This is a genomic window from Pseudomonas sp. N-137 (assembly GCF_034555295.1).
GTDB lineage: Bacteria > Pseudomonadota > Gammaproteobacteria > Pseudomonadales > Pseudomonadaceae > Aquipseudomonas > Aquipseudomonas rhizophila.
On sequence record NZ_JAXUDQ010000030.1, the window covers coordinates 280,609 to 338,024 of the forward strand.

Sequence of the window (57,416 nt, forward strand, 5' to 3'; positions counted from 1 at the left end):
TGCAGCAGGTTCAGGAAAACGAAGTGTTCCGTGTGGGTGAGCGGGTTCGTATTGCCACTGTGGATGGTACGAGCCGCGTATCGCACTAAGCTGGAATCGCTAAGAGAAAATCGCGCTTTTTTCTGAATGGGGAGGCGCGATTTTTTTATGGCTTCGTTTCGGTGGGGGGGGCGGCGTGTATATCCGTTTCTTCGGTAACGGCCACTGGCGGTTCCGCCCTTACGGCGGGTCACTTTCGAAAAGCGCGAAAGTAACCAAAGCGCTTCTGCCCCACCACTCGGCACCTCGCTTAGGCTCGGTGTGCCTGAACGAAGGCATTGCTCCGTGGGCCCGCCGCGAAGGGCCATCCATGGCCCAGCGCGGCTAACCCGGCATCCATGCCGGGTTGCCCACTCCACAACGCCTCCGTTCAGCCAGCGTGGTTAACGGGGCGTCCAAGATCAACGTCCACCGCGAGGCGGCCTTATAGCCGGCCTGATTCTTGGTGGGACCGCGTTTCTCCTGTGGGAGCGGGCTTGCTCACGCAAGCGGTATCACAGTCGATGAAGATGTTGGGTGTGTTGGCCTTTTCGCGAACAAGCCCGCTCCCTCAGTGGTTCTGTGTTGGATATAAATTTGTGCTCACTGAAAGATCGAATGTGGGAGCGAGCCTGCTCGCGATGACGGCATCCAATTCAATCGCTATGTAACTGAACTATCGCAAGGCTGAGAAGGCGGCTACACAGTTGACGAAGATGTTGCATGTGTCGACCTCTTCGCGAGCAGGCTCGCTCCCACAGGAAAAACGCGATCATCAAAAAAACAGGTCGGCTATAAGGCCGCCTCGCGGAGGATGTTGATCTTGGACGCCCCGTTAACCACGCTGGCCGAACGCAGGCATTGTGGAGTGGGTATCCCGGCATGGATGCCGGGATAGCCGCGCTGGGCCATGGATGGCCCTTCGCGGCGCGCCCACGGAGCAATGCCGGAGTGAGGGCACACCGAGCCTAGGCGAGGTGCCGAGTGGTGGGGCAAAGCGTTTTTGGTTACTTTTGGCGCTCTTCCAAAAGTGACCCGCTGTAAGAGCGGAACCATAAGTGGCCGTCATCGAAGAAACGGATATACACACCAATATGCACACCAATAAACACACAACAAACATCACCCCGATCAGGTAATTTTAGTTGGCTTTAAATGCTGTCTGCTTACGACTAGCCGCCGCTGTCACCGCATAACCCAGCAACGCCGCCAGGATCGAGCCAGTGAGAATACCCATCCGGTCCATACCGGCATACTCACTGGTACCGGGCGCGAACGCCAGGGAGCCGACGAACAGGCTCATGGTGAAGCCGATGCCGCACAGGATTGCCACGCCCAGTATCTGCCCCCAGTTGGCGCCGGCGGGCAGGCTGGCGATACCGATCTTGACCGCCAGCCAGGTCAGGCCGAAGACACCGACGGTCTTGCCCAGCAACAGGCCGATGGCGATGCCCATCGGCACGTGATGGGTGAAGCTCTCGACGGTGACGCCGCTCAGGGACAAGCCGGCGTTGGCGAAGGCGAAGAGCGGCAGGATGCCATAGGCCACCCAGGGGTGCAGGGCATGTTCCAGGGTCAGCAGCGGCGAGGTCTCGGCATTTTTTGTGCGCAGCGGAATGCAGAATGCCAGGGTCACCCCGGCCAGGGTGGCATGGACGCCGCTCTTGAGTACGCAGACCCAGAGAATCAGGCCGACAACCATGTAGGGGCCGAGCTTGACCACTCCCGCGCGGTTCATCGCCACCAGCGCGGCGATGCAGGCGGCTGCCAATACCAGTGACAAGGTCGACAGGGCGCCCGAGTAGAAAATGGCAATGATGATAATGGCGCCCAGGTCGTCGATGATCGCCAGGGTCATCAAAAACAGCTTGAGCGACACGGGTACCCGTTTGCCCAGTAGGGCCAGCACGCCAAGGGCGAAGGCGATGTCGGTGGCCGTTGGAATCGCCCAGCCTGCGAGGGCGGCCGGATTGTCGCGGTTGAGGAACCAGTAGATCAGGGCGGGGACGACCATGCCACCGATCGCTGCCGCACCCGGCAAGACGATCTGCGAGGGTTTCGACAGCTGTCCGTCGAGAACCTCACGTTTGACTTCGAGGCCGATGAGCAGAAAGAACATGGCCATCAGGCCGTCGTTGATCCACAACAACGCCGGTTTGGCGATTTTCAGCGCCCCGATCTGGGCCACCACAGGGGTGTCCAGAAAGTCCGTATAGAGCCACGACAGCGGTGAGTTATTGAGTATCAGGGCCAGCACGGCGGCGGCGATCAATAGCAGGCCGCTGGCAGCTTCCAACTGAAGGAAACGGGTCAAAGTATTACGTAGAGGCACGGTTGCTCTCCATGGATCAAATCAAAAAGATGGTCCACCCTAACCGGTACTGTTAGTTGTTAAAACAAAAGTTATATTCTTTTTTGTTATATGTCGTTACAACGCATGCAACGCGTGGTCAGGCAGTGACAGGCCATATTGGACCTTAGCTGTACCTGTGCGCGATGTCGGTTTTTTCCTAAGCTGGCGACTGGTTTTTCCGAGACAAGTCGTGCCTGCCTGTACGTCAGGTTCCTCGCGTCGCATTGATCCAGTGAGAAGACACCATGAATGACCACCGCCAGTGGGCGCGTGAAGCGATCCGTATCATCGAGGCTGATTTCCAGCGCAGCGCCGACACCCATCTGATTCCACTGGCGTTGCCAGGGCTGCCGGGTATCGAGTTGTATTTCAAGGATGAGTCCAGCCACCCCACCGGCAGCCTCAAGCATCGACTCGCCCGCTCGCTGTTCCTCTACGCCCTGTGTAATGGCTGGCTCAAACCCGGTGCCCCGGTGATCGAGGCTTCAAGCGGATCGACGGCCATTTCCGAGGCTTACTTCGCGAGGCTTTTGGGCTTGCCCTTTATTGCGGTGATGCCGGCGACCACGTCCAGGGAAAAAATCGCACAGATCGCCTTCTATGGTGGCCAGAGTCACCTGGTGGACGATCCTACGCAGATCTACGCCGAGTCCGAGCGTTTGGCCCGTGAGCATGACGGCCACTTCATCGACCAGTTCACCTACGCCGAGCGCGCCACGGACTGGCGCGCCAATAACAACATTGCCGAATCGATCTTCCAGCAGATGCGTTTCGAGCGGCATCCGGAGCCGAGCTGGCTGATTTCCAGCCCCGGCACCGGCGGCACCACCGCGACCCTGGGTCGTTACGTACGCTACCGCCAGCACTGTACCCGTGTGCTGTGTGCCGACGCCGAGCGTTCGGTGTTTTTCGACTATTACCGCAGCGGCGATGCGAGCCTGCGCCTGGATTGTGGTTCGCGGATCGAAGGTATCGGCCGGCCAAGGGTCGAAGCGTCGTTTTTGCCCAAGGTGATCGATGCGATGGTCAAAGTGCCGGATGCCCTGTCGCTGGCGGCCATGCACTACCTGGCCCAGCGATTGGGCCGACGGGTCGGCGGATCCAGCGGCACCAACCTGATCGGCGCGCTGATCGCCGCCAGGCAGATGGTGCAAGCAGGTGAGACGGGCTCGATCGTGGCAATCTTGTGTGACGGCGGTGAGCGCTATGCCACGACCTATTACGATCCGGCGTGGCTCAAGGCCCAGGGCTATGAGCTGAGTGGATTGATGGACGCCGTGGCGGCGAGTGTGGAGCGGGGTGAGGCGCTGCCGGAAAGTGTGCTCCGAGCCAATATCTGAACACTGGAAAACACTGAATTTCCTTGTGGCAGCGAGCTTGTGTGGGAGCTGGGCTTTTCCGCGATAGCATCACCTCGGTTCACCTGATAGACCGAGTTGCCTGCATCGCGGGCAAGCCCAGCTCCCATAAAGCTTCTCCCGCAGTGGGTAGGGGTCAGGCCTTGAGGCCCAGGATATCCCGCGCCACCGCCTCGGCAATCCGGATTCCGTCCACGCCCGCCGAGAGAATCCCGCCCGCGTAGCCGGCGCCTTCGCCAGCCGGGAACAAGCCCTTGACGTTCAGGCTTTGCAACGTTTCGTCGCGGGTGATGCGCAGCGGCGACGAGGTGCGGGTTTCAATGCCGGTCAGCACGGCGTCGTGCAGCGAGTAGCCGCGAATCTGCTTTTCGAACGCCGGCAGGGCTTCACGGATGGCTTCGATGGCGAAGTCGGGCAGGGCCAAGGCCAGGTCGCCCAAAGACACACCCGGCTTGTAGGACGGCTCGACGCTGCCCAGCGCCGTAGACGGTTTGCCGGCAATGAAGTCGCCCACCAGTTGTGCCGGGGCTTCGTAGTTGCTGCCACCGAGCACGAAAGCGTGGGATTCCAGACGCTCCTGCAATTCGATGCCCGCCAAGGGGCCGCCCGGGTAATCCACTTCAGGCGTAATGCCCACCACGATGCCGGAGTTGGCGTTGCGCTCGTTGCGTGAATACTGGCTCATGCCGTTGGTCACGACGCGGTTCGGCTCGGAGGTGGCCGCCACTACGGTGCCGCCCGGGCACATGCAGAAGCTGTACACCGAGCGACCGTTCTTGGCGTGGTGCACCAGTTTGTAATCGGCGGCGCCAAGCTTCGGGTGGCCGGCATATTTGCCCAGGCGCGCGCTGTCGATCAGCGATTGCGGGTGTTCGATGCGGAAACCCACCGAGAACGGCTTGGCTTCCATGTACACGCCGCGGCCGTGGAGCATGCGGAACGTGTCCCGGGCGCTGTGGCCCAGGGCCAGAATCACATGTTTTGAATGAATACGTTCGCCACTGGCCAGTTCAACACCGACCAACTGGCCGTCCTCGATCAACACATCCGTGACCCGCTGCTGGAAGCGAACTTCGCCGCCCAGGGCGCGAATCTGCTCACGCATGTTTTCCACGACGCCTGTCAGACGGAACGTACCGATGTGCGGCTTGCTGACGTAGAGGATTTCTTCCGGCGCGCCGGCCTTGACGAATTCGTGCAGGACTTTGCGACCCAGGAACTTGGGATCCTTGATCTGGCTGTAGAGCTTGCCATCGGAGAACGTCCCCGCACCGCCTTCGCCGAACTGCACGTTGGATTCGGGGTTGAGCACGCTTTTGCGCCACAGGCCCCAGGTGTCCTTGGTGCGCTGGCGCACTTCGGGGCCGCGCTCGAGGATGATCGGTTTGAAGCCCATCTGTGCCAGCAACATGGCGGCGAAGATCCCGCACGGGCCGAAGCCGACCACGATCGGCCGTTCGCTCAGGTCAGCCGGTGCCTGGCCCACCACTTTATAACTGACATCCGGCGCCCGGTTGACGTTACGGTCATCGGCGAACTTGCGCAGCAAGCCGGCTTCATCGCGCACCGTCAGGTCGATGGTGTAGATGAAGCACAGTTCGGAGGACTTCTTACGCGCGTCGTAGCTGCGTTTGAACAGGGTGAAGTCGAGCAGGTCATCGCTGGCGATGCCCAGGCGCTGCACGATGGCTGGGCGCAGGTCTTCTTCGGGGTGGTCGATCGGCAGCTTGAGTTCGGTGATTCGTAACATGACAGGATCCGGTTCGCGGGACGCACAACTGCGCCAGGGCGTGAGCCGGCGATTATAAGCCAAAAACCTTCGAATCAGTCGTTACGCGCACCGCCGAAGTAAGCGCATCCGCGCTGGACCTGACCGTTGACCCGCAGCTCGGCGCTCATGTGTTGCACGCTGCCGGTCACGCTGTCGACGCAGCGCTGGGGAGTGACCCAAAGCTCGACCTTCTGGCCGTTGGCTTCGGTGCCGAGATTGAAGCGGCCATCGCCCAGTTGTTCCTCAACGAAAGGCACTGCCAGAGGCGGCTGGCCCTCACGTTCGAGCACCAGGCCTTTGCCGCTGGCGTTCAGATTCCACTCGGGGCCATGGCCGGTGGCGCGCAGGAGCAGCCGCTTGAAGTCGGCGTCGTCGCAAGCGCTGCCCGAACGCTCCAGGCGATACAGCTGCTCAAGATTCAACTGGCTGTCGGTACCGGCCGCTGCGCTGGTGACGATATGGCCGCGCACATCGGCAAACAGTTTGCCCTGATCATCGGCCAGGCTGGCGGCCTGTTGCAGTACGCTGGTGCCGCCGCTGTCGTTGACGATGTAGCGACGCTGCTCCTGGCAGGGCTGGAACACCAGCTTGCCATCGGCCGCCGTAAGTTCGCCCTGCATGCGCATCTGGCCGGCATGGGAAACGCTCTGGGGTGGAGTGTCGAGCAACTGGCAGCCGGCGAAAAGCGGCAGGAGGGCGACAAACAGCAGGGAACGGGCGGCACGCATCATTGAGTCTCCAGACAAGTGCCGCCACGTTACGCAGACTGATCCTGCATCACAAGAGGTCAACCGACGTGAAAGGTCTGGCCAGTCTGCAGGCCTTCGACACTCTTGGCGTAGGCCAATGCGACATCGGCGGCTGGTACCGGCTTATAGCCACGGAAGTACGGGGCATAGTTGTCCATGGCTTCGAGCAGCACGTTCGGACTGACCGAGTTGACCCGCAAGCCCCGGGGCAATTCGATTGCCGCGGCACGCACGAAACTGTCCAGGGCACCGTTGACCAGCGCCGCCGACGCACCGCTTCTGATCGGATCGTGGCTGAGCACGCCAGTGGTGAAGGTGAAGGACGCACCGTCATTGGCGAATTCGCGGCCGATCAGCAGCAGGTTGACCTGGCCCATCAGTTTGTCTTTCAAACCCAGGGCGAAGCTGTCCTGCGTCATCTCGTCCAAGGGCGCAAAGGTGACGTTGCCCGCGGCGCAGACCAGTGCATCGAAGCGACCGGTTTTCTCGAACAGGGCACGGATCGAAGAGCTGTCACTGATATCCACGTGCAGGTCGCCGCTGTGACGGCCGATGCGGACAATCTCGTGACGCGGCGACAGTTCTTTATCAATGGCCGAACCGATGGTGCCGCTGGCGCCGATCAACAGGATTTTCATTAGCTGTTCCTCAATGGGCTGGATGAGATTGCAGTCTAGAGAGGTTCTTTCTCTTGATAATCGTGGTAATAGGCAACCTTTGGTTTTCAATTGGAAACAATCCGATGAGCGAAATGGACGACCTGGCGGCGTTCGCCGTGTTGATCGAGGCCGGTAGTTTCACCCTGGCGGCCCAGCAATTGGGCTGCAGCAAGGGCCAGTTGTCCAAGCGCATCAGCCTGCTGGAGAGTCGGTTTTCGGTGGTGTTGCTACAGCGCACCACGCGGCGCTTGAGTCTCACGGCAGCGGGGGCGGCGTTATTGCCCCAGGCCCAGGCGTTGTTGGTGCAGGTGCAAAGAGCGCGTCAGGCCCTGGCTCGCCTGAAGGATGACATTTCCGGGCCGGTGCGTATGACGGTTCCGGTGTCGTTGGGCGAAACCTTCTTTGAGGGTTTGCTGACGGAGTTCGCCCAGCGCTACCCCGACGTGCAGATTGAACTGGAACTCAACAATGGCTACCGGGATCTGTCTCGTGATGGTTTCGACCTGGCGATCCGCTCCGACGCTGCCCTCGATGAGCGCCTGGTGGCGCGTCCGCTGCTGGCCTGGCATGAGCTGACCTGCGCCAGCCCGGCCTACCTCGAACACTACGGCGAACCCCTGACGCCCCAGGGCCTGGTCGAACATCGTTGCCTGCTCAACAGTCATTACAGCGGCCGCGAAGAATGGCTCTATCACCAGCAACACGAATTGTTGCGGGTGCGGGTATCGGGACCGTTCGCCAGCAATCACTACAGCCTGCTGAAAAAAGCCGCCCTGGCCAACGCCGGGATCGCCCGGTTGCCGTCCTATCTGTTGCATGAGGAATTGGCTGACGGACGTTTGCGCTGGTTACTCAGGGATTTTCAGACCCGTCGCATGCCGATGTACCTCGTGCACCCGTACCAGGGCGGTTTGCCCAAGCGCACCCAGGTGCTGGCCGATTATCTGATCGACTGGTTCAAGCGCAGTGGCGAGGCGCTGGATCGGCTTCAGCGATAGCAAGGCATCACACGAACCTTGTGGGAGCGAGCCTGCTCGCGATAGCGGTGGGTCAGGCAACAATTGTGCTGAAGCTGACACTGCTATCGCGAGCAGGCTCGCTCCCACAGGAGTCCCGATCTTGATCAGCGAGCGTAGTGCCTGGCGATCAGATGGTCGAGTGACAGCTTGCCCGGCCCGCGGGCCATCAGATAAAGCAGTACCGCCGCCCAGGTGCCATGGGTCGGATAGGCGTCGGGGTAGACGAACAGTTGAATGGTCAAGGTCATGCCCAGCAAGGCCAGGGCCGAGAAGCGTGTCGCCAGGCCAAACAGGATCAGGATCGGGAACACATGCTCGGCCGCTGCCGCCAGATGCGCTGCCAGTTCTGGCGACAACAGCGGCAAGGCGTATTCGCTTTTGAACAGGGGAATGGTTGAATCGGCCAGTCGCGGCAGGCCGAGCTGGAAGGTACCGTCGATCAGGTCGATGGCCAGGCCTTCGATTTTGGTTTGGCCGGATTTCCAGAACACCGCCGCGATGCAAAAGCGCCCAACGAAGGCGATCAGGCTGTGAGGGATTTTATCCAGCCATTCAATGGAGCGAGTGATCAGGGCGTTCATGGCAATACCTGCTCGGCTAACAGATGGGTGACGGCTTGATGGCTGATGAGCTGCGCCAGGGTGTGCTCCAGTTCCAGATCGCTGTCGCGCCTGGTTGCAGCATCAAAGGCCGCGCCCAGGAAACAACCTTGCAGCAGGTCCTTGAGGAAATCATGGGCGCCGGGACTGATCGCAAACACCTCCACGTCCAGGTTGTTGCGCAGCACCAGGGCGCATTGCGGCGTGAAGGGGTCGACCGGCATGACGGGCTCTTGCTGATGGGCGGCCCAGATCGCCACCACGGCGAAGGGCGATTGCAACAGGTGCAGTGACGGGTGAAGACCGACCCTCAGATGATCATGGGATGCCGGCGATGACAGCACTTGCATGACCTGTTGTGCATCCATGGGCCGGGCGTCGGCGGCGTGCCAGGCTTGCACCTGCAGGCGCTCCAGTCGGGCGACATCCGCCAGATACGGCACGCTGGCGGCGGGTTCGAAATGTTCGATGAACCCGGCAAAGTCGGCACCGTAGTCACTCATGACTGGGCTTCGCGGTGCGGCGCACTGGGCGTACATTCCGGCCATCGCGCCGAAGAACTCCTCGCCCACCAGTTGTGCCACCACCGGATAGTTGTCGGCCAGGGCGTTGATCAATGAGCTGAGCACGTTGTTGCGATACACCGCGAACCGGCTCTCTGGATCGGCGCCGGTGGCGCAGGTCAAACCCTGCGGACAAGATTTGCGCGGGTCGAGCAGGGCGGCGGCGAATTCGCTGTAGCGGCTCATGGCTGGACCCTGGCGGCGTTTAATAGTTGGTCGGCCTGACCGGCTTCGGCCAACAGCACTGCCAACGCCGGGATGCGGTTGTCGCGCTCGATCAGCGTGGCGACTGGCCCGGTCCGCGCCAGTACCGTGCGATACAAGCGCCAGACCTCGTTGTCGATTGGCGCACCGTGGTCATCGATCAGCAAACGCTCGCCCAGGCTGTCGGAGTCTTCGGCAAACCCGGCCAGATGAATTTCGCCGGTGGCCTGCAGGGGCAGTGCGTCGAGGTAAGCCTGGGGATCACGGCAATGGTTGATGCACGAAACGTAGACGTTGTTCACATCCAGCAGCAGTCCGCAGCCGGTGCGACGGATGACTTCACTGATGAAGTCAGGCTCGTCGAGGGTCGAGTCCTCGAACGCCAGATAAGTGGCCGGGTTTTCCAGCAGCAGTGTGCATTTGAGGCTGGACTGGACCTGATCGACGTGTTCGCAGACGCGCCTGAGCGTCGTTTCATCGTAGGCCAGGGGCAGCAGATCGTTGAGAAACACCGGGCCATGGCTGGACCAGGCCAGGTGTTCGGAAAAAGACTGGGGCTGATAGCGTTCGATCAGTGTGGCCAGGCGCTGCAAATGCGCAACATCCAGCGGCCCCTCTCCACCGATCGACAAACCGACGCCGTGCAATGACAGCGGATACTGTTCGCGTATCCGCCCCAGAAAGTAATGAAACGGCCCGCCGGCCACCATGTAGTTTTCCGCGTGCACTTCGAAGAAACCCAGATCCGGTCGGGTCTGGAGCACTTCACGAAAATGCTCGGTCTTGAGCCCCAGCCCCGCCCGCGGCGGTAGCCGGGTATCGAAGGCGAGGGAAGCGGTGTTCGACATGGCGGCAGGCCTCAGGCGATGCGATCAGGACTTGGCTTTATAGGCTTCAAGCTGGCCGAAGCCGGTGGGCGAGGTTTCGCTTTTGAGGGTGGTGCAGGTGCCCTTGGGGACCGATTTCCAGGCGTTGGCCTGATAGTCCATTTTCGCGGTGCCGGCACAGGTGGTGCCAGCGCCGGCGGCGCAGTCGTTCTTGCCTTTGAGAGCGACACCGAAGCATTTTTCCATGGTGTCGTCGGCGGCATGGACAGTCGAGACGCCTGTCATGCTCAAGGCAGAGCCAAGTGCCAGGGCCAGGGCGGCGGCGGACAGGGTGCGGGTCGAAGCAGTCATGATGATTCTCCAGTTTCAGGAAATGAACCGGCGTTAGCGCCGGTCTGTTGAACTAGAGAGGGGGTGGAGGAATGCGTTACAGCAGGTTCTCGATTTTTTTTGTTTGTTTCGAAATCCATTGTGGCGAGGGGATAAATCCCCTCGCCACAACAGCATTCACTTGAGAACTGGGCAAAAAAAAACGGCCCGAAGGCCGTTTTCTCATGCAGCAACAGACTCAACCGCCCAGATACGCCTCGCGTACTTTCGGGTCGGTCAGCAGCGCCTCACCCGTGCCTTGCATCACCACGCGGCCGTTCTCCAGCACGTAAGCCCGGTCAGCGATTTTCAGCGCCTGGTTGGCGTTCTGCTCCACCAGGAATACCGTCACGCCATCCTTGCGCAGTTGTTCGATGATGTCGAAGATCTGCTGGATGATGATCGGCGCCAGGCCCAGGGACGGTTCGTCGAGCAGCAACAACTTGGGCTTGCTCATCAGCGCACGGCCGATGGCGAGCATTTGCTGTTCGCCGCCGGACATGGTGCCGCCGCGCTGGCTAAAGCGTTCTTTCAGGCGGGGGAAAAGGTGCAGCACCTTGTCCATTTGCTCCTGAAAATCACCCTTTTCGGTGAAAAAACCGCCCATGGCGAGGTTTTCTTCCACGGTCAGTCGGGCAAATACCCGACGGCCTTCCGGCACCACGGCGATGCTCTTGCGCATGATTTGCGAAGAGTCCTGGCCCACCAGTTCCTCACCCATGTAGCGGATGCTGCCACTGTGGGCTTGGGGCGAACCGCAGAGCGTCATCAGCAGGGTGGATTTGCCGGCACCGTTGGCACCGATCAGCGTCACGATTTCGCCCTGGCGGACTTCGACGTTGACGCTGTGCAGGGCCTGGATCTTGCCATAGAAGGTGGAAACGTTTTCGAACTGCAGCATTTACGCTTCCCCCAGGTAGGCTTTGATCACTTCAGGATTGTCGCGGATCTGTTCCGGCGAACCGTCGGCCAGCGGCGTGCCCTGGTTGATCACGACGATATGGTCGGAAATGCTCATGACCAGCTTCATGTCGTGCTCGATCAGCAACACGGTGACATCGTGCTCCTCGCGCAGCACGCCGATCAGCGCTTTGAGGTCTTCGGTTTCCTTCGGGTTCAGGCCGGCGGCCGGTTCGTCGAGCATGAGGATCCGCGGGCGGGTCATCATGCAGCGGGCGATTTCCAGGCGCCGTTGCTGGCCGTAGGCCAGGGTGCCGGCGGTACGGTTGGCGAACTCCTTGAGATTGACCTTCTCCAGCCAGTACTCGGCGAACTCCATGGCCTCGCGTTCGCTCTTGCGGAACGCCGGGGTCTTGAACAGACCGGCAAAGAAGTTGGTGTTCAGGTGGCGATGCTGGGCGATCAACAGGTTCTCGACCGCCGTCATGTCCTTGAACAGCCGCACGTTCTGGAAGGTGCGCACCACACCCTTGCGGGCGATGTGGTGACCAGGCAGGCCCTGGATCGGCTCGCCGTCCAGCAGGATCGTGCCGCCGGTAGGCTGATAGAAGCCGGTCAGGCAGTTGAACACGGTGGTCTTGCCCGCGCCGTTCGGCCCGATCAATGCAACGACCTGTTTCTCTTTCACGGTCAGGGCCACGCCATTGACCGCCAGCAAGCCGCCGAAGCGCATGCTCAAGTTTTCGACTTTCAGGATCTCGCGGCTCATTTGCGCAGCTCCATGTGCGGGCGTTGCATAGGCAGCAGACCTTGAGGACGCCAGATCATCATCAGCACCATCAAGGCGCCGAACATCAACATGCGGTATTCGCTGAATTCACGCATCATTTCAGGCAACAGGATCATCACGATTGCCGCCAGGATCACACCCAGCTGCGAGCCCATCCCGCCCAGCACCACGATGGCGAGGATGATCGCCGACTCGATGAAGGTGAAGGATTCCGGCGTCACCAGACCCTGACGGGCAGCAAAGAAGCTACCGGCGAAACCGGCGAAGGCGGCACCGAGGGTGAAAGCCGAAAGCTTGATCACGGTCGGGTTCAGACCCAGGGCACGGCAGGCGATCTCGTCTTCACGCAGCGCTTCCCACGCACGGCCGATAGGCATGCGAAGCAGGCGGTTGATGACGAACAGCGCAGCCAGGGCCAGCAACAGCGCAACCAGGTAGAGGAAAATCACCTTGTTGATCGAGTTGTAGGGCAGTCCGAAGTACTCGTGGAAGGTCTGCAGGCCTTCGGCGGCTTTGCGTTCGAAGGTCAGGCCGAAGAACGTCGGTTTCTCGATATTGCTGATGCCGTTCGGGCCACCGGTGATGTCGGTCAGGTTGCGCAGGAACAGACGGATGATCTCGCCGAAACCCAGGGTCACGATTGCCAGGTAGTCACCGCGCAAGCGCAGCACCGGGAAACCCAGCAGGAAACCGAAGGTGGCGGCCATCATCCCGGCAATTGGCAGGCAGATCCAGAAGCTCAAGCCGAAGTAATGGGACAGCAGCGCGTAGCTGTAGGCGCCGACGGCATAGAAGCCGACGTAACCCAGGTCCAGCAGACCGGCCAGCCCTACCACGATGTTCAGGCCCAGGCCCAGCATCACGTAGATCAGGATCAGGGTGGCGATGTCCACCGCACCGCGAGAGCCGAAAAACGGCCAGACCAACGCGATGACGATCAGGGCCAGGATGATCCAGCGCTGGGTAGTCGGCAGGGTCAGGAAGTTGCTGGCCTTGGCCGGGACTATCGGCAGGCCGGGCGAGGCCTTCCAGGCGGCGCTGATCTGCGTGCTGAACAGCACCCGCAGGAACATCAGCACCGAACACACGGCGATGGTCGCCAGGATGGCGGGGCTGGTGCCGTGCACTTCAAGATCGATGCCCACGATGGTCAGTTTCAGGCCGAGTACCGGGTACGCGACCGCCCAGACCAACAGCGCGCTGAAGAGCGCCGATTTAAGATGTTTAGTCATACCTTCTCAACCTCCGGACGGCCCAGGATGCCGGTCGGCCGGAACAGCAGCACCAGAACCAACAAGCCGAACGCTACGACGTCCTTGTATTGATCGCCGAAGATGTCGGCACCAAAGGCTTCCGCCACGCCCAGCACCAGCCCGCCGAGCATGGCTCCGGGGATGCTGCCGATGCCGCCCAGTACCGCGGCGGTGAAGGCCTTCAGGCCCACGAGGAAACCGGCGTTGGGGTTGATCACACCGTATTGCATGCTCAACAGCACGGCGGCGATGGCCGCCAGGGCCGCGCCGATGACGAAGGTCAGGGCAATGATGTTGTTGGTGTTGATGCCCAGCAGGTTGGCCATCTTGATGTCCTCGGCGCAGGCGCGGCAGGCGCGGCCCAGGCGGGAACGGGAGATGAACAGCGTCAGGCCGAGCATGGCGACCAGGGTCACCACGAACACCACGATTTGCATGTAGGAAATCAGCACTTCCTGTGCCCCCCCTGGCCCGAAGGTAAAGTTACCCGGAATCAGGTTGGGAATGGATTTGTCCTTGGAGTCTTGCGACAGCAGAACGGTGTTCTGCAGGAAGATCGACATGCCGATGGCCGAAATCAGCGGGATCAGACGGTTGCTGCCGCGCAAGGGGCGGTAGGCGATCCGTTCGATGCTGTAGCCATAGGAACTGGTCACCACGATGCTCGCGATGAACGCCGCGGTCATTAACAGCGGGACACTGTCGAGTCCCATCATGGCCAGCCCGGCGATGGCGATGAACGCCACGTAGGAGCCGATCATGTACACCTCGCCGTGGGCGAAGTTGATCATTCCAATGATGCCGTAAACCATCGTATAGCCGATGGCGATCAGGGCATACGTGCTGCCAACGGTCAGGCCGTTAACCAGCTGTTGGAAGAAGTGATAGATGTCAGGCATTACAGCGCTCCTAAAAACCTGATACGCATTTCACTGGTGGAGTCATTTTCCCGCCCGGCCCCGTGGATCTGCATCCACTTCGAGCACGAGGTTTGCCAGCGAACCGCTGATGACGGTTTTGAGATTTTCAGGTGGGGAGACTGGCGGATCACGCCAGCGCGGCCCAATACATTTAAAACAAAGCCCACGGCACGCCGTGGGCTTTATTGGCAGTCAGTCAGGCCAGGCCTTACTGAGGCGAAGCTTCGGTTTTAGGTTTGCCGAAATGCCACTGGTAAACCACAAACTTGAAGTCCTTCAGGTCGCCCTTGTCGTCGAAGCTCAGGTCACCGGTCGGAGTCTTGAAAGTACCGGCGTGGATGGCTTCAGCCACTTTTTCCGGGTCTTCGCTCTTGGTTTCGGTGATGGCCTGGGCAATCACTTGAACGGCCGAGTAGGACGGGAACACGAACGGACCGCTCGGGTCTTCCTTCTTGGCTTTGAACGCGTCAGCCAGGGCGATGTTGGCCGGATCCTGGTCGAAGGATTTCGGCAGGGTCACCAGCAAACCTTCGGAAGCTTCCTTGGCGATCTGCGAGATCGAGTCGTTACCCACGCCTTCCGGACCCATGAACTTGGCGTTCAGGCCTTTTTCCTGGGATTGACGCAGGATCAGGCCCAGCTCCGGGTGGTAGCCGCCGTAGTAGACGAAGTCGACGTTGGCTTGCTTGAGCTTGGCGATCATCGAGGAGAAGTCTTTGTCGCCGGCGTTCACGCCTTCGAACACGGCGACTTTCACGCCTTTCTTCTCAAGGGTCGTTTTCACGGCACTGGCGATACCTTCGCCGTATTGCTGCTTGTCGTGCAGGACCGCAACGACTTTCGGCTTGACGTGGTCGGCAATGTAGTTACCGGCGGCAGGGCCCTGGGCGCTGTCCAGGCCGATGGTGCGGAAGATCATCTTGTAGCCGCGAGCGGTGATGTCCGGGCTGGTAGCGGCTGGCGTGATCATGATCACGCCTTCGTCTTCATAGATGTCCGAAGCCGGTTGGGTGGAGCTGGAGCACAGGTGGCCGACCACGAACTTGACGCCGTCGTTGACGACTTTGTTCGCCACCGCGACCGCTTGTTTTGGATCACAGGCGTCATCGTATTCAACGGCAACCAGTTGCTTGCCGTTGACGCCGCCCTTGGCGTTGATCTGCTCGATGGCCATTTTGGAGCCACTGAATTGCATGTCGCCGTACTGGGCTACGGGGCCGGTCTTTGGGCCGGCGATGCCGATCTTGATGGTGTCGGCGGCGAACGAATGGCTGGCAACCCCGGCCAGAACCATAGCGGCAAACAGTTTGGAAATCTGCTTAGTAGCCTTAGTCATAGTGCTCCACTCATGCTGTTGTAGTTTTTATAGTCCTGGCGCCGAAGCAGCAGAACCGGGTCAGATATCTTGGATATCCTCGCGGAAAATGCCCCCGGCAACTGTACCGGTACAGTGTAGAGCGCCGATTGTTGGCAAGGGAAGCTGGCGCTTGGGGGCAAAACCTGAGGGTGTCGCTTAATTGAAAGAAAAAGACAGAATGGCGGCGGGGTTCGTCCGGACAAATCGGCAATCCCTGGCTTTCCTGCGCTTTCCAATCGGTACTCCAATTGCTACCGGGTTTTTCTGCCAGACCACCGACGTTATCATTCGCGCCGATTTCTTTTCCGGACAGCTCCCATGAATCAAGAACCTAGCACCCTCTATGCCAAACTGCTTGGTGAAACCGCATCCATCACCTGGAAGGAGCTGGAGCCGTTCTTTGCCAAGGGTGCCCTATTGTGGGTCGACCCGGCCCTGGATCTGATCGCCGCGGCCGAGGCCGTTGCCCAGGACGAAGGTACCAAAGTCGCCGCCTGGCTGGCTGCCGACCAGTTGGCCAAGCTGTCTGAAACGCGGGCGCTGGACTTTTTCGAACGCGATCCGCAGCTATGGGCGGTGGTGGTTTCACCGTGGATTATGGTCCAGGAAAGGGCATCGGTTTGATGCCTGCACCAAGTTGGTTCGTATTTTCTGCGGAGTAAAAGTGTGTAGGTGAGTAGCGTGATGGCATCCTGCCGTGGTGAAACGCCACAGCGGAGGGTGACGTATACGTAACGGGAACAGTTTATTGGGCAGCCGTTGGGCTGCTTAATTGTTTCTGAATGTTGATTTTGTGTTTTGGTCAAGGCCGCCAATCGCGAGCAGGCTCGCTCCCACAGTGAACCGCGTTTCTCAGAAAGAACGCGATTAATGTGGGAGCGAGCCTGCTCGCGATTGGCGCGACGCGGTCCTGCGCCTGCCTCAATAAGTCTTGCCCGTATGGTTATTCAGGGAAATAACCTTGGTCTTGCCGATGCGGTGACGGTAGATCTCACGCAAATACTTGATCGCCTTTTTCACGCAGTCGCGGGACAGGCGGATGTCATTGATCGAGACAAACTTGTCTTTGTCGCTGATCAGCTCGCGGTATTTCTTCTCGTACATCGGCTTGATCGCGTACCAGTTGGTGTCGAGGATCTTCGCCGGGTTTTCGAACTCGTTGAGCAGATCGTCGATGCGCTCTTCGTCGAAGTCTTCGTTGATGATGAAGTCCAGGATCGAGTTGTCCAGGGTGTCATCGAAGCGATACGGGGTGCGGGCAAAACAGCGCTTGATGAACGCCACGATCAGGGTCAGGAAGTCATCCGACAGGCAGGGGCTCTTGGCGATCAGGGTGGTCAGCGACAGGTTGGCCGAGGCACCGATCACCAGCGCGTAACGCTTGAGGGTGGTGTTGGGGAACAGGCTGTTGAGGTGGGTCTTGAGCCGGTTCAGGTCCATGTAGGACAGCTTGTAGTCCTTGGGCAACGAGACGATCGACACCACCGACGAGCAGTTCTTGAAGAAGTGCAGGTCATGCAGGGCCGCGGCGTCGTAGCCGGAATTCTTGTACTGCTCCAGCGAGGCGCGGTAGCGCTTGGATTCGATCGGCAACAGGCTGATGCCTTCGATGGCCTGGGTGACTTTGTTGAAGTGCGGCAGGTCGATGGAGCGGAAGAACAGGTCGTCGATGTTCAGGCGCGGCGGCTCCTTCTCGAACACCTTGAACTTGTCGCCGCTGGGCGCTGGGGTTTCCGGAACGACGGACTCGGCGTAGGCAATCGCCACCGGGCCGGCCAGGCTCATGAACAGGTCGTTGGCGTCCAGGCGAATGGTTTCGCCAATGTCGATGCCGGCACGACGGAAGTAGTTCTGGTCGTAGTCGGTGGTCACCGCCTGGGCGGTCAGGATGTTGAAGATCTGCTGGGAGATGTACTGGTTGGCGTGCTTCTCCATGGCATTGACATCGATGTTCTGGATGTTGCCGTCATCGCTCTCTTCGGCGTAGCGCATGATGTCGTTGGAGATCAGCATCATCGCGTTCCAGGGGCGGATGCGGCCCATCACGCTGGCTTCGCTGCTGTCTTCGTTGGCGAAGTTGTACGAGAAATCCCATTCTTCCGACAGGTACTTGCACAGCAGGCGTCCGGCGTTGATGTGCAGCGCCTCGGACATTTCGCTGCGGTGATCGGAAATGTTCGGCAGTACGCAAATGCCGCTGGTGAAGATCGGCTCGAAGACGAAGGAATGACCGCTCTTGCTGTCGTGTTCGTCCATCGGCTTGGTGTCGAACGTCTTGTTCATGTACGAGTACTGCTGAGCCAGGCCGAACTCCGAGGCCATGCCCGAACCGGTACCGCCACCGGCACTGAAGATCGAGAAGTACAGGCGCGACTGGTTGGCCTTGATGCCGCAGCTGTCGATCAGGTACGAGTGGATCATTTTCCAGTCGGGGCTGGAGAAACGCTGGGTGTCCTTGTTCAGGATGATCTTGGCCAGGTACTGGCCCAGGATCGGCGCGTTACCGGCGCCCCCGGCATGGACTTCCGACAGGTCCATGATTTTCATTTTGCTGTAGTCGCGCAAAAAGCCGCTTTTTTCGCCTTTGCGCGAAAAACGGATGCGTCCGGCGATGTCCTTGTCCAGGTCGCCGAGCATCACCAACGGCTCGACCAAAAACACCGGCTTGCTCACCTTGCTGGTGCCCAGGCGCAAATTGTTGCGGATCCACTGCGCCGGGCTGTAACCCTTGTCGCTGTAGCCCTTGTCTTCGGCATTGAACTCGTTGAGGTAGAACTTGCGGGCGTTGTACACCAGCTCGGCTACGTCCAGGGCGATGTTGGAGCCACAGCGACCCAGGCCGATCAGGCATACGGACGGGAACTCCTGCTGATCGCGTTCGCTTTCGTCGTCCACCAGGTGCGGCGGGCGCGGGAACACGCTGTCACGCAGGCCGTCGAGGTTGTCGAGGATGCGGTCGGTGTTGGTTTCGGTGAAATACAGATACTGCTGAGTCGACAGGGAACGTGAGCGCCTCGGCGGCTTCGGGGTTTCAGGACCGTTGGCGGCCGGGCTCAACGTAAGATCGGATACTGCAGTGGCTGTTTTTTTAGAGGTCATTGTGCGCCATATGCCTGAACTGGTCGGTTCGATGACCACTGTCATCAAACCATCGCGGATGGGAGCTCGCGTCCTTGACGGCGCGAAGGTCGGCCCAAGCGTTCAGGGGGGGCAGCCTGAGCAGCGCTCGGGAAAATCTTTCCTGATAGGTTGAATCGGCCATCAGAAGGCGATCTTTAGTCGAAATAAGGCAAAATGATGTCAATTGCTTCAGGGAATTGACCATAGTCACTAAACACGCCGCCCGCCATGGCCGGGTATCAGTCATGCGAATGATTGGAGACAGCCTGCGCGCCGCTGTCTAGATTGCAGACTCCGGGTTCGGATGCCTCGCCGTGCCCCATAACAATAAAGAGACGGACCCATGCAGAACTCGACCCAAGCGGCGAATGCCTGGCGCATTCTGTTCCTGCTGTTCCTGGCCAACCTGTTCAACTTCTTTGACCGCACCATCCCGGCGATCATCATCGAGCCGATCCGTATGGAGTGGAGCCTCAGCGACTTCCAGATCGGCATCATCGGCACCGCCTTCACCATCGTTTACGCCATCGCCGGGCTGCCGCTGGGGCGCATGGCCGATACCGGTTCGCGCAGCAAATTGATGGGTTGGGGCCTGGCGACCTGGAGCGGGCTGACGGCGGTCAATGGCTTGGTGGGCAGTTTCTGGGCGTTTCTGGTGGTACGCATGGGCGTAGGGATCGGCGAAGCCAGTTACGCGCCAGCGGCCAACTCGCTGATCGGCGACCTGTTTCCGGCCCACCGTCGGGCGCGGGCCATGGGCATCTTCATGCTGGGCCTGCCTATCGGTTTGCTGCTGGCGTTCTTCACCATCGGGGCGATGGTCAAGGCCTTCGACAGCTGGCGCGCGCCGTTCTTTATCGCGGCGGTGCCGGGGCTGGTGCTGGCGGTGTTTATGTTTTTCATCAAGGAGCCCAAGCGCGGCGCGGCGGAAGCGGTGCAGATCTCCCAGGAAAAAATCGACAAGCCAATCCGTCGGGTGCTGGCGATTCCTACTTTTCTGTGGCTGGTGTTGGCGGGGCTGTGTTTCAACTTCGCCACCTATGCCTGCAACTCGTTCCTGGTACCCATGTTACAGCGCTATTTCCTGATGCCGCTGCACGACGCGGCGGTTGCCACCGGGATCATGGTGGGCGTGACCGGGCTGTTCGGGTTGACCCTGGGCGGCTGGATTGCCGACAAGATTCATCAACGGGTGCCCAACGGACGCCTGCTATTCGCCGCGTTCAGCCTGGTGATCTCCACGGCCACCACCGCTTGGGCGTTGTATGCCGGGCGGATTGAAATTGGTGTGTTCGTTGCGGTGTTCAGTGTCGGCTGGCTGTTTGCCTATACCTTTTATACGTGCGTATACACGGCGATCCAGGACGTAGTCGAACCGCGTCTGCGGGCCACGGCGATGGCGTTGTTCTTTGCCGGGTTGTATCTGTTGGGTGGCGGCATGGGGCCGGTGGTGGTAGGCGGCTTGTCTGACTACTTTGCCCATGCGGCCATGGCCGCGACCGGCGCCTCGCAGATGACCGAGGCGTTCAAGGCCATTGGTTTGCATGACGCGATGTTCCTGATTCCGGTGGCGCTGTTCCTGACCATGGTGTTCCTGTTCCTGGCGTCGCGCTGTTTCGTGCGCGATGCCAAGCGGATGAAGGATGGGATGAGCGCGGTGGCGCCGCTGGAGGGAGTAGTGGCGCCGGCTTGATAGCATCTGCGGGAGCAAGGCTTGTGTGGGAGCAAGGCTTGCCCGCGATGAAGGCGATGCGGTCGTTCAGAAAACCGAGGCGCCTGTTTCGCGAGCAAGCTTTGCTCCCACAGATCTCCCACCACAGGTTATTTGTGCATTCTGACTAGCGCGCCTTGTCATCCCGCCCACGCAACACGCGATTGGGCATCGCCACTGCCGCCGCCAGCCCCAACAACGACACCGCGGCGCTGATCAGCAACAAATGCCGGAACGTCGTCTGCAATTGCTGACGCAAGGCGTGTTGTGCTTCGCCGGGGGCAGCGTTCAAGCCATCCAGCAAAACATTGCCGGAATGCCCTTCACCCAACGGCGACGAACCGGCGAGTTGGGCAACGCTTGAGTCCTGCAGCAAAGCCAGCAGCAACGCCGACATCAGCGCCACGCCCACGGCGCCGCCGAGGGAGCGGAACAGATTGGTGGTGCTGGTGGCGACCCCGATGTCCTGCTGTTGCACCGAGTTTTGCGACCCCACCAGCGAAGTCGGGAACTGCATGCCGGAAGCGATACCGCTGAGCAGCATGAACAGGCTGCTGAGCCAGAACGCGTCGGGCGGGGTGAAGGCCATGCCGAGGATCGCAAACGGGAAGAGCAGGGCGCCGCTGAGGATCATCGGTTGGTAGTGGCCAGTGATCGAGGTACGGCGTCCGGCGAAATACGCCCCCATGGGCAACCCCATCGCCAGCGGCAACAAGTGCAACGCTGCGCTGTCGGCGCCAGCCCCGGTCACGCTCTGATAGCGCAACGGCACCAGCACGGTCAGGGAAATCGCCTGGAAACTGGTGAAAAACACCGTGCACCAGCACAACACGGCGTTGCGGTTGACGAACAGGTGCATCGGTAACAACGGTTCCCGAGCCCGGCGCTCCTGCCAGATGAACACTGACAATGCCACCACGGCGCAACCCAGCAGCCCCAGTACCTCTCTGCTGTGCCAGGCGTGGCCCTGGCCAACCTCGGTGATGCCCAGCAGCAGCGCGGTCAGGCCGATGATCAACAGCACGGTGCCCAGGTAATCGATGATTGGCTTACGGTGCGGCACCGGCAACCCGACGAGGGTGCGCCGGGCAATCAGCCAGGCCCCCAGGCCCAAGGGCAGGTTGATCAGGAACACCCAGCGCCACGACAGGTACTCGGTCATGTAGCCGCCCAATACCGGCCCCGCCACACTGGCCAGCGCATACATGCTGCTGAAATAGCCCTGATAACGGCCACGTTCGCGGGGCGGCACGATGTCGCCGATGATCGCCTGGCTCACCGAGATCATCCCGCCGGCGCCGATGCCCTGGAAAATGCGCGCCAGCACCAGTTGCTCCATGTTTTGCGCCAGCCCGCAGAACAGTGAGGCGAGGGTGAACAGCCCCATGCCGAACAGCATCAACGGCCGCCGACCGTAGAGGTCACCGAGCTTGCCGTAGATCGGCACCGCCACGGTCATGGCGACCATGTAGCCGGAAATCACCCAGGCCAGCAGGCCGACATCACCCAATTGGGCGGAAATGGCCGGCATCGAGACGGCAACGATGGTTTGATCCAGTGCGCCGAGAAAAATCGCCAGCATCAGGGCCACCAGCACACTACGGATGGCAGGCTGTGGGGCTTGGGAGGTATGGAGTTGAGTCAAGGCAGAACCTGCGGGCATCACGCCTGGGGGGCGAATAGGACTGCCCGCAGTTTAAGTCGTTAGCCGGCTATTCGATAGCCTCGTAAGGAAGTCCGACGTAGTTTTCCGCGATGGTTTTTCGACCCGCCTCGGAGTCGACGAAATATTCCAGCTCCGCTTCGCTGATGCGCTGGTTGAAGGCGTCGTCGTCGAAGCGGTGCAGCATGGACGTCATCCACCAGGAGAAACGCTCGGCTTTCCACACCCGTCGCAGGCAAATGGCGGAATATTTTTCCAGCAAGTCCGTACGGCCGTCGCGATAGACCTTGAGCAGAATGTTGAACAGCGTGCTGACGTCGCTGGCCGCCAGGTTCAGCCCCTTGGCGCCGGTGGGCGGAACGATGTGGGCCGCGTCCCCCACCAGGAACATCCGTCCATACTGCATTGGCTCGACCACGAAGCTGCGCAGCGGCGCGATGCTTTTCTCGATGGAGGGACCTGTCACCAGGGCTTGGGCCAGGTCGGCTGGCAGGCGGTTTTTCAGTTCAGACCAGAAGCGCTCGTCCGGCCAATCGGCCACTTGCTCCTCGGCGGGCACTTGCAGGTAATAACGGGTGCGAGTCTTGGAACGCATGCTGCACAGGGCAAAACCGCGTTCGTGACGGGCGTAGACCAACTCCTCGTGAACCGGTGGGGTGTCGGCCAGGATGCCGAGCCAGCCAAACGGGTAGACCCGCTCGAAGACCTTGAGTTTTTCCGCGGGGATCGACTGGCGCGCCACACCATGGAAACCGTCACAACCGGCAATGTAGTCGCAGTCCAGGCGCCAGGTTTGCCCTTGGTGCTCGAAGGTCACGAAGGGGGTGTCGGTCTGCATGTCGTGGGGCTGGGCATTGCCGACCTGATAAAGCGTGCGGGCGCCGGCGGCTTCTCGGGCGGCCATCAGGTCGCGGGTGACTTCGGTCTGGCCGTAGATCATGACGTTTTTACCGCCGGTCAGCCCCTTCAGATCGATGTGCACCCGACGACCGTTGAGCGCCAGCTCAAAGCCGTCATGGGGCAATCCCTCGGCGTCCATGCGCTGACCGACGCCGGCCTGGCGCAGTAATTGGGCCATGCCTTGCTCCAGCACACCGGCGCGGATGCGGCTCAGCACATAGTCCGGGGTCTGGCGTTCGAGGATCACCGTGTCAATTCCAGCGTTGTGCAACAACTGGCCGAGCAGCAGCCCAGAAGGGCCGGCACCGATAATGGCAACTTGGGTCTTGAGGGTTTTCATTGTTGTTATGACTCGCACGAAGCACCTGACCAGGGTCGGTGTTGATTGGGGTGCTTGCATTTTTCGCTTGCGGACCTGTCAATTGAAGGGGAAAACTGAGCCGATACCTGTACTTTCTACCAATCGGTGCGATTATCGCCCGCAACCCAGGCCGATCCTCGTGATGAAAAAAACAGACCTGCCTTCAATCCCGGTATTCAAGCTCTACGGCGAGAGCCAGGATTGGCCGACTCCGGACCTGCTGCACTGTGAAACCATTTCCAAGCGCAGCCGAGAGCACCAATGGGAGATCAAACCCCATCGGCACGCCGATCTCTGTCAGTTGTTGTTTGTCTTCAAGGGCCAGGCGGAGCTGGAAATCGAAGGCCAGCGCACACAGCTCGACGAGCCGGCGGTGCAGATCCTGCCGCCGTTGTCGGTGCATGGCTTCCGTTTTTCCGAGGATGTGCAGGGTTACGTGGTGACCCTGGCCGCACCGCTGGTGACGCACCTGCAATCGCAGCTGGGTCATTCGGTCAACGTGCTGGCCCAGGCCGAAAGCTACCCGGCCCTGGAAGATGCCGAGTACCTCAATAGCCTGTTCAGCGCCCTGCAGGCTGAATACGGTGGGCATCAGCCGGCCCGGGAAATGCTGATGCATGCCTTGGTCAGCGTGATCATGGTCTGGGTCAGTCGTCAGGTGATGCAGCGGCGCACGCAGGCCCAGCGCCCACAACGCGCGCGGGAGTACCTCAACGGGTTCATTCAGTTGGTGGAAGAAACCTATCGCCAGCATGTCAAGGTCGAAGACCTGGCCCATCGTCTGGGCATCTCCGTGTCGCACCTCAACGGCACCTGTCGGGAACTGGCGGGGCAGCCGGCCCTGCAGATCATGCATGAGCGCCAACTGCTGGAGGCCAAACGGCTGCTGACCTACACCGGCATGACCATCTACGAGATCTCTGAAATGCTCGGCTTTTCCGACCCGACCAATTTCACCCGGTTGTTTCGCCGGCGGGTTGGCATCTCTCCCAAGGCATTCCGGGACCGGCTCAAGACCGATCAACCGGACGACTGAACACGCCTCAGCGCAAGGCGTTCAGGGTCGCGGTGTGAGGAATGCAGCGTTCGAAGTTGCAACTGGCGTATTCACGCGGCAACTGCCTAGTCTGTTCGACCCGATAGGCCGCCGTGCCATACAGCGCAAGCGTGGCGGTGCAGGTGATAAAAATGGCGAGGCGTCTTCTTGTTTTAATGTTCATGGCGATGACCTCTGAACGAATACCCGTGGGTACTACTTTCAGCATAGGTCAGCCGTAGCGGGTTGCCAGCCAGTCAGTGGTTTGATGTAACCGATATTCAGGACGCTGATAACCCTTTGTGGGAGCGGGCTTGCTCGCGAATGCGGTGGGTCAGCCCCCATTGATGTTGACTGTTGCACCGCTATCGCGAGCAGGCTCGCTCCCACCGGGAATTGGGGGGCTTTGAACCAGGTTACTCCAGGTGTTCAGGCTTCATCGGGTCGCCCGGCTTGACGTCCAGTTGCTTGCGTACGTCTTCGAACATCTCGTCGTAGTACTTGTGCATCGAGCCGATGCTGGCGGTCTTGGGCAGGCCGTATTTCTGGGCGATGCGCGTGGCATGGCGGGCGAAGTCGAAGGCTTGGTCCTTGGCCAGGAAAAATTCTTCGTCCACAGGCTTGTCTTCAACGGTGCCATGCACCCGGAACGACATGCCCGTGCCCTCTTTTTTGTTCTGGTCGACCTTATAGTCGATGCACAGGTTATAGCTGAAATCATCCTTGTTCAGTGCATGGCGTTCCATGTGCAGGTGACCGGGTTCGAACATGGCCATAAACGACTCTCCTTCGAAGGCGTGGGTGTAGGGCAGACCGTGAATCTGCCCCGCAAGTTTCCTGTTATCGATAAGCGATGCCAAGTTGGGCCGTGCTGATGCGGGTGCCGGCGGTGCCTTGGACGATCGCTTCGATGTCCGAGAGTGAGCCGATCACCGCGACCTTGCCAGTGTTGCGGGCAAATTCGCAGGCGGCCTGGACTTTCGGCCCCATGGAACCGGCGGCGAACCCCAGCTTGTCCATTTCATCGGGGTGGGCCTGGGCAATGGCTTTCTGGGTCGGCTTGCCGAAATCGACGAACGCGGCGTTGACATCGGTGGCAATCACCAACAGATCGCTTTCCAGTTGTTCAGCCAGCAGCGCCGAGCACAAGTCTTTGTCGATCACCGCTTCCACGCCCCGTAGCTTGCCGTCGGCGTCGTACATCGTCGGGATACCACCCCCGCCAGCGCAGATCACGATGCTGCCTTTTTCCAGCAGCCACTTGATCGGGCGGATTTCGAAGATGCGCTTGGGGCGAGGGCTGGCGACCACGCGGCGGAACTTGTCACCATCCGGGGCGATGGACCAGCCTTTTTCAGCCGCGAGTTTTTCCGCCTCAGCCTTTGTGTAGACCGGGCCAATGGGCTTGGTGGGGTTCTGGAAGCCTGGGTCGTTGGCGTCCACTTCGACCTGGGTCAACAACGTGGCGAACGGCACTTCGAAGTCCAGCAGGTTGCCCAGTTCCTGTTCGATGATGTAACCGATCATGCCCTCGGTCTCGGCGCCGAGCACGTCCAGCGGATACGGCGAGACCGAGGTGTAGGCCGCGGCCTGCAGCGACAACAGGCCGACCTGGGGGCCATTGCCGTGGGCGATGACCAGCTCGTTGCCGGGGTGGATTTTGGCGATCTGTTCGGTCGCCGTGCGGATGTTGCTGCGTTGGTTGTCGGCGGTCATGGGTTCACCCCGACGCAGAAGGGCGTTGCCGCCCAGGGCTACGACGATGCGCATAATGCTGTCCTCTGACAGAGAAATAATGGACGACTCGGCCCCCTTGTGGGAGCTGGCCTGTGGGAGCATGGCTTGCCCGCGATGGCATCGCCTGGTCCATCAGCTACACCCAGGTGTCTGCATCGCGGGCAAGCCTTGCTCCCACAGTTCTGCTCCAGAACGCGCGAGTTGCCTGAGGTTCTAGATATCCGCCAGCGCCGACACCAGGATCGCCTTGATGGTATGCATGCGGTTTTCCGCTTGCTCGAAGGCGATGTTGGCCGGGGATTCGAACACCTCCTCGGTCACTTCCACGCCGTTGGCCAGGTTCGGATAGCGCGCGGCGATGTCCTTGCCGACCTTGGTTTCGCTGTTATGGAACGCCGGCAGGCAGTGCATGAATTTCACCCGCGGGTTGCCCGAGGCCTTCATCATTTGCGCGTTGACCTGGTAGGGCAGCAGTTGCTCGATGCGCTCGTCCCAGGCTTCCACCGGCTCGCCCATGGAGACCCAGATGTCAGTGTGGATGAAGTCCACACCCTTGACGGCTTCCTTCGGGTCCTCGGTGATGGTGATGCGTGCGCCGCTTTCGGCGGCGAAGGCCTGGCACTGGTCGATGAAATCCTGGTGCGGCCACAGGGCCTTTGGCGCACCGATGCGTACGTCCATGCCCAGTTTGGCGCCGATCATCAGCAGCGAATTGCCCATGTTATAGCGGGCATCGCCCAAGTAGGCGTAACTGATGTCGTGCAGCGGCTTGTCGCTGTGCTCGCGCATGGTCAGGGTGTCGGCGATCATTTGAGTGGGGTGGAATTCAGCGGTCAGGCCGTTGAACACCGGCACGCCGGCGAATTTGGCCAGCTCCTCGACGATCTCCTGCTCGAAGCCGCGATACTCGATGGCGTCGAACATCCGTCCCAGCACCCGGGCGGTGTCTTTCATGCTTTCCTTGTGGCCGATCTGCGACGACACCGGGTCGATGTAGGTGACGTGGGCACCCTGGTCATGGGCCGCGACTTCGAAGGCGCAGCGGGTGCGGGTCGAGGTTTTCTCGAAGATCAGCGCGATGTTCTTGCCCTTGAGGTGCGGTTGTTCGGTGCCGGTGTACTTGGCACGCTTGAGGTCGCGGGACAGGTCCAGCAGATAGTGCAGTTCGCGGTTGGTGTGGTGCATCAAGCTCAGCAGGCTGCGGTTGCGCATGTTGAAAGCCATGATTTGGATCTCCTTGGGTTTCGGTTATCCCCTGGGCCGGTATTGGGTAAATACCGGCCCAGGCTCAAAGGTCAGTAGTCGATCGGGTCGCGAATGATCGGGCAGGTCATGCAGTGACCACCGCCCCGGCCGCGGCCCAGTTCGCTGGCGCTGATGGTAATGACTTCCACCCCGGCCTTGCGCAGCAGGGTGTTGGTGTAGGTGTTGCGGTCGTAGCCGATCACCACGCCCGGTTCCAGGGCCACCACGTTATTGCCGTCATCCCATTGTTCGCGTTCGGCGGCAAAGCTGTTGCCGCCGGTTTCCACCACCCGCAGCGCCGGCAGCTTGAGGGCCGCGGCGACGGTGTCGAGGAAGCTGCCTTCTTCGCGACGTACATCGATGCCGCCGGGCTTGCTCTCGTCTGGGCGCAGGGAGAAGGCGACGATCTGGCTCACCACTTCCGGGAAAACCGTCACCAGGTCGCGATCGCAGAAGCTGAACACGGTGTCCAGGTGCATGGCGGCGCGGGATTTCGGCAAGCCGGCGACGATCACCCGTTCCACGGCCTTGTGCTTGAACAGGTTCAGCGCCAGTTGACCGATGGCCTGGCGCGACGAGCGTTCGCCCATGCCAATCAGCACGACGCCGTTGCCAATGGGCATCACGTCGCCGCCTTCGAGGGTCGCGTTGCCGTGATCCTGGTCCGGGTCGCCGTACCAGATCTGGAAGTCGGCCTGGGTGAACTCCGGGTGGAACTTGTAGATGGCGCTCGCCAGCAGGGTTTCCTGGCGGCGTGCCGGCCAGTACATCGGGTTCAGCGTCACGCCGCCATAGATCCAGCAAGTGGTGTCGCGGGTGAACTGGGTGTTGGGCAGCGGCGGCAGGATGAAACTTGAGTGCCCGAGAAAGTCGCGGAACATCTGGATGGTTTTGCCGCCGAAGCTGTCCGGCAGGTCATCGGCCGAGACGCCGCCGATCAGGAATTCGGCGATATGGCGTGGCTCCAGGCTGCGCAGCCAGGAACCGACTTCATTCACCAGGCCCAGGCCCACCGAGTTGGCGGTGATCTTGCGCTGCAGGATCCAGTCCAGGGCTTCGGGGATGGCGACGATGTCGGTCAGCAGGTTGTGCATTTCCAGCACGTCGATGTCACGCTCGCGCATCTTGGTGACGAAATCGAAATGATCGCGCTTGGCCTGGTTGACCCAGATCACGTCGTCGAAAAGCAGCTCGTCGCAGTTGTTCGGGGTCAGCCGCTGATGGGCCAGGCCTGGGGAACACACCATGACTTTACGTAATTTACCGGCTTCGGAATGAACGCCGTATTTCACTTTTTCCGTGGTCATTACAAATCCTCCAGTTAAGACAATCAGCCAGCTACAAGGTCAGGAAGCCGTCGTAGAGCCCATAGGCGGCCACCAGGGCGCCTGCGATCACTGCGGCGAAAATCAGCTTCTCGACAGAGGTGAAAATCGGTTTGCCCAGCTCGCGCTTGGCCTTGGCGAACAGGATCGCGCCGGGGGCGTAGAGCAGGGCGGAGAGCAGCAGGTATTTGATCCCGCCGGCATACAGCAGCCACACCGCGTAGATCAGGGCGATAGCCGCCACGGTCAGATCCTTGCGGCGGTCGGCCAGGGCGTTTTCGTAGGTCTCGCCGCGTACCGCCAACAGCACGGCGTAAGCCGCCGACCACAGGTAGGGCACCAGGATCATCGAGGTGGCGAGGTAGATCAGTGACAGGTAAGTGCTGGCCGAGAACAAAGTGATGATCAGGAACAGCTGGACCATCGCATTGGTCAGCCACAGGGCGTTGGCCGGTACGTGGTTGGCGTTCTCCCGGCGCAGGAACTCGGGCATGGTGTGGTCCTTGGCCGCGGCGAACATGATCTCGGCGCACAGCAGCACCCAGGACAGCAGGGCACCGAGCAGCGAGATGATCAGGCCGACGCTGATCAGTACCGCGCCCCAATGGCCGACGACGTGCTCCAGCACGGCGGCCATGGACGGGTTCTGCAACTTTGCAAGTTCAGGCTGGGTCATGATGCCCAGGGACAGCACGTTCACCAGTACCAGGAACAGCAGCACGGTGATGAAACCGATCACGGTCGCCTTGCCTACGTCTGTGCGTTTCTCGGCACGGGCGGAAAATATGCTTGCCCCTTCAATGCCGATGAACACCCACACGGTGACCAGCATCATGTTGCGCACCTGATTCATCACGCTGCCCAGGTCCGGGTTCTTCAAGCCCCAGATATCGGCGGTGAAGATATCGAGCCTGAAGGCGAACACCGCGATCAGCACGAACAGCAACAGCGGCACCACCTTGGCGATGGTGGTCACCAAGTTGATGAACGCCGCTTCTCTGATGCCCCGCAGGACCAGCCAATGCACCGCCCAGAGCAGCACTGATGCACCGATCACCGCCGCGACGGTATTACCCTCGCCAAACACCGGGAAGAAGTAGCCCAGGGTGCTGAACAACAGCACGAAGTAACCGACGTTGCCCAGCCAGGCGCTGATCCAGTAACCCCAGGCCGACGAGAAGCCCATGTAGTCACCGAACCCGGCCTTGGCATAGGCATATACACCCCCGTCCAGATCGGGTTTACGGTTGGCCAGGGTCTGGAATACGAAAGCCAGGGTCAGCATGCCGACGGCGGTAATGGCCCAGCCGATCAGCACGGCGCCGACATCGGCACTGGCCGCCATATTTTGCGGCAAGGAAAAGATTCCGCCGCCGATCATCGAACCGACGACCAGGGCGACCAGTGCACCCAATCGAAGTTTTGCGGGGGTATCAGACATTTGCGAGACTCCAGCGCAGGAGAAGAGAATCAACAGACTAAGTCGATTTGAAAGTTGAATAGCTGATCTGGATCAGTGCATAACAACATTCCATTGTTAATGAAGGCGTTAACGGCGTCCGTAGGCGTCTGTAGTTGCGCGAAAGGCCCACTCTATGGGGCGTTCGGCAGGGGAATATAAAGTTTCCTTCCCTCGGGATTATTCACGCTAGTTGATTTTCAATGAGTCGCAACTATTTTGTAGGCTGCTGACATGACAAAAATAATCTTGCCACATGGACTTTTTAATTGATGCCATTGGACAATGGTCGGTCCATAAGTATTTGGACTTTTCGTGGATGGCGTTATTCAAAAACGTTATGTCGCTTTATTTACTTATTTAAATAGTGAGAGAACATGCCGCAGCCCATCGAAAAGTTACCCCTCGGCGCCCTGATCGCATTGGTGGTGGGGTCGATGATCGGTGGAGGGATCTTTTCCCTGCCGCAAAACATGGCGGCTCGGGCGGATGTCGGAGCGGTGCTCATTGGCTGGGCCATTACCGCCGTCGGCATGCTGACCCTGGCCTTTGTGTTCCAGACCCTGGCCAATCGCAAGCCGGAACTGGACTCGGGCGTGTATGCCTATGCCAAGGCCGGGTTCGGTGACTACATGGGTTTTTCGTCCGCCTGGGGGTACTGGATCAGCGCCTGGATGGGCAACGTCGGTTACTTCGTGCTGCTGTTCAGTACCTTGGGCTATTTCTTCCCGGTGTTCGGCCAAGGCAATACGCCGGTGGCCATCGGCTGTGCATCGTTGCTGCTGTGGGCGGTGCATTTCCTGGTGCTGCGGGGCATCAGAGAAGCGGCGTTCATCAACCTGGTGACCACCGTGGCCAAGATCGTGCCGCTGTTGATGTTCGTTGTAATGGCCGGGGTGGCCTTCGAGGCCGAGATTTTCACCCGCGATATCTGGGGCACACTGAGCCCGGACCTGGGCAGTGTGATGGACCAGGTCCGGCACATGATGCTGGTCACGGTGTTCGTGTTCATCGGTATCGAAGGCGCCAGTGTGTATTCGGCGCGGGCAGAAAAACGCGCGGACGTAGGGCGTGCGACAGTGATCGGATTCCTCGGGGTGTTGGCGTTGCTGGTGCTGGTGAATGTGCTGTCCCTGGGGGTCATGAGCCAGCCTGAACTGGCGCAGTTGCAAAACCCATCCTTGGCCGGCGTCCTGGAGCATATCGTCGGGCCGTGGGGCGCGTTGCTGATCAGTGTGGGACTGGCGGTGTCACTGCTCGGCGCGCTGCTGTCCTGGGCGTTGTTGTGCGCGGAAATTCTTTACGCCACCGCCCGGGACAAGACCATGCCGGCATTCCTGACCAGGGAAAACGCCAACCATGCGCCGGTCAATGCGCTGTGGCTGACCAATGGCATGATCCAGCTGTTTTTGTTGATCACGCTGTTTTCCGCCGGTACCTACACCAGCCTGATCTATCTCGCCTCGTCGATGATTCTGGTGCCGTATCTGTGGTCGGCGGCCTATGCGGTGCTGCTGTGCGCCCGTGGGGAAACCTATGAACAGGCCTCGGCTCGGCGCATGAAAGACCTGTGCATCGGTGGCGTTGCCCTGTGCTACGCGGTGTGGTTGTTGTATGCCGGTGGCGTGAAATACCTGCTGTTGTCGGCGCTGTTGTATGCGCCCGGGGTGATCCTGTTCGCCCAGGCCAAGCGAGAGCAGGGGCAGCCCTTGTTCACTCACGTTGAGAAGGGGGTCTTTGCCTGTGTGATGGCCGGGGCGGGCATGGCGGCTTATGGGTTGTACAGTGGGTTTTTGGCGCTTTGAGGCGAAGGTCAGCTTTTTGGGGGCGTTGAGGGATTTATGTGGGAGCAAGTCTTGCTCCCACATAAATCCCCTCGCCACAACGGACGGTCGTCACCACCGGGCCCGATGCGCGCCCAACTCCGCCGCCGGCAAGGTCCATTGCAGTGGTGTTCCGGTGATTTTCAAGGGCACCTGCAGGCGATGGGCCGGTCCCCACGGCGTCTGTTCGACCACCAGTCCCTGATCATCCTCGGCCTCGGCCCGCAATGAGGTCGGATCCCCCGCGCCACGTTCGATCAACAGCTTCGCCGTGCGCGCCAGTGACAAGCGTGCCGAGCCGCCCTGGCCGCTCATCAATCGTCGGGACAGCAACACAATCGCGCTGGCGGCCATCAGGTATCCGGTGCCGTGGTCCAGGGCCTGCACCGGCAGCGGGGTTGGCTTGTCTGTGTGTTTCCAGCCCATGCCGGCTTCGGCGATGCCGCTGCTCATTTGCACCAGGCTGTCGAAGCCGCGCCGGTTCTGCCAGGGGCCGCTCCAGCCGTAGGCGTTGAGGCTGACATCGATCAGACCAGGGGCGATCCGCTGGCGTTGTTCGGCACCGTAGCCCAAACGTTCCAGGGCGTCGGCGCGGTAGCCATGCAGGAGGATGTCGGTCTCCTTGAGCAGAGCCTCGAAAGCCACGCGATCTTCAGCTCGGTGCAAATCCAGGCGGGCGCAGCGTTTGCCGAGGGTGACTTCCGGCACCACGCCGGGCTCGTTCCAGCTCGGTGGGTCGATGCGCAGCACGTCGGCTCCCAGGCCTGCGAGGAAACGGCTAGCGATGGGGCCTGCCAGTACGCGGGTCAGGTCCAGTACCTTGAGGCCCGCCAGTGGCTGGGTAATGGAGCCGAGCCAGGGCTTGCGCTGCTCTCCAGTCGTTTCACTCAGGTGCACCAGCGGCTCGGCATTGACTGCCAAGCCTTGAGGGTGGGTTTGCCACGCTTGCCATGAACGCATCTCGGCGGCGCAACCGCCCGCCTCGACCACCGCCTGCTCCAGCTCGGCCTTGTTCCAGCGAGCCACCCTGGCCGCCATGTCGGCGCGGTCGGTGCAGGTGCCGAGGACTTTTTCCGCGGCAAGGCGATGATGCGGCGCATTGGTGTGCAGGCGAATCCAGCCGTCGGTGGTTGGGTAGTCGCCGGCTACCGGATCCCACATCGGCGGTACGCTCCAGCCGATGGGGCGCAGGGAGGTGGAGAACCAGAACGACGCCAGCCGTCGGTCGACCTCCAGGGCCGGCAGACGGCCGGTTTGTTGGTGGATGAGCTCGGCGGCGGCTTGGCCGGCTGCGGCAATACTGGCGCAGGCCAGCTCCGTGACGGCGAACGCCGACGGCAGGGCACCGACGCCGGTGAAGGTGATCGGGGTCGTGGGCAAACCAAGCGCGGCTTGCATGGACGTGAGCAGATCTGACATCGAAAGCCCTCCGGAACGAGAGGGCGATCATAGTTCAAAATCGCGTTGGGGGCCGCTTTGCGGCCCAGCGGGAGCAAGCTCCCGCACTTGTTCCGGGCGGAACCAGATCCACAGGTTACCCAGGACCATGCCGGCCAAGGCCAGATACACCGGCCAGCCGTGGTCGAGCATCACCAGCATCAGCCCGGCGCAGAACAGCATGCTGGCGGTGGCACCGACCTTGGTCCGGCGCGGGATGACCTTGCCGTTGCGCCAGTTGTGCAGCATCGGCCCGAACAGCCGGTGACTTTCCAGCCAGGCGCTCAGTCGCGGTGAACTGCGGGTGGCGGCCCAGGCTGCCAACAGGATGAACTCGGTGGTCGGCAGGCCGGGCACGACGATGGCGACCAGGCCGATGGCCAGGCTGGTGTAGGCGAGCAGGGCGAAGAGTAGTTGGGCGGTTTTCGAGGCTGGACAGTTCATGAACTTCTTTCAGGCCTACGCATTTCCTTGTGGGAGCGAGCCTGCTCGCGATAGCTGTGTGCCAGGCGCCATCATTGGAGGCTGACACACCGCAATCGCGAGCAGGCTCGCTCCCACAGGCAGTGGTGGTGAATTTCAGGCCAGTTCAGCTTCATAGGCGTGCTCGAGCAACACCGTAAACCGATTGAAGGCATCCAGCGCGCCTTTGTCCGCTTCGGCTTCCTGTTGTTCAGTGAAGGCCAGGCCGTCGAGGGTGCGGATGAAGGTTTTCCAGCCTTCAGCACGACCGCCGGCAGGTTCTGCCAGGTGCCGAGCGCCGAAGGTTTCGCTCAGGCCCAGGCCGACGGCGCGCTTGATCAAAAATGCAGCACCGAGCTTGGAGCCTTCGGAGACAAACAGCCAACCCAGGGCCTCGGCCTGGGTCGGATTTTTTACCGCGCCGGCTACTGGCGCGGGGACGTCGGTGTCCAGGTCCGCAAGATCTGCCTTGGCCGCTTCTGCCCGGCAACGGGCCGGCAGGTCGGGGATCAGGCTGGACAGTTCGGCGTCGTTGTACAGCGCCACCAGTTCCGATTGGAACAGGTACTGGGCCACGACGAAGCGGGCGAAGTTGGCCTTGGTTTCGAACGGGGCGTGGGCCTTGACCAGTGCATCGAGCCTGCTGTGGGGCTCGTGGGTGATCTGGTTCAAGCGTTGGGAGCGTAAAACGGGGTGTTGGGTAGTCATGAAAAACTCCTTCGAATGAGCACATTGTGGCGAGAGGCTGTGGGAGCAAAGCTTGCTCGCGAACAGGCGCCTCGATTCCTGGAAGACCGCATCACCTTCATAGCGGGCAAGCCTTGCTCTCACATGACGCTCCTCGCCACAGGTATTTGTTTTGCCTGGCAACCGAGTCAGATATCCCAGATCAGATTGACCGCGAAATTACGCCCGGGCTGGGTCAGACGGTCGAGGTTGGCGGGGCTCAGCACCGCTGCTTCGCCAACGCTGTCGTAGCCACGCACGTCATCCCACAGCCAGTACTTCTTGTCGGTGAGGTTGTAGAGACCACCGCTGACGGTGACGTCGTGGGTCACCTTGTAGAAACCGGTCAGGTCGAGGATGCCGAAGCCCGGGGTCTTGAACTGGCTGCTGACGCCATCGGGCGAGTTGAAGTTGCTGTCGTCGACGCGGTCTTTTTTCTTGACCAGGGTCCAACTGAGCAACGTGCCGAACCGGTCCTGCTCGTAACCCAGGCCGAACACGCCGGTGAGCGGGTTGACGCTGTTGATCGGCTCGCCTGTGTCGTTATTGCGACCGTAGGCATAGGCCACCGAGCCTTGGGTGTACAGGCCTTGCGGTGCGCCGAACAGATCCAGGTTCAGGCGTCCCTTGACCTCGGCGCCCTTGATGGTGGCGTGCTTGATGTTGTTGCTCTGGAAGGTCAGCGCATCGGCCCCGGGTGTGATCGCATCTTCGTTGATGAAGTCGCGATACTTGTTGTAGAACACCGCCACATCGAACGAACCGGAGTCGAAACGGCCCCGCAGGCCAGTCTCATAGCTTTTGCTTTTTTCCGGTTCCAGATCGGGGTTGGGTTCCACGCTGTAGCCGGCGCCGGGATTGTCAAAGCGACCATACAGCGCCTTGGCGGTTGGCGTGCGGAAGCCTTCGGCGTACTGGCCGTACCAGGTGTACTGGTCGCTCAGGGCGTAGGTCAGGCCGAATTTGGGCGAGACGCGATGCCAGGTCTTGTTCTTGTCGCTGACTTGACCGCCGCTGGTGGGGTCCACGGTGTTGAGGAATGCCTCGGTCAGGTGCGGCTTGAGCCGCGTGTAGTCGTAACGCAGGGCCGGCGTGAAAGTCCATCGGTTCCAACGGATCTGATCCTGGGCGAACAGGCTGTAGGTGTTGATGGTCGGGTCCGGGAAGTCGCTGGCTTTTTCCAGCACGTCCCGGGTGCTGATGGCACCGACGGCTGAGCAACCCACGCCGACGGCCAGACAGACGCCATTGCCACTGCGCGAACCGGTGACTTTCTGCTGCTTGATCGTGGTGCCGTAGGTCAGCGCGTGATCGGTGTCGGCGAGGCTGAAGGCCTTGTCCAACTGGGCGTCGAGAACCCACTGTTTTTCTTCGTAGAGGGTCTCTCGTGTGCGTAGCACCTGGCGGGTGATGGGGAAGTAAAACTCGGCGGTGCTCTGGTCGGTCTTGGCGATCTGGTGGTTCAGGCTCCACTTCACGTGGTCGGCCAGGAGGCTGTCGAGGGCGAAGCTGTGCTCCAGGCCGAAGCGTTCGCGGCTGATGGTGTCGTTACCGGTGCGCCACTGATACATGCCGCCGGGCAATACAAAGTCAGGAATTGCCGGCTGGCCGTCGGAGTAGGGGCCGCCATAGGCACTTTTCAGATCGGTGTCCCGGTCATCCTTGTACTTCTCGTAGACCAGACCCAGGCGCGAATCATCGTTGTAGTTCCAGCCGAGCTTGGCCAGCACATTGTGGGTGCGCACGTCTTCGGGGTTGGCCGCGGTGCGGTCTAGGCCGGTGCCGTTGTTATTGCCGTAGGATTGGGTTTCATGACCGTCGCGCTGGCTGTAATGCAACAGGCCGTCGAACGGCCCACTGCGACCTGCGAGGGTGGCGGATTTGAGCCAGCTTTCGTCGGCGGAGCTGTAGCCGGTCTTCAGGCGGGCGCCGACGTCGTTACCCGGTTTGATGATGTCGTCCGGATCAAGGGTGAAATAACTGACGGCGCCGCCGATGGCATTGCTGCCGTACAGCACCGAGGCCGGGCCGCGGAGGATCTCCACGCGCTTGACGATTTCCGGGTCCACGTAATTGCGCTGGGTCTTGGCGTACGGGCCGTTGAAGAAACCCCCGGGAATTTCCACACCGTCGACCTGCGTCAGCACCCGGTTGCCGTCGATTCCGCGAATATTGTAGCCGCTGATGCCGCCGCGCTGGCCTGCCCCACCCACTGAAACGCCGGGTTCATAGCGCACCAGATCCTTGAGGGTGTTGACGTTGTTGCGGTCCAGTTCCTGCCGGTCGTAGACGCTGACGCTGCTGGGTACGCTGACGATGTCCTGTTCCTGGCGTGTGGCGCTGATCGTCACCTGTTGCAGGTTCAGTACGCTGCTGGTGCTGTGCTTTTGCAGAACAATGCTGGTGTTGCCCAGTTTGCGGTAGCTCAGGTTGGTCCCCACCAACAGGCGCTCCAGGGCTTTTTCCGCTGGCAGCGAGCCGTTGACGCCCGGCGACGCGACGCCTTCGGCCAGTTCTGCGGGCAAGCCGACCTGCCAGCCCGTGACGGCGGTGAACGCATTCAGTGCCGAGACCAGCGGTTGCTGGGCAATGGCAAAAGTGTAATCACCAAGATTGCGCGCAGGCGGCTGCGCGGTGGTGGCGGCGAGGGCGGTCGGCGCGGTGCCGGCGATCAGGATGGCGGCGGTCAGCAATGACAGCGTGCACGCAGGGGCAAGGGACCGGCGGGTAAGGCGAGAGGACATCGATAGCGCTCCGTGTCGCATCTGTTATAGGTGCAGATGATGTCGCTGGATGCGAATCAATTGCATTGGCTATAACGAGACGAACCAGCGAAGCCTATCGAGTAAAAATAATTCTCATTTAGTTCAGGATCACCAGCGCCGGGAATTCCTGGAGGCGCGCAGAGGTGATGTGGGCCAGAGAACGGACCACGTCCAGCGGCTGGTCGAGGCGATAATTGCCGGTCACTGCGACCTGGGCCAACTGTTCGTTGTTGTTGATGATCCAGCCAGGGTAGTAGCGTCGCAGCTCGGCCAGTACCTGGTTCAGCGGTCGATTCTCGAACACCAGTCGTCCCTGGACCCACGCCAGATCGGTGCTGGCATCCATCCGGGCAGGGCGGTCGAAGCCGTTGGGGCCGATGCGGATGCTTTCCCCGGCCGACAGCCTGACATGGGCGTCATAACGCGTGGCCCGCAAATCCACATCACCGCGCTGCACCTGCACTTGCGTCACGCCATCGAGGTAGCGCACCGCGAAGGTGGTGTTGCTGACGCTGGCGATGACCGGCCCGGCGTCGATTTGCAGAGGCAGGGTGCGTGTGTCCGGGACTTCGAAAAACGCCTCGCCTTTGTACAACCGAGCTATGTGCCGTTGGTCGTTGAACGTGCTGGAAAAGGCCGAGTCGGTGTTGAGCAGGACCTTGGAGCCATCCTCCAGTTGCAGGCGCTGGCGTTCACCGACCACGGTCAGGTGATCGGCCTGCAGACGCAGGGGCAGGTCGCTGAAGTTGAACAGGCCCAGAAACAGCACGGCAGCGGTGGCCAAGGGTTTCCAATGGGCGCGCAAGCGTGACAGTGCACTGGCTTGGGGGCGGCCTTTGAGTTGCCGGGCGCTTTGCATCACTTGCGGGCCGTTCCAGATCGCCTGGGCCCGCTTGAATGCCTGACCATGGCGCGGATCGGCCGCCAGCCAGGCCTGGAACTGCCGGGTCTGCTCCTCGCTGGGGTTGTCCAGCAGAATGAGCCAGTCCAGCGCCTGTTCCATGGCATGGGCGGTGTCCTGCGCCGCAGCGTGCTCAGGGGCACGTTGTTTGTCTGTCACGGTGGTTCCTCGCAGTGTCTTTTGCACGGCTATTTAGCGTCAGCGACCAAGCCTAGCAGGGTCGCAGGCCAGCGCAATCGGCGACGGCCTCTTAGAGAAAATCCTTACAGGTTCAGTCGCCACCAAGGCGTTCGGCCACGCCCACACAGATCGCCATGATCAGCTTCAGTTCCTTCTGCACGGTGCTCAGCGACACGTCCAGCCGTTTAGCGATGTCCTGGTAACTGTGACCGTGCAGCCGGCTGAGGATAAAAATCTGCTGCTGTCGCGGGCTCAGCGCTTGCAGGCGGAGATTGAGGCGTTCGAGCATCTGCTCGGCATGGGCCGCGTCTTCGGCGCTGCTTTGGGGGGCGACCACGTTGTGGACAACTTCCTGCGGCACGTCGTCCAGCAGGGTCCGGGACTGAATACGCCGCGCACGCAAGTGGTCCAGCGCCAGGTTGCGGGCGGTCTGGAAAACGAAGGGTTCGAGGTGCTCGACCGTGCGCTCGCCCAAGGCGCGAGTGACACGCAGGTAGGTTTCCTGAAGCAGGTCTTCGGCGGTGCTGGGGTTGTTGACCATGCGCTGGAGGGTGCGCAGCAGTGGCGTGCGCTGGGCAAGGAAGACGTGATGAAAGCGCGATTGACTCACGGTAGGGCCCGATTCGATTTGACTAGATGATAATGCTTATCATCTAGTTGATGGGTCAAGCCCTCATTTCACCACCCCGACTCCATGTGGGAAGCAAGCCTGGGAAGCAGGCCTGTGGAAGCAAACCTGTGGGAGCAAACCTGTGGGAGCAAAGCTTGCTCCCACATTACCGGCTGCGCGGTGAGTTACTCGGCGTTACACAACGCCAGGCAGTTATCCAGCATGCGGTTGGAGAAGCCCCATTCGTTGTCATACCAGGCCAGTACCTTGAGCAGCTTGCCGCTGGCCTTGGTGTGGTTGGCGTCGAAAATCGACGACAGCGGGTTGTGGTTGAAATCGCTGGAGACCAGCGGCAGGGTGTTGTAGCCGAGAATCTTCGAATGCTGGCTAGCCTGGCGCAGCAGTTCGTTGACTTCTTCGGCCGACGCTTCACGCTTGAGCTGCACGGTCAAATCCACCAGCGACACGTTGATCACCGGCACGCGCACGGCCATACCGGTCAGCTTGCCCGCCAGTTCCGGCAGCACCAGGCCCACGGCCTCGGCGGCGCCGGTCTTGCTCGGGATCATGTTCTGTGTGGCCGAACGGGCGCGGTATGGGTCGCTGTGGTAGACGTCGGTCAGGTTCTGGTCATTGGTGTAGGCATGGATCGTGGTCATCAGGCCGCTTTCGATGCCCAGTTCGCGGTGCAGCACCTGGGCCACCGGGGCCAGGCAGTTGGTGGTGCACGAAGCGTTGGAGATGATCTGGTGGGACTGGCGCAAAATATCGTGGTTCACGCCGTACACCACGGTGGCGTCGGCACCCTTGGCCGGGGCCGAAATGATCACCTTGCGGGCGCCGGCGCTGATATGGGCGGCGGCCTTGGCGCGGTCGGTGAACAAACCGGTGCATTCGAACACGACGTCGATTTTTTCGGCGGCCCAGGGCAGTTCGGCCGGGTTGCGGATGGCGCTGACCGAGATACGGTCACCATTGACCGTCAGGCTTTCGTGATCGTGCTGCACGTCGGCATCGAAGGTGCCGTGAACCGTGTCGAACTTGAGCAGATGAGCATTGATTGCGCTGTCGCCCAGGTCGTTGATGGCGACGATCTGCAAGTCGCGACGATAACCTTGGGTATACAGTGCACGGAGGACGTTGCGGCCGATGCGGCCAAAACCATTGATTGCGATTCGAAGAGTCATTAACTGCGCCGCCGTCGATTTGTTGTTGGAATTACAAGATTATTCGCATAAAAATAGAAAACAAGCCTTTTTAGTGGCAATATTTTGTTTTATCTACAACGATTGACCTGAATCAACTGGTCCGAATGGTCAAGAAATCCGCTGTCGCCCAATGCGTGGCGGGGTTTTGACCAGCATAGACAATCAGGTCGCCACACCCGTTAGCCTGGAGTTCTACACATGCATCCCCGCGTACTTGAGGTCACCGAACGGCTTATCGCCCGCAGCCGCGCCACGCGTCAGGCTTACCTTGCATTGATCCGCGGTGCAGCCAGCGACGGTCCGATGCGCGGTAAGTTGCAATGCGCCAACTTCGCCCACGGCGTGGCCGGTTGCGGCACCGAAGACAAGCATCACCTGCGGATGATGAACGCCGCCAACATCGCCATCGTGTCTTCCTACAACGACATGCTCTCGGCCCACCAGCCCTACGAAACCTTCCCGGAACAGATCAAGAAAGCCTTGCGCGAGATCGGCTCGGTCGGCCAGTTTGCCGGTGGCACGCCGGCCATGTGCGATGGCGTGACCCAAGGTGAGGCGGGGATGGAACTGAGCCTGCCGAGCCGCGAAGTGATCGCACTGTCGACGGCGGTCGCGTTGTCCCACAACATGTTCGACGGCGCACTGATGCTCGGCATCTGCGACAAGATCGTGCCAGGCCTGATGATGGGCGCGCTGCGTTTCGGTCATTTGCCGACGATTTTCGTGCCAGGCGGGCCCATGGTCTCAGGCATTTCCAACAAGCAGAAAGCCGACGTGCGTCAGCGCTATGCCGAGGGCAAGGCCACCCGCGAAGAGCTGCTGGAGTCGGAGATGAAGTCCTACCACAGCCCCGGCACCTGCACCTTCTACGGCACGGCCAACACCAACCAGTTGTTGATGGAGGTAATGGGCCTGCACTTGCCGGGTGCCTCGTTCGTCAACCCGAACACGCCGTTGCGTGATGCGCTGACTCGCGAAGCGGCGTTCCAGGTCACGCGCCTGACCAAGCAGAGCGGCAACTTCATGCCCATCGGCGAAATCGTCGACGAGCGGTCGCTGGTCAATTCCGTTGTCGCGCTGCACGCCACCGGCGGTTCCACCAATCACACCTTGCACATGCCAGCCATTGCCATGGCCGCAGGCATCCAGCTGACCTGGCAGGACATGGCCGACCTCTCCGAGGTGGTGCCGACCCTGAGTCACGTCTATCCGAACGGCAAGGCCGACATCAACCACTTCCAGGCGGCGGGCGGCATGTCGTTCCTGATCCGCGAATTGCTGGAAGCCGGCTTGCTCCACGAAAACGTCAATACCGTGCTGGGTCACGGCCTGAGCCGCTACACCCAGGAACCGTTTCTCGAAGACGGCGAGCTGGTATGGCGCGAAGGCCCGATCGAAAGCCTCGATGAAAACATTCTGCGCCCGGTGGCCCGCGCGTTCTCGGCCGAGGGCGGGTTGCGGGTGATGGAAGGCAACCTGGGGCGCGGCGTGATGAAAGTCTCGGCGGTGGCCCTGGAAAACCAGGTCGTCGAAGCCCCGGCCATGGTCTTTCAGGATCAACAGGACCTGGCCGATGCGTTCAAGGCCGGCCTGCTGGAGAAAGATTTTGTCGCGGTGATGCGCTTCCAGGGCCCGCGCTCCAATGGCATGCCGGAGCTGCACAAGATGACACCGTTCCTCGGCGTATTGCAGGATCGCGGTTTCAAAGTGGCGTTGGTGACGGACGGACGCATGTCCGGCGCGTCGGGGAAAATTCCGGCGGCTATCCACGTCAGCCCCGAAGCCTACGTCGGCGGCGCATTGGCCCGCGTGCAGGAGGGCGATATCATCCGCGTCGATGGCGTCAAAGGCACCTTGGAGTTGAAGGTGGACGCCGAGGAATTCGCCGCACGCACACCGGCCAAGGGCTTGTTAGGCAACAACATTGGCACCGGTCGCGAGCTGTTTGGTTTCATGCGCATGGCCTTCAGCTCGGCAGAGCAGGGCGCCAGCGCCTTCACTTCTGCCCTGGAGACGCTTAATTGAAACTGGCTTTGGTCGGTGACATCGGTGGGACCAACGCCCGGTTCGCCTTGTGGAAGAACCACAACCTGGAAAATATCCAGGTGCTGGCGACCGCGGATTACGCCTGCCCCGAAGATGCCATCAAGGTTTACCTGAGCGGCGTGGGCCTGAAGCCGGGTTCGATCGGTTCGGTGTGCCTGTCCGTGGCGGGGCCGGTCAGCGGCGATGAGTTTCGCTTCACCAACAATCACTGGCGCCTGAGCAATCTGGCCTTTTGCAAGACCCTTGAGGTCGAGAAGCTGCTGCTGGTCAATGACTTTTCGGCCATGGCCCTGGGCATGACGTGCTTGCGTCCCGATGAATACCGGGTTGTCTGCGAGGGCACGCCGGAGCCGTTGCGTCCGGCGGTGGTGATCGGTCCTGGCACCGGGCTGGGTGTGGGCACGTTGCTGGATTTGGGCGGCGGTCGTTTCGCGGCATTGCCGGGGGAGGGGGGCCATGTCGACCTGCCCATGAGCAGCCCGCGGGAAACCCAGCTGTGGCAGCACATTTACAACGAGATCGGTCATGTCAGTGCCGAAACCGCCCTGAGCGGCAGTGGGTTACCTCGGGTGTACCGCGCCATCTGCGCGGTGGATGGCCATACGCCGGTGCTCGACACGCCCGAATCCATCACCGCCGCCGGCCTGGCCGGAGACCCCATTGCCCTGGAAGTGCTCGAGCAATTCTGCCGCTGGCTGGGGCGGGTGGCCGGTAACAATGTGCTGACGGTGGGTGGGCGTGGCGGTGTATACATCGTCGGCGGGGTGGTCCCGCGATTCGCCGATTTTTTCCTTGAAAGTGGTTTCGCCCGTTGCTTCGCCGACAAGGGCTGCATGAGCGATTATTTCAAGGGTATTCCAGTCTGGCTGGTGACGGCGCCGTATTCCGGGCTGATGGGCGCGGGTGTGGCGTTGGAGCAGTCGAACCCGGTTTAAAGTTGAAGTGTGGCCTCCCCCTGTGGGAGCGAGCCTGCTCGCGATAGCGGTGTATCAGCCAACATTCGTGGCGACTGAAACACTGCTATCGCGAGCAGGCTCGCTCCCACAAGGTTTTGCAGTGTTTGTAGATTCCGTCCTTCAGGCATAATCCGCCCAACCCAAACAACAAGGACGAGGCCCCGTGAGTTCAGTGAACAAATCGATTTTGTTGGTCGACGACGACCAGGAGATTCGCGAACTGCTGGACACTTACCTCAGTCGCGCGGGTTTTCAGGTACGTACTACCCCTGATGGCGCCGGGTTTCGCCAGGCACTTAACGAAGCAGCCAGCGATCTGGTGATCCTCGACGTGATGTTGCCTGACGAGGACGGCTTCAGCCTTTGCCGCTGGGTTCGTCAGCACCCGCGCCAGGCCCACGTACCGATCATCATGCTCACGGCCAGTTCCGACGAGGCCGACCGGGTTATCGGCCTTGAGCTGGGGGCCGATGATTACCTGGGCAAACCTTTCAGTCCGCGTGAACTCCAGGCGCGCATCAAGGCGCTGTTGCGTCGTGCGCAGTTTGGCCAGGAACGCTCCGGCGGCGAAGTGTTGGCCTTCGACGAGTGGCGGCTGGACATGGTCAGCCATCGGCTGTTCCACACCGACGGCGAAGAAGTGATCCTCTCCGGCGCCGATTTCGCCTTGCTCAAGCTGTTTCTTGACCATCCCCAGGAAATCCTCGACCGCGACACCATTGGCAACGCCACTCGCGGTCGGGAGTTGATGCCCCTGGACCGAATCGTCGACATGGCGGTCAGTCGTCTGCGCCAGCGCCTGCGTGACACCGACAAGCCACCACGGTTGATCCGCACGGTGCGCGGCAGTGGTTATCAACTGGCGGCCAGTGTGATTGCCAGCAATGGTCATTGATTGGATCAAGAAAATAGCCCGCCGGGTGCCGGTGCCGCGTTCGTTGCTTGGAAGAATGCTGCTGCTGACCCTGCTGGTGGTGCTGTTCGCCCAGACCTTGTCCAGCCTGATCTGGGTCTCGCAACTGCGCGCCACCCAGCTCGAAGGCCTGGTCACCAGCGCCCGTAGCCTGGCCCATTCGATGACCGCCAGTGTCAGCTATCTGCGCTCGTTGCCGGTGGCTTACCGGCCATTGGTGCTGGATCAATTGCGCAGCATGGGCGGCACGCGGTTTGTCGTCACGCTCAACGACAAACCCCTGGGCATGGACGTGCTGCCGGTTACGCCGCGCAAGTTGGCGGTGCTCAAGGCGGTGGACGACGTACTGCGAAAATCCCTGGGCAACAGCGCCGACATCTCGGTGAAGTTTGTCAGTCCCGAAGACCTGCGGATTTTCAACGGCGGCCTGAAGCTTGATGAATTGCCGCGCTCCTGGGCCCACTACGCCTTGACCCTGGAACCGGTGAACCCGCCGGTGCTGGTCACGCAAATCCAGATGGCGCCGGGCGAATGGCTGTACATCGCTTCGCTGCTGCCCGAGCCCTACACCAGCCTTGAAGAGCAGAGCCTGCCGACGCAGCAGGTCGGTTTCATCGTGCTGACCAGCAGCCTGTTGTTGCTGTTCATCGGTTTGCTGGTGCATTGGCAGAGCCGGCCCCTCAAACGCCTGGCCCGCGCGGCACGCGACATGTCCCTGGGCGCCGAAGTGGAACCGGTAGCTGAAGGCGGCGGCAGCGAAGTGGTGGAAGTGGGCAGGGCATTCAATGCCATGCGTGAACGCATCAGCCGTTACCTGACCGAACGCAGCCAATTGTTCAGCGCGATTTCCCATGACTTGCGCACGCCGATCACGCGGCTGCGCTTGCGGGTCGAACTGCTGGAGGACGAAAACCTGCAGGCCAAGTTCGGCCGCGACCTGGACGAGCTGGAGTTATTGGTCAAAGGTGCGTTGCAATGCGTCAAGGACACCGACATTCACGAAAACATCGAGCCGGTGGACCTCAACCATGTGCTCGATTGCCTGGTCGAGCCGTACCTGGCGCCCAATGGCAATGGTCGGGTGACCCAGGATGGCCGCGCGTTGGCGCCGTATCCTGGCAAGCCACTGGCCCTCAAGCGCTGCATCGGTAACCTGATCGACAATGCGCTGAAGTACGGGCAAAACGCCCATTTGCACATCGATGACGATGACACCGCGTTCATCCTGCACGTCGACGACGAGGGGCCAGGTGTGCCGGAGCAACGTCTGGAGCAAGTCTTCGAACCGCACTTTCGCCTGGCCGGGCAGCAGCAGGGCTATGGCCTGGGCCTGGGCATCGCCCGCAACATCGCCCATAGCCATGGCGGCGAAGTCAGCCTGCAGAACCTGCGCGAGGGTGGGTTGCGGGTGACATTGCAGTTGCCTCGCAGTGTGGATTAGTCGGACCGCGTTCTCGTTGATCGCGAGCAGGCTCGCTCCCACAGGGCTCGGTGGTGACCACAAAAATTGTTTATTCCCTGGCGCCAATGTGGGAGCGAGCCTACTCGCGATGATGCCGTCAGCTTCAGCACATCGCTCAAGTGAATGTCACAAGTCGGTGACATAACTCGCCCCTTTCGTTACCTGCCACCCGCCATCCCTTGTTTAGACTCCCTGCGTCAAAACAACAAAAAAAGGTACTCCCATGGACACCTTCCAACCGGCCTTCAGCAGTTGGCTGAATGCGCCTGCCCACCAGCAATGGCTTGCCGCCGAAGGCTTGCGTCTGCTGGCGTTCGCCAAGGCCTCGAAGCTGCCGGACGGCTTTGGCAACCTGGACGAGCAGGGTCGCCTGCCGGACGATGCCCGGGCTGAAACCATGAACACTGCACGCATGACCCATAGCTTCGCCATGGCCCATATCCAGGGGCTGCCGGGGTTCTCCGAGCTGGTGGACCACGGTGTCCAGGCCCTCAGCGGCCCTCTGCGGGACGCCGAGCACGGCGGCTGGTTCGCCACGGCGCAACCCCATGAGAACGACACCGGCAAGGCCGCCTACCTGCACGCATTTGTCGCCTTGGCGGCCAGTTCCGCAGTGGTGGCCCAACGTCCTGGCGCCCAGGCGTTGCTGGATGAAGCCGTGCGGGTGATCGATACGCACTTCTGGAGCGAAGAGGAGGGCGCCCTGCGCGAGTCCTTCAACCGCGACTGGAGCGACGAAGAAGCCTATCGCGGCGCCAACAGCAACATGCACGCCACCGAAGCCTTCCTGGCCCTGGCCGATGCCACGGACGAGCCCCGCTGGCTGGTCCGCGCGCTGCGTATCGTTGAGCGGGTAATCCACGGCCACGCCGCCGCCAATGACTACCTGGTGGTGGAGCATTTCGATCGTCACTGGCAGCCGCTGCGCGAGTACAACCACGACAACCCCGCCGACGGTTTTCGCCCTTACGGCACCACGCCCGGCCATGGTTTCGAATGGGCGCGGCTGCTGTTGCACCTTGAGGCTGCACGGGTGCAGATTGGCATGTTGACCCCGGGCTGGCTGGCCCAGGATGCGCAGAAACTTTTTGACCAGAACTGCCGCCACGGTTGGGAGGTCGACGGCGCCCCAGGCCTTGTCTACACCCTGGACTGGGACAATCGCGCGGTAGTTCGCCATCGCCTGCATTGGGTGCATGCCGAAGCAGCGGCCGCCGCCAGTGCCTTGCTCAAACGCACCGACGAGGCGCAATACGAAGCCTGGTACCGGCGGTTCTGGGAGTTCTGTGACAAACATTTCATCGACCGTTGCAGCGGCAGCTGGTACCACGAGCTCGATCCGCAAAACCGCCCCAGCGCCGACATCTGGCCGGGCAAGCCGGACCTGTATCACGCCTGGCAGGCCGTGCTGATCCCGCGTTTGCCCCTCGCCCCCAGCATGGCGACGGCGTTGGCGAAACTCTCCAGTCCCGCGCCTGTGTAACCATGCCGTGACATTTACGCGTCCCTTCGTTACCTGCGAAGGGATTTCCCCTGTTTAGAATCCATGCAGCGCAAGCACCAGACTTGCATGCATAACAACAAGAAAGGTACTTCTAGATGAATGCGATTTCTCGCCTCGCTACTGTCATTTCTCTTGCTTCCCTGCTTCCCGTCGCAGCATTCCCTGTCAGCGCCCTTGCCGCCGAATCCAAAGGCAGCGTGGAAGTCGTTCACTGGTGGACGTCCGGTGGCGAAAAAGCCGCGGTCGATGTGCTCAAGGCCCAGGTAGAGAAAGACGGCTTTACCTGGAAGGATGGCGCTGTTGCCGGTGGTGGCGGCTCAACTGCCATGACCGTGCTCAAGAGTCGTGCCGTGGCCGGTAACCCACCGGGTGTGGCCCAGATCAAAGGCCCGGACATCCAGGAGTGGGCGTCTACCGGACTGCTCGACACCGACGTCCTGAAAGACGTTGCCAAAGAAGAGAAGTGGGACAGCCTGCTCGACAAGAAAGTCTCCGATACCGTGAAGTACGAAGGTGACTACGTTGCCGTGCCGGTGAACATCCACCGCGTCAACTGGCTGTGGATCAACCCGGAAGTCTTCAAGAAAGCCGGCATCACCAAAAACCCCACCACCCTCGAAGAATTCTACGCCGCCGGCGACAAGCTCAAGGCAGCAGGCTTCATTGCGCTGGCCCACGGCGGCCAGCCTTGGCAGGACAGCACGGTGTTCGAAGCCGTGGTGCTCTCGGTCATGGGCGTCGATGGCTACAAGAAAGCCCTGGTCGATCTGGACAACAAAGCCCTGACCGGTCCGGACATGGTCAAGGCGTTGACCGAGCTCAAGAAAGTCGCGACCTACATGGACGTGGACGGCAAGGGGCAGGACTGGAACCTGGAAGCGGCCAAGGTCATCAACGGCAAGGCCGGCATGCAGATCATGGGTGACTGGGCCAAGAGCGAATGGACCGCCGCGAAGAAAGTCGCCGGCAAGGACTACGAGTGCGTAGCTTTCCCGGGGACCGACAAGGCCTTCACCTACAACATCGACTCCCTGGCGGTGTTCAAGCAGAAAGACGAAGGCACCGCGGCCGGTCAGAAGGACATCGCCAAGGTCGTGCTGGGTGAGAACTTCCAGAAAGTCTTCAGCATCAACAAGGGTTCGATCCCGGTGCGCAACGACATGCTGGCCGACATGGCCAAGTACGGTTTCGATTCCTGCGCCCAGACCGCTGCCAAGGACTTCCTGGCGGACGCCAAGTCCGGCGGCCTGCAGCCGAGCATGGCGCACAACATGGCGACCACGTTGGCAGTACAGGGCGCGTTCTTTGACGTGGTGACCAACTTCATCAACGACCCGAAAGCCGACCCAGCCGACGCCGCCAAGAAACTTGGCGCAGCGGTTCAGTCTGCCAAGTAACCGTTAGCACCGCGACCCCCTGTGGGAGCGAGCCTGTTGGAGCAAAGCTTGCTCGCGATGAACGATAACGCGGTCATTCGAAAGACCGTAGCGCTTTCATCGCGAGCAAGCTCAGCTCCCACACAAGCCCGCTCCCACAAGGGATGCGAGTAGTCTTTTTCTCAAGTACTGGATCTTCCCATGAGTTCTGTTGCTGTGTTCAGCAAGGCCTCGCCGTTCGATGCATTGCAGCGCTGGCTCCCAAAACTGGTGCTGGCGCCGAGCATGTTCATCGTTCTGGTGGGCTTCTACGGTTATATCTTGTGGACGTTTGTTCTGTCGTTCACCACCTCGACCTTTCTGCCGAACTACAAGTGGGCGGGCCTGGCGCAATACGCGCGGCTGTGGGACAACGACCGCTGGTGGGTGGCGAGCAAGAACCTGGCGCTCTTTGGCGGCATGTTCATCGGCATCACCCTGGTGATCGGCGTGCTGCTGGCAGTGTTTCTTGACCAGCGCATTCGTCGTGAAGGTTTCATCCGCACCATTTACCTGTATCCGATGGCGCTCTCGATGATCGTCACCGGTACGGCCTGGAAGTGGTTGCTCAACCCGGGCATGGGCCTGGACAAATTGTTGCGTGACTGGGGCTGGGAAGGTTTTCGCCTGGACTGGCTGATCGACCCGGACCGTGTGGTGTATTGCCTGGTGATCGCCGCGGTGTGGCAGGCCTCGGGTTTCATCATGGCGATGTTCCTGGCCGGCCTGCGTGGGGTGGATCAATCGATCATCCGGGCTGCGCAGATCGATGGCGCGAGCATGCCGCGCATCTACTGGAAAGTGGTGCTGCCGAGCCTGCGTCCGGTGTTCTTCAGCGCCGTAATGATCCTGGCGCACATCGCGATCAAGAGCTTTGACCTGGTGGCGGCGATGACAGCCGGCGGCCCGGGTTACTCCTCTGACCTGCCTGCCATGTTCATGTACTCCTTCACATTCAGTCGCGGCCAGATGGGCATGGGCTCGGCCAGTGCGATTCTGATGCTCGGTGCGATTCTCGCAATCATCGTGCCTTACCTGTACTCCGAGCTGAGGACCAAGCGTCATGACTAGTCTCGCTGCCAAACCTTCCATCAGCCTGAGTCGCATCGCGATCTACGCGGTACTGATCCTTGCCGTATTGCTTTACCTGGTGCCGCTGGTAGTCATGCTGTTGACCAGCTTCAAGACCCCGGAAGACATCAGCACCGGCAACCTGCTGAGCTGGCCGACCGTGGTCACCGGCATCGGCTGGGTCAAGGCCTGGGCCACGGTTGACGGGTATTTCTGGAACTCGATCAAGATCACCGTCCCGGCGGTGCTGATCTCCACCGCGATCGGTGCATTGAACGGCTACGTGTTGTCGATGTGGCGCTTTCGCGGTTCGCAGTTGTTCTTCGGCCTGCTGCTGTTCGGCTGCTTCCTGCCGTTCCAGACCGTCTTGCTGCCGGCTTCGTTCACGCTCGGCAAGATGGGCCTGGCCAGTACCACCACGGGGCTGGTGTTCATACATGTGGTCTACGGCCTGGCGTTCACCACGCTGTTTTTCCGTAACTACTACGTGAGCATTCCCGATGCGCTGGTGAAAGCGGCGCGACTGGACGGTGCGGGTTTCTTCACCATCTTCCGGCGGATCATCCTGCCGATGTCCACCCCGATCATCATGGTCTGCCTGATCTGGCAGTTCACCCAGATCTGGAACGACTTCCTGTTTGGCGTGGTGTTCTCCAGCGGCGATTCGCAGCCCATCACGGTGGCGCTGAACAACTTGGTCAACACCAGTACCGGGGCCAAGGAATACAACGTTGATATGGCGGCGGCGATGATCGCCGGGCTGCCGACCCTGCTGGTCTATGTGGTGGCAGGCAAGTATTTCGTGCGCGGTCTGACGGCCGGCGCAGTCAAGGGGTAATCATGGCAACGCTCGAACTTCGCAATGTAAACAAGACCTATGGTGCCGGCCTGCCGGACACCCTGAAGAACATCGAGTTGTCGATCAAGGACGGTGAGTTCCTGATCCTCGTCGGCCCTTCGGGCTGCGGCAAGTCGACGCTGATGAACTGCATCGCCGGCCTTGAAACCATTACCGGCGGCGCGATCATGATCGGTGACCAGGATGTCAGCGGCATGAGTCCGAAGGATCGCGACATCGCCATGGTGTTCCAGTCCTACGCGCTGTACCCGACCATGAGCGTGCGGGAGAACATCGAGTTCGGTCTGAAGATTCGCAAGATGAGCCAGCCGGCCATCGACGAAGAAGTCACCCGCGTGGCCAAGCTGTTGCAGATCGAACACCTGCTCAACCGCAAGCCCGGCCAGTTGTCCGGTGGCCAGCAACAGCGCGTGGCCATGGGCCGGGCGCTGGCGCGGCGGCCGAAGATCTACCTGTTCGACGAACCGCTGTCCAACCTCGACGCCAAGCTGCGGGTCGAGATGCGCACTGAAATGAAACTGATGCACCAGCGCCTGAAGACCACCACGGTCTACGTCACCCACGACCAGATCGAAGCCATGACCCTGGGCGACAAAGTGGCGGTGATGAAGGACGGCATCATCCAGCAGTTCGGCACGCCGAAAGACATCTACACCAACCCGGCCAACCTGTTCGTGGCGAGCTTCATCGGTTCGCCACCGATGAACTTCATCCCCCTGCGCCTGCAACGCAAGGACGGCCGTCTGCTGGCCTTGCTCGACAGCGGCCAGGCTCGTTGTGAGCTGCCGATGGGCATGCAGGATGCGGGTCTGGAAGACCGTGAAGTGATCCTCGGCCTGCGCCCGGAACAGATCATGCTGGCGGGCAACGAGCCCAATGGTTTGCCGACCATTCGCGCCGAAGTCCAGGTCACCGAACCTACCGGACCGGACACGCTGGTGTTCGTCAACCTGAACGACACCAAGGTCTGCTGCCGCCTGGCGCCGGACGTGGCGCCGCAGGTGGGGGAGACCCTGACGCTGCAATTCGATCCTTCGAAAGTGCTGCTGTTCGACGCCAAGTCCGGCGAACGCCTGGGCGTGGCCGGCCAAGTGCAGACAGATGCCCGGACCGCAAACGTAGCGCAGTTCAAAGGCCGATGAAGAACAAATGGGGGAGGGGGCTTTGCTCCCAAACAAGCTCTCTCCCACAAGGGAGTATGCGGTGAGTGGGGGACCATTCGCCGCAATCGTTGTAAACCGCGTTAGATAAAAACAGTTAATAACAATAAAGACGAGGATGTAGGGATGAAGAAGAACAACAACGCCCGGCGTGTCTGCCAATTGTCCGCTGTTGCGGCGATGATGCTGGCCGGTAGTGCGCACGCGGCCGAGGCTTTCAGCGCCGATTCGCAGTGGATGACGGGCGACTGGGGTGGCGAGCGGACCAGGCTGATCGAGCAAGGTATCGATATCAAGGCTGATTTCGTCGGTGAGATGGGGGCCAATCTCGACGGCGGTTACAACGATGACAAGACTGCGCGTTGGTCCCAGCAGTTTGGCTTGGGTGTAGCCCTCGACCTGGAGAAACTGGCAGGTTGGGGTGATACCACGGCCAAGATTCAATTCACTCGCCGTGACGGTCGCAACATCTCCAACGACCGTATCGGTGATCCACGTGCCGGCACCCTCAGCTCTTCCCAGGAAGTCTGGGGCCGTGGGCAAACCACCCGTCTGACGCAGTTGTGGATCAAGCAGCAGTATTTCGACAGTAAGCTGGATGTCAAAGCCGGTTATTACGGGGTCGGTGAAGATTTCAACAGTTTCCCGTGCGAGTTCCAGAACCTGGCGTTCTGCGGTTCGCAAGCGGGTAACTGGGCAACCGGCATCTGGTACAACTGGCCGATCATGCAGGCGGCGATTCGCGTCAAGTACAACCTCACGCCCGAACTCTATGCGCAGATCGGTGCTTACAACCAGAACCCTTCGCAGCTGGAAAACGGAAACCGCTACAAGCTCAGCGGCAGTGGCACCAAGGGCACGCTCATTCCGGTCGAGTTGGTCTGGTCGCCCAAGCTCAATGGCCTGCCAGGCGAATACCGTGTCGGTTACTACAAAAGTACGGCCAAGGCTGACGACGTGCGCGAAGACGACAATGGCCAGGATGCCGCGACAACCGGTAACGCCTACCGCAGCCACAGCAGCAAGGATGGCTACTGGTTCGTGGTGCAGCAACAGCTCACCACCCACAACGGTGATGCATCGCGCGGTCTGAACATTGCGGCCAACGCCACCTTCCATGACAAGGAAACCAACGTCGTCGACAACTACCAGTCGCTGATGTTCGTGTACAAGGGGCCGTTCAATGCGCGTCCTAAAGATGACGTCGGGATTGGTTTTTCCCGCATCCATGTCAACGAAGATGTGAAGAAAAACGCCGAGCTGGTCAACGCGGCCAATGGTGTCAGCGACTACGACGATCCGTTGTTCTCGCCGTTGCGTGGCACCGAATACAACTACGAAATCAACTACGGTTTCCACGTGACCAACTGGCTGACCGTACGCCCTAACCTGCAATACATCACTCATCCGGGTGGTGTGAATGAAGTCGACGACGCGCTGGTCGCCGGTCTGAAAATTCAGTCGGTGTTCTAACGCTGTTGCGATAAGCTCCTCTCTATGTGCGCATATTTGCGGATGGCCAAGGCTGTCCGCTTTTTTTTGTGAGGCCTACAGGCCTGCGGGGATAAATCCCCTCGCCACAAAAAGCTGTCGCATCAATCCAGTTCAATGATTTCCAGGACCGCAGCTCATGCATGAGCATCCGCTACAACGCTTTTTCAGATCCTTGCGCGAGCGCCCGGTGTTTGCGTGGGAGCGCTATCAGCAACGTGATGTGTTGGTGATCGATCATCCTCTGTGCCAGGCGGTGTTCAGTCGCCAGGGCGCGCAGCTATTGCACTTTCAGCCGCGGGGGCAGAAACCCTGGTTGTGGTGTGCGGCCAGGTGGCCACAAGTCGGTGCGATCCGCGGCGGTGTGCCGGTGTGCTGGCCGTGGTATGGCCGTCATCCCAGCGAAAATGCCTGGCCGTCCCATGGCTGGGCACGGTTGATCGACTGGAAACTGCTCGACAGCCGCAGCGATGAATACGGTGTGCACCTGCACTGGCAGCTCCAGTTGTGCGACTGGCAGGTCGATCTGTACGCCGATCTGGGCGAACGCATGGAATTACGCTTGAGCACCGAGCATCAAGACAGCCTGCCGTGCCAATTGAGCCAGGCTCTGCACGCCTATTGGCGTATTGGTGACGTGGGTGAGATAGCGCTGTCTGGGCTTGAAGGCGCGCTGGGCTACGACCAGTTGAACCGTGCAGCCTGCCAGCAGGAAGGCGATTTGCGGGTCGAGGGCGGTTGTCAGCGGGTGTTCCAGCATGAGGGTGAACTGCAGCTTAAAGACCACGCCTGGCAGCGTGAGCTGTGCATCGACACCGGCGCCAGTGCCGATACCGTGGTGTGGCATCCCGGTGCCCGGCCTTTGCTGGGGGTGAGCTGGGATGAGGTGTCGGAGTTCGTCTGCGTCGAAGCGGCCAGCGGTGGCACTGACAGCCTGTGCCTGGCGCCGGGGGAGCGGGCGCATTTGAGTTTGCAGGCGCGGGTGGGGGCTTGATCAAGGGGGGCAGCTGTTGGCCCCATCGCGAGCAGGCTCGCTCCCACAGTGGATCTTCATTGACCGCAGATCCATTGTGGGAGCGAGCCTGCTCGCGATGACGGCCTGTCAGGCGCTCAATTACCCAAGCCAGTTCAGTTGAACTCATCCCCCACCGGATACCGGCTGGCATTGAGGCTTTCTTTGATCTTGCGCAGATGCGGTTGGAAGTCCACACCGCGGCGCAAGGTCATGCCGGTGGCGAGCACGTCCAGCACAGTGAGCTGGATGATCCGCGAGGTCATCGGCATGTAGATGTCGGTGTCTTCGGGCAGCGGGATGTTCAGGCTCAGGGTGCTGGCCTTGGCCAGGGGCGAGCCTTCGGCGGTCAGCCCCAGTACCGACGCGCCGTTCTCCCGGGCGATGCGTGCGACTTCCACCAGCTCGCGGGTACGGCCGGTGTAGGAAATGATCACGAACAGCTCGCCCGTGTGGGCCACTGACGCGATCATCCGCTGCATCAGCACATCGGCGTGGGCGGTCACCGCCAGGTTGAAGCGGAAGAATTTGTGCTGGGCATCCAGCGCCACCGGTGCCGAGGCACCGAGGCCGAAGAAGTGGATCTGCCGGGCCTGGATCAGCAGATCCACGGCACGACTGATCAAATTGGGATCAAGGGCCTGGCAGGCGCTGTCCAATGAGGCAATGGCACTGCCAAAGATTTTTCGGGTGTAGGCTTCCGGGTTGTCATCGGCCTCCACTGCGCGACTGACGTAAGCGGCGCCGCTGGCCAGGCTTTGGGCCAGTTGCAGCTTGAGTTCCGGGTAGCCGCTGACGCCGAATGAGCGGCAGAAGCGGTTGACGGTCGGTTCGCTGACCGAAGCGGCCTGGGCGAGGGCGGCGATGCTGAAGCGGGTGGCCTGCTGTGGGTTGAGCAGGATCACTTCGGCCACTTTGCGTTCTGCCTTGTTCAGGTCTTCAAGGCGACTCTGGATCTGTTCCAGTAAATTTCGCACGCGGTCCATACAAGATTCCTAGAAAGACGGGTCTTTGATACGACCCTTTGCGGTGGCCTATCCTACTGATGGCTCCGGTGTACCACCACTCGGAATCGGTATTTTCGAAAAATGTTGTGGTTATTACTACATTTTTCCTTGAGTGATGCCTTGAAAAAAGGTATTTGTAGCTTAACTTGATAAAAGAACAAACATCATGCATTCGATTACGGTTGAACCGTGCACCTTCGCCTTGTTCGGCGCGTTGGGCGACCTGGCCTTGCGCAAGCTGTTTCCTGCCCTTTATCAGCTCGATGGCGCGGACCTGCTGCACGAGGACACGCGGATCATTGCCCTGGCCCGGGAGCCGGGTAGCGAACAGCAACACTTGGCGTTCATCGCCGCGGAGTTGCGCCGCTACGTGGGCGACAAGGATCTGAACGAGACCGTGGTTGAACGCTTCCTGGGGCGCCTGACTTATCTGCACGTGGATTTCCTCAAGGCCGAGGACTATGTCGCCCTGGCCGAGCAGGCCGGTTCAGCCCAGCAAGTCATTGCCTATTTTGCCACCCCTGCGGCGGTGTATGGAGCGATCTGCGAGAACTTGGCGAAGGTCGGTTTGTGCGAAAACACCCGCGTCGTGCTGGAAAAACCCATCGGCTCGGACCTGGAATCGTCGCGCAAGGTCAACGACGCCGTGGCGCAGTTCTTCCCGGAAAACCGCACCTACCGTATCGACCACTACCTGGGTAAAGAGACGGTCCAGAACCTGATCGCCCTGCGGTTCGCCAACAGCCTGTTCGAAACCCAGTGGAACCAGAATTACATTTCCCATGTGGAAATCACCGTCGCCGAGAAGGTCGGCATCGAAGGCCGGTGGGGCTATTTCGACAAAGCCGGCCAACTGCGCGACATGATCCAGAATCACCTGTTGCAGTTGCTCTGCCTGATTGCCATGGACCCGCCGGCCGACCTGTCCGCCGACAGCATCCGTGACGAGAAGGTCAAAGTGCTCAAGGCCCTGGCCCCCATCAGCCCGGAAGGCCTGACCACTCAGGTGGTGCGCGGCCAGTACATCGCCGGCCACAGCGAGGGCAAGTCGGTGCCGGGTTACCTGGAAGAGCCCAACTCCAACACCCAGAGCGATACCGAAACCTTCGTGGCCCTGCGCGCCGACATTCGCAACTGGCGCTGGGCCGGGGTTCCGTTTTACCTGCGCACCGGCAAGCGTATGCCGCAGAAACTGTCGCAGATCGTCATTCACTTCAAGGAACCGTCCCACTACATCTTCGCCCCCGAGCAGCGCTTGCAGATCAGCAACAAACTGATCATCCGCCTGCAGCCGGACGAAGGGATTTCCTTGCGAGTGATGACCAAGGAGCAAGGCCTGGACAAGGGCATGCAATTGCGCAGCGGTCCGTTGCAACTCAACTTTTCCGACACCTATCGCAGCGCGCGGATTCCCGATGCCTACGAGCGGTTGTTGCTGGAAGTCATGAACGGCAATCAGAACCTGTTTGTCCGTAAAGATGAAATTGAAGCCGCGTGGACGTGGTGTGACCAGTTGATTGCCGGATGGAAGAAATCCGGCGATGCGCCCAAGCCGTATGCGGCCGGGTCCTGGGGGCCAATGAGCTCCATTGCACTGATCACGCGGGACGGGAGGTCATGGTATGGCGATATCTGAAGTGAAACTACCGCAGGGCGTCAGCGCCCACGAATTCAAAACCCCGGTGCTGCTGGCCGAGGGCTTGGCGTTGAAGGTGGCCGAGCAATTACGCGAGGCCATCGAGGCGCGCGGCACGGCGACCCTGGTGGTCTCCGGTGGTCGCAGCCCCGTGGCGTTTTTCCAGAGCCTGGCCAAACAGGCGCTGGACTGGTCGAGCGTGGTGCTGAGCCTGGCCGATGAGCGCTGGGTGCCGGTTGAGCACGCTGACAGCAACGCCGGTCTGCTCAAGCGTTACCTGCTCCAAGGTGCGGCGGCGAAGGCCCAGTTCCTGAGCCTCTACAGCGCCAGCGCCGACCTGGAAGCCGCAGCCGAGCAGGCCGATCGTTTGCTGGCCGAGCTGCCGCCCATCGACGTACTGATATTGGGCATGGGCGATGACGGGCACACCGCCTCGCTGTTCCCCGACAGTCCGAACCTGGCTCAAGCCTTGGATGCCAATGGTGCTCGCCGCTGCTGGCCGATGC

Annotated in this window: 50 protein-coding genes (2 of these 50 only partly in view); 20 read left to right on the plus strand and 30 right to left on the minus strand. The window is 60.7% G+C overall.

Going from position 1 to position 57,416, the window contains the following annotated elements:
* Positions 1-89, plus strand: partial view of a glycine zipper 2TM domain-containing protein gene (locus T3A99_RS22360; protein ID WP_160891711.1) — the 3' end only. It extends 376 nt beyond the left edge of the window; 89 of the gene's 465 nt are visible here — the last part of the coding sequence; its start codon lies off the left edge, out of view; its stop codon occupies positions 87-89.
* Between the two features lie 1,070 nt (positions 90-1,159).
* Here the strand turns inward: T3A99_RS22360 and nhaA are convergent.
* On the minus strand, positions 1,160-2,350 hold the full coding sequence (gene nhaA / locus T3A99_RS22365; protein WP_047228398.1) for a Na+/H+ antiporter NhaA: 1,191 nt from the start codon (positions 2,348-2,350) through the stop codon (positions 1,160-1,162).
* Positions 2,351-2,616: 266 nt separating this feature from the next.
* On the opposite strand from nhaA, the gene T3A99_RS22370 reads away from it, so the two are divergent.
* Positions 2,617-3,711, plus strand: coding sequence for a PLP-dependent cysteine synthase family protein (locus T3A99_RS22370; protein ID WP_160891713.1), 1,095 nt, complete (start codon positions 2,617-2,619; stop codon positions 3,709-3,711).
* 154 nt (positions 3,712-3,865) lie between these two features.
* Here T3A99_RS22370 and T3A99_RS22375 read toward each other — a convergent pair whose 3' ends face one another.
* From T3A99_RS22375 to T3A99_RS22385, 3 genes are all read right to left on the minus strand, one after another.
* Complete coding sequence (locus T3A99_RS22375; protein ID WP_322834812.1) at positions 3,866-5,479, minus strand: NAD(P)/FAD-dependent oxidoreductase; 1,614 nt, start codon at positions 5,477-5,479, stop codon at positions 3,866-3,868.
* A 74-nt stretch (positions 5,480-5,553) separates the two neighbouring features.
* The gene (locus T3A99_RS22380) at positions 5,554-6,228 is read right to left on the minus strand and encodes a hypothetical protein (protein ID WP_322834934.1); all 675 of its coding nucleotides are present in this window, start codon (positions 6,226-6,228) and stop codon (positions 5,554-5,556) included.
* Between the two features lie 59 nt (positions 6,229-6,287).
* Positions 6,288-6,887: a short chain dehydrogenase gene (locus T3A99_RS22385; protein ID WP_173407314.1), complete on the minus strand. Its 600-nt coding sequence runs from the start codon at positions 6,885-6,887 to the stop codon at positions 6,288-6,290.
* Between the two features lie 104 nt (positions 6,888-6,991).
* Here T3A99_RS22385 and T3A99_RS22390 point away from each other — a divergent pair, with 104 nt between their 5' ends.
* Positions 6,992-7,906, plus strand: a complete 915-nt coding sequence (locus tag T3A99_RS22390) for a LysR family transcriptional regulator (protein ID WP_322834813.1) — start codon at positions 6,992-6,994, stop codon at positions 7,904-7,906.
* A gap of 125 nt (positions 7,907-8,031) precedes the next feature.
* Here the strand turns inward: T3A99_RS22390 and T3A99_RS22395 are convergent, their stop codons facing one another.
* The 9 genes from T3A99_RS22395 to T3A99_RS22435 all read right to left on the minus strand — a co-directional run bounded on the left by T3A99_RS22395 (position 8,032) and on the right by T3A99_RS22435 (position 15,688).
* Entirely contained in the window at positions 8,032-8,508 is a 477-nt protein-coding gene (locus T3A99_RS22395; protein ID WP_076386074.1) for a DoxX family protein, read from the minus strand.
* Positions 8,505-9,275 carry a DNA-binding domain-containing protein gene (locus tag T3A99_RS22400; RefSeq protein ID WP_322834814.1) on the minus strand — a complete coding sequence of 257 codons (771 nt, stop codon included), beginning with the start codon at positions 9,273-9,275 and terminating at the stop codon, positions 8,505-8,507. Before T3A99_RS22400 ends, T3A99_RS22395 begins: the two co-directional genes overlap by 4 nt.
* Positions 9,272-10,141 carry a DUF692 domain-containing protein gene (locus tag T3A99_RS22405; protein ID WP_188252309.1) on the minus strand — a complete coding sequence of 290 codons (870 nt, stop codon included), beginning with the start codon at positions 10,139-10,141 and terminating at the stop codon, positions 9,272-9,274. Before T3A99_RS22405 ends, T3A99_RS22400 begins: the two co-directional genes overlap by 4 nt.
* A 24-nt stretch (positions 10,142-10,165) precedes the next feature.
* A complete protein-coding gene (locus T3A99_RS22410; RefSeq protein WP_047228390.1) occupies positions 10,166-10,471 on the minus strand; it encodes a DUF2282 domain-containing protein in 306 nt (101 codons plus the stop codon).
* Between the two features lie 217 nt (positions 10,472-10,688).
* Complete coding sequence (locus tag T3A99_RS22415) at positions 10,689-11,390, minus strand: ABC transporter ATP-binding protein (RefSeq protein ID WP_047228389.1); 702 nt, start codon at positions 11,388-11,390, stop codon at positions 10,689-10,691.
* The gene (gene livG / locus T3A99_RS22420) at positions 11,391-12,158 is read right to left on the minus strand and encodes a high-affinity branched-chain amino acid ABC transporter ATP-binding protein LivG (protein WP_047228388.1); all 768 of its coding nucleotides are present in this window, start codon (positions 12,156-12,158) and stop codon (positions 11,391-11,393) included.
* On the minus strand, positions 12,155-13,411 hold the full coding sequence (locus tag T3A99_RS22425; protein WP_076386070.1) for a high-affinity branched-chain amino acid ABC transporter permease LivM: 1,257 nt from the start codon (positions 13,409-13,411) through the stop codon (positions 12,155-12,157). The genes livG and T3A99_RS22425 overlap by 4 nt, the downstream gene beginning before the upstream one ends.
* Positions 13,408-14,331 (minus strand): high-affinity branched-chain amino acid ABC transporter permease LivH, encoded by a 924-nt coding sequence (gene livH / locus T3A99_RS22430; protein ID WP_047228386.1) that lies wholly within the window; start codon positions 14,329-14,331, stop codon positions 13,408-13,410. The genes T3A99_RS22425 and livH overlap by 4 nt, the downstream gene beginning before the upstream one ends.
* Positions 14,332-14,560: 229 nt before the next feature.
* Entirely contained in the window at positions 14,561-15,688 is a 1,128-nt protein-coding gene (locus T3A99_RS22435; protein WP_047228385.1) for a branched-chain amino acid ABC transporter substrate-binding protein, read from the minus strand.
* A 339-nt stretch (positions 15,689-16,027) separates the two neighbouring features.
* On the opposite strand from T3A99_RS22435, the gene T3A99_RS22440 reads away from it, so the two are divergent.
* On the plus strand, positions 16,028-16,333 hold the full coding sequence (locus T3A99_RS22440; RefSeq protein ID WP_047228384.1) for a DUF2288 domain-containing protein: 306 nt from the start codon (positions 16,028-16,030) through the stop codon (positions 16,331-16,333).
* A 297-nt stretch (positions 16,334-16,630) separates the two neighbouring features.
* Here the strand turns inward: T3A99_RS22440 and T3A99_RS22445 are convergent, their stop codons facing one another.
* Positions 16,631-18,808: a hypothetical protein gene (locus tag T3A99_RS22445; RefSeq protein WP_047228435.1), complete on the minus strand. Its 2,178-nt coding sequence runs from the start codon at positions 18,806-18,808 to the stop codon at positions 16,631-16,633.
* Positions 18,809-19,172: 364 nt separating this feature from the next.
* On the opposite strand from T3A99_RS22445, the gene T3A99_RS22450 reads away from it, so the two are divergent.
* Positions 19,173-20,522, plus strand: a complete 1,350-nt coding sequence (locus tag T3A99_RS22450; RefSeq protein ID WP_047228383.1) for a spinster family MFS transporter — start codon at positions 19,173-19,175, stop codon at positions 20,520-20,522.
* A gap of 145 nt (positions 20,523-20,667) precedes the next feature.
* Here T3A99_RS22450 and T3A99_RS22455 read toward each other — a convergent pair whose 3' ends face one another.
* Together T3A99_RS22455 and pobA are read right to left on the minus strand one after the other, a co-directional pair.
* Positions 20,668-22,203 (minus strand): MDR family MFS transporter, encoded by a 1,536-nt coding sequence (locus T3A99_RS22455; RefSeq protein ID WP_322834815.1) that lies wholly within the window; start codon positions 22,201-22,203, stop codon positions 20,668-20,670.
* 49 nt (positions 22,204-22,252) lie between these two features.
* Positions 22,253-23,443, minus strand: a complete 1,191-nt coding sequence (gene pobA, locus T3A99_RS22460; RefSeq protein WP_322834816.1) for a 4-hydroxybenzoate 3-monooxygenase — start codon at positions 23,441-23,443, stop codon at positions 22,253-22,255.
* A gap of 163 nt (positions 23,444-23,606) precedes the next feature.
* On the opposite strand from pobA, the gene T3A99_RS22465 reads away from it, so the two are divergent.
* Positions 23,607-24,500, plus strand: coding sequence for a helix-turn-helix domain-containing protein (locus T3A99_RS22465; protein ID WP_076386064.1), 894 nt, complete (start codon positions 23,607-23,609; stop codon positions 24,498-24,500).
* Between the two features lie 7 nt (positions 24,501-24,507).
* On the opposite strand, the gene T3A99_RS22470 is transcribed toward T3A99_RS22465, so the two are convergent.
* From T3A99_RS22470 to arcD (T3A99_RS22495), 6 genes are all read right to left on the minus strand, one after another.
* The gene (locus T3A99_RS22470) at positions 24,508-24,684 is read right to left on the minus strand and encodes a hypothetical protein (RefSeq protein WP_172833804.1); all 177 of its coding nucleotides are present in this window, start codon (positions 24,682-24,684) and stop codon (positions 24,508-24,510) included.
* Between the two features lie 232 nt (positions 24,685-24,916).
* Positions 24,917-25,276 (minus strand): DUF5064 family protein, encoded by a 360-nt coding sequence (locus tag T3A99_RS22475; RefSeq protein WP_047228380.1) that lies wholly within the window; start codon positions 25,274-25,276, stop codon positions 24,917-24,919.
* Positions 25,277-25,340: 64 nt separating this feature from the next.
* The gene (gene arcC, locus T3A99_RS22480; protein WP_047228379.1) at positions 25,341-26,270 is read right to left on the minus strand and encodes a carbamate kinase; all 930 of its coding nucleotides are present in this window, start codon (positions 26,268-26,270) and stop codon (positions 25,341-25,343) included.
* 180 nt (positions 26,271-26,450) lie between these two features.
* On the minus strand, positions 26,451-27,461 hold the full coding sequence (locus T3A99_RS22485) for an ornithine carbamoyltransferase (RefSeq protein ID WP_047228378.1): 1,011 nt from the start codon (positions 27,459-27,461) through the stop codon (positions 26,451-26,453).
* 71 nt (positions 27,462-27,532) lie between these two features.
* Positions 27,533-28,789, minus strand: coding sequence for an arginine deiminase (arcA, locus tag T3A99_RS22490; RefSeq protein WP_076386060.1), 1,257 nt, complete (start codon positions 28,787-28,789; stop codon positions 27,533-27,535).
* Between the two features lie 31 nt (positions 28,790-28,820).
* Positions 28,821-30,248 carry an arginine-ornithine antiporter gene (gene arcD, locus T3A99_RS22495; protein ID WP_047228376.1) on the minus strand — a complete coding sequence of 476 codons (1,428 nt, stop codon included), beginning with the start codon at positions 30,246-30,248 and terminating at the stop codon, positions 28,821-28,823.
* Positions 30,249-30,643: 395 nt separating this feature from the next.
* Here arcD (T3A99_RS22495) and arcD (T3A99_RS22500) point away from each other — a divergent pair, with 395 nt between their 5' ends.
* Positions 30,644-32,071, plus strand: a complete 1,428-nt coding sequence (gene arcD / locus T3A99_RS22500; RefSeq protein ID WP_047228375.1) for an arginine-ornithine antiporter — start codon at positions 30,644-30,646, stop codon at positions 32,069-32,071.
* 90 nt (positions 32,072-32,161) lie between these two features.
* Here arcD (T3A99_RS22500) and T3A99_RS22505 read toward each other — a convergent pair whose 3' ends face one another.
* From T3A99_RS22505 to gap, 7 genes are all read right to left on the minus strand, one after another.
* On the minus strand, positions 32,162-33,508 hold the full coding sequence (locus tag T3A99_RS22505) for a CoA transferase (protein WP_322834817.1): 1,347 nt from the start codon (positions 33,506-33,508) through the stop codon (positions 32,162-32,164).
* A 27-nt stretch (positions 33,509-33,535) separates the two neighbouring features.
* Complete coding sequence (locus T3A99_RS22510; protein WP_047228373.1) at positions 33,536-33,970, minus strand: YbaN family protein; 435 nt, start codon at positions 33,968-33,970, stop codon at positions 33,536-33,538.
* Between the two features lie 135 nt (positions 33,971-34,105).
* Positions 34,106-34,696, minus strand: a complete 591-nt coding sequence (locus T3A99_RS22515; protein WP_139050982.1) for a biliverdin-producing heme oxygenase — start codon at positions 34,694-34,696, stop codon at positions 34,106-34,108.
* Positions 34,697-34,863: 167 nt separating this feature from the next.
* A complete protein-coding gene (locus T3A99_RS22520; protein WP_274090912.1) occupies positions 34,864-37,458 on the minus strand; it encodes a TonB-dependent receptor in 2,595 nt (864 codons plus the stop codon).
* Positions 37,459-37,576: 118 nt separating this feature from the next.
* Positions 37,577-38,482 (minus strand): FecR family protein, encoded by a 906-nt coding sequence (locus T3A99_RS22525; RefSeq protein WP_218575611.1) that lies wholly within the window; start codon positions 38,480-38,482, stop codon positions 37,577-37,579.
* A 169-nt stretch (positions 38,483-38,651) separates the two neighbouring features.
* Complete coding sequence (locus T3A99_RS22530; protein ID WP_047228369.1) at positions 38,652-39,170, minus strand: RNA polymerase sigma factor; 519 nt, start codon at positions 39,168-39,170, stop codon at positions 38,652-38,654.
* 185 nt (positions 39,171-39,355) lie between these two features.
* Entirely contained in the window at positions 39,356-40,357 is a 1,002-nt protein-coding gene (gene gap, locus T3A99_RS22535; protein WP_047228368.1) for a type I glyceraldehyde-3-phosphate dehydrogenase, read from the minus strand.
* Between the two features lie 219 nt (positions 40,358-40,576).
* Between gap and edd the strand changes: the two genes are divergently transcribed.
* The 11 genes from edd to T3A99_RS22590 all read left to right on the plus strand — a co-directional run bounded on the left by edd (position 40,577) and on the right by T3A99_RS22590 (position 54,249).
* Positions 40,577-42,403 carry a phosphogluconate dehydratase gene (edd, locus tag T3A99_RS22540; protein ID WP_047228367.1) on the plus strand — a complete coding sequence of 609 codons (1,827 nt, stop codon included), beginning with the start codon at positions 40,577-40,579 and terminating at the stop codon, positions 42,401-42,403.
* Positions 42,400-43,359 (plus strand): glucokinase, encoded by a 960-nt coding sequence (locus T3A99_RS22545; RefSeq protein WP_047228366.1) that lies wholly within the window; start codon positions 42,400-42,402, stop codon positions 43,357-43,359. Before edd ends, T3A99_RS22545 begins: the two co-directional genes overlap by 4 nt.
* Before the next feature lie 184 nt (positions 43,360-43,543).
* Positions 43,544-44,275, plus strand: a complete 732-nt coding sequence (locus T3A99_RS22550; protein WP_047228365.1) for a response regulator — start codon at positions 43,544-43,546, stop codon at positions 44,273-44,275.
* Positions 44,265-45,734: an ATP-binding protein gene (locus T3A99_RS22555; protein ID WP_047228364.1), complete on the plus strand. Its 1,470-nt coding sequence runs from the start codon at positions 44,265-44,267 to the stop codon at positions 45,732-45,734. Before T3A99_RS22550 ends, T3A99_RS22555 begins: the two co-directional genes overlap by 11 nt.
* A 244-nt stretch (positions 45,735-45,978) precedes the next feature.
* Complete coding sequence (locus T3A99_RS22560; protein ID WP_322834818.1) at positions 45,979-47,238, plus strand: AGE family epimerase/isomerase; 1,260 nt, start codon at positions 45,979-45,981, stop codon at positions 47,236-47,238.
* Between the two features lie 116 nt (positions 47,239-47,354).
* A complete protein-coding gene (locus T3A99_RS22565) occupies positions 47,355-48,656 on the plus strand; it encodes an ABC transporter substrate-binding protein (protein WP_047228362.1) in 1,302 nt (433 codons plus the stop codon).
* A gap of 180 nt (positions 48,657-48,836) precedes the next feature.
* Positions 48,837-49,745 (plus strand): carbohydrate ABC transporter permease, encoded by a 909-nt coding sequence (locus tag T3A99_RS22570; RefSeq protein WP_047228361.1) that lies wholly within the window; start codon positions 48,837-48,839, stop codon positions 49,743-49,745.
* Positions 49,738-50,583: a carbohydrate ABC transporter permease gene (locus T3A99_RS22575; RefSeq protein WP_047228360.1), complete on the plus strand. Its 846-nt coding sequence runs from the start codon at positions 49,738-49,740 to the stop codon at positions 50,581-50,583. The genes T3A99_RS22570 and T3A99_RS22575 overlap by 8 nt, the downstream gene beginning before the upstream one ends.
* A 2-nt stretch (positions 50,584-50,585) precedes the next feature.
* The gene (locus T3A99_RS22580; protein ID WP_047228359.1) at positions 50,586-51,746 is read left to right on the plus strand and encodes an ABC transporter ATP-binding protein; all 1,161 of its coding nucleotides are present in this window, start codon (positions 50,586-50,588) and stop codon (positions 51,744-51,746) included.
* Positions 51,747-51,890: 144 nt separating this feature from the next.
* On the plus strand, positions 51,891-53,237 hold the full coding sequence (locus T3A99_RS22585; protein ID WP_047228358.1) for a carbohydrate porin: 1,347 nt from the start codon (positions 51,891-51,893) through the stop codon (positions 53,235-53,237).
* Positions 53,238-53,394: 157 nt separating this feature from the next.
* Positions 53,395-54,249, plus strand: coding sequence for a D-hexose-6-phosphate mutarotase (locus T3A99_RS22590; RefSeq protein WP_274090911.1), 855 nt, complete (start codon positions 53,395-53,397; stop codon positions 54,247-54,249).
* 134 nt (positions 54,250-54,383) lie between these two features.
* Here the strand turns inward: T3A99_RS22590 and T3A99_RS22595 are convergent, their stop codons facing one another.
* Complete coding sequence (locus tag T3A99_RS22595; protein WP_171061416.1) at positions 54,384-55,244, minus strand: MurR/RpiR family transcriptional regulator; 861 nt, start codon at positions 55,242-55,244, stop codon at positions 54,384-54,386.
* 196 nt (positions 55,245-55,440) lie between these two features.
* On the opposite strand from T3A99_RS22595, the gene zwf reads away from it, so the two are divergent.
* The gene (gene zwf, locus T3A99_RS22600; RefSeq protein ID WP_047228356.1) at positions 55,441-56,910 is read left to right on the plus strand and encodes a glucose-6-phosphate dehydrogenase; all 1,470 of its coding nucleotides are present in this window, start codon (positions 55,441-55,443) and stop codon (positions 56,908-56,910) included.
* On the plus strand, positions 56,897-57,416 hold the 5' portion of the coding sequence (pgl, locus tag T3A99_RS22605; RefSeq protein ID WP_047228355.1) for a 6-phosphogluconolactonase. The gene runs 194 nt beyond the window's last position; only the first 520 of its 714 coding nucleotides appear in the window; it begins with the start codon at positions 56,897-56,899; the stop codon falls past the right edge of the window. The genes zwf and pgl overlap by 14 nt, the downstream gene beginning before the upstream one ends.

Excerpts from the sequence above, each read along its gene's own strand:
- arcD (WP_047228376.1), bottom strand. The coding sequence starts at position 30,248 with ATGTCTGATACCCCCGCAAAACTTCGATTGGGTGCACTGGTCGCCCTG.
- T3A99_RS22560 (WP_322834818.1), top strand. The coding sequence starts at position 45,979 with ATGGACACCTTCCAACCGGCCTTCAGCAGTTGGCTGAATGCGCCTGCC.
- T3A99_RS22475 (WP_047228380.1), bottom strand. The coding sequence starts at position 25,276 with ATGGCCATGTTCGAACCCGGTCACCTGCACATGGAACGCCATGCACTG.
- T3A99_RS22410 (WP_047228390.1), bottom strand. The coding sequence starts at position 10,471 with ATGACTGCTTCGACCCGCACCCTGTCCGCCGCCGCCCTGGCCCTGGCA.
- T3A99_RS22400 (WP_322834814.1), bottom strand. The coding sequence starts at position 9,275 with ATGAGCCGCTACAGCGAATTCGCCGCCGCCCTGCTCGACCCGCGCAAA.
- T3A99_RS22370 (WP_160891713.1), top strand. The coding sequence starts at position 2,617 with ATGAATGACCACCGCCAGTGGGCGCGTGAAGCGATCCGTATCATCGAG.
- T3A99_RS22455 (WP_322834815.1), bottom strand. The coding sequence starts at position 22,203 with ATGCCCGCAGGTTCTGCCTTGACTCAACTCCATACCTCCCAAGCCCCA.
- T3A99_RS22515 (WP_139050982.1), bottom strand. The coding sequence starts at position 34,696 with ATGACTACCCAACACCCCGTTTTACGCTCCCAACGCTTGAACCAGATC.
- T3A99_RS22590 (WP_274090911.1), top strand. The coding sequence starts at position 53,395 with ATGCATGAGCATCCGCTACAACGCTTTTTCAGATCCTTGCGCGAGCGC.
- T3A99_RS22375 (WP_322834812.1), bottom strand. The coding sequence starts at position 5,479 with ATGTTACGAATCACCGAACTCAAGCTGCCGATCGACCACCCCGAAGAA.
- arcA (WP_076386060.1), bottom strand. The coding sequence starts at position 28,789 with ATGACCACGGAAAAAGTGAAATACGGCGTTCATTCCGAAGCCGGTAAA.
- gap (WP_047228368.1), bottom strand. The coding sequence starts at position 40,357 with ATGACTCTTCGAATCGCAATCAATGGTTTTGGCCGCATCGGCCGCAAC.
- T3A99_RS22575 (WP_047228360.1), top strand. The coding sequence starts at position 49,738 with ATGACTAGTCTCGCTGCCAAACCTTCCATCAGCCTGAGTCGCATCGCG.
- zwf (WP_047228356.1), top strand. The coding sequence starts at position 55,441 with ATGCATTCGATTACGGTTGAACCGTGCACCTTCGCCTTGTTCGGCGCG.
- T3A99_RS22485 (WP_047228378.1), bottom strand. The coding sequence starts at position 27,461 with ATGGCTTTCAACATGCGCAACCGCAGCCTGCTGAGCTTGATGCACCAC.
- T3A99_RS22380 (WP_322834934.1), bottom strand. The coding sequence starts at position 6,228 with ATGCGTGCCGCCCGTTCCCTGCTGTTTGTCGCCCTCCTGCCGCTTTTC.
- arcD (WP_047228375.1), top strand. The coding sequence starts at position 30,644 with ATGCCGCAGCCCATCGAAAAGTTACCCCTCGGCGCCCTGATCGCATTG.
- T3A99_RS22470 (WP_172833804.1), bottom strand. The coding sequence starts at position 24,684 with ATGAACATTAAAACAAGAAGACGCCTCGCCATTTTTATCACCTGCACC.
- edd (WP_047228367.1), top strand. The coding sequence starts at position 40,577 with ATGCATCCCCGCGTACTTGAGGTCACCGAACGGCTTATCGCCCGCAGC.
- T3A99_RS22520 (WP_274090912.1), bottom strand. The coding sequence starts at position 37,458 with ATGTCCTCTCGCCTTACCCGCCGGTCCCTTGCCCCTGCGTGCACGCTG.
- T3A99_RS22580 (WP_047228359.1), top strand. The coding sequence starts at position 50,586 with ATGGCAACGCTCGAACTTCGCAATGTAAACAAGACCTATGGTGCCGGC.
- T3A99_RS22555 (WP_047228364.1), top strand. The coding sequence starts at position 44,265 with ATGGTCATTGATTGGATCAAGAAAATAGCCCGCCGGGTGCCGGTGCCG.
- T3A99_RS22510 (WP_047228373.1), bottom strand. The coding sequence starts at position 33,970 with ATGAACTGTCCAGCCTCGAAAACCGCCCAACTACTCTTCGCCCTGCTC.
- T3A99_RS22415 (WP_047228389.1), bottom strand. The coding sequence starts at position 11,390 with ATGCTGCAGTTCGAAAACGTTTCCACCTTCTATGGCAAGATCCAGGCC.
- T3A99_RS22465 (WP_076386064.1), top strand. The coding sequence starts at position 23,607 with ATGAAAAAAACAGACCTGCCTTCAATCCCGGTATTCAAGCTCTACGGC.
- T3A99_RS22425 (WP_076386070.1), bottom strand. The coding sequence starts at position 13,411 with ATGACTAAACATCTTAAATCGGCGCTCTTCAGCGCGCTGTTGGTCTGG.
- T3A99_RS22445 (WP_047228435.1), bottom strand. The coding sequence starts at position 18,808 with ATGACCTCTAAAAAAACAGCCACTGCAGTATCCGATCTTACGTTGAGC.
- livH (WP_047228386.1), bottom strand. The coding sequence starts at position 14,331 with ATGCCTGACATCTATCACTTCTTCCAACAGCTGGTTAACGGCCTGACC.
- livG (WP_047228388.1), bottom strand. The coding sequence starts at position 12,158 with ATGAGCCGCGAGATCCTGAAAGTCGAAAACTTGAGCATGCGCTTCGGC.
- T3A99_RS22390 (WP_322834813.1), top strand. The coding sequence starts at position 6,992 with ATGAGCGAAATGGACGACCTGGCGGCGTTCGCCGTGTTGATCGAGGCC.
- T3A99_RS22385 (WP_173407314.1), bottom strand. The coding sequence starts at position 6,887 with ATGAAAATCCTGTTGATCGGCGCCAGCGGCACCATCGGTTCGGCCATT.
- pobA (WP_322834816.1), bottom strand. The coding sequence starts at position 23,443 with ATGAAAACCCTCAAGACCCAAGTTGCCATTATCGGTGCCGGCCCTTCT.
- T3A99_RS22505 (WP_322834817.1), bottom strand. The coding sequence starts at position 33,508 with ATGTCAGATCTGCTCACGTCCATGCAAGCCGCGCTTGGTTTGCCCACG.
- T3A99_RS22525 (WP_218575611.1), bottom strand. The coding sequence starts at position 38,482 with ATGGAACAGGCGCTGGACTGGCTCATTCTGCTGGACAACCCCAGCGAG.
- T3A99_RS22440 (WP_047228384.1), top strand. The coding sequence starts at position 16,028 with ATGAATCAAGAACCTAGCACCCTCTATGCCAAACTGCTTGGTGAAACC.
- T3A99_RS22570 (WP_047228361.1), top strand. The coding sequence starts at position 48,837 with ATGAGTTCTGTTGCTGTGTTCAGCAAGGCCTCGCCGTTCGATGCATTG.
- T3A99_RS22405 (WP_188252309.1), bottom strand. The coding sequence starts at position 10,141 with ATGTCGAACACCGCTTCCCTCGCCTTCGATACCCGGCTACCGCCGCGG.
- T3A99_RS22450 (WP_047228383.1), top strand. The coding sequence starts at position 19,173 with ATGCAGAACTCGACCCAAGCGGCGAATGCCTGGCGCATTCTGTTCCTG.
- T3A99_RS22435 (WP_047228385.1), bottom strand. The coding sequence starts at position 15,688 with ATGACTAAGGCTACTAAGCAGATTTCCAAACTGTTTGCCGCTATGGTT.
- T3A99_RS22585 (WP_047228358.1), top strand. The coding sequence starts at position 51,891 with ATGAAGAAGAACAACAACGCCCGGCGTGTCTGCCAATTGTCCGCTGTT.
- arcC (WP_047228379.1), bottom strand. The coding sequence starts at position 26,270 with ATGCGCATCGTCGTAGCCCTGGGCGGCAACGCCCTTCTGCGTCGGGGT.
- T3A99_RS22395 (WP_076386074.1), bottom strand. The coding sequence starts at position 8,508 with ATGAACGCCCTGATCACTCGCTCCATTGAATGGCTGGATAAAATCCCT.
- T3A99_RS22565 (WP_047228362.1), top strand. The coding sequence starts at position 47,355 with ATGAATGCGATTTCTCGCCTCGCTACTGTCATTTCTCTTGCTTCCCTG.